The organism is Rhizomonospora bruguierae, assembly GCF_018397995.1.
Lineage (GTDB): Bacteria > Actinomycetota > Actinomycetes > Mycobacteriales > Micromonosporaceae > Rhizomonospora > Rhizomonospora bruguierae.
The window spans coordinates 57,672-115,215 of record NZ_BBQH01000014.1 but is presented as its reverse complement, the minus strand read 5'-3'; the positions used below and the strand labels follow the sequence as shown (position 1 = coordinate 115,215).

The 57,544-nt window shown below is 70.0% G+C and carries 52 protein-coding genes (1 of these 52 running past the window's edge); 25 read left to right on the top strand and 27 right to left on the bottom strand.

The window, feature by feature from the left end:
• Positions 1-25 precede the first annotated feature (25 nt).
• From KJS59_RS06190 to KJS59_RS06165, 6 genes are all read right to left on the bottom strand, one after another.
• Positions 26-1,048, bottom strand: coding sequence for a hypothetical protein (locus tag KJS59_RS06190; protein WP_213451339.1), 1,023 nt, complete (start codon positions 1,046-1,048; stop codon positions 26-28).
• A 142-nt stretch (positions 1,049-1,190) separates the two neighbouring features.
• On the bottom strand, positions 1,191-2,510 hold the full coding sequence (locus KJS59_RS06185) for a nucleotide disphospho-sugar-binding domain-containing protein (RefSeq protein WP_213451338.1): 1,320 nt from the start codon (positions 2,508-2,510) through the stop codon (positions 1,191-1,193).
• A gap of 87 nt (positions 2,511-2,597) precedes the next feature.
• The gene (locus KJS59_RS06180; RefSeq protein ID WP_213451337.1) at positions 2,598-2,864 is read right to left on the bottom strand and encodes a hypothetical protein; all 267 of its coding nucleotides are present in this window, start codon (positions 2,862-2,864) and stop codon (positions 2,598-2,600) included.
• Complete coding sequence (locus tag KJS59_RS06175) at positions 2,854-4,635, bottom strand: HAD-IIIC family phosphatase (protein ID WP_213451336.1); 1,782 nt, start codon at positions 4,633-4,635, stop codon at positions 2,854-2,856. Before KJS59_RS06175 ends, KJS59_RS06180 begins: the two co-directional genes overlap by 11 nt.
• Positions 4,632-5,582, bottom strand: coding sequence for a hypothetical protein (locus KJS59_RS06170; RefSeq protein WP_213451335.1), 951 nt, complete (start codon positions 5,580-5,582; stop codon positions 4,632-4,634). Before KJS59_RS06170 ends, KJS59_RS06175 begins: the two co-directional genes overlap by 4 nt.
• A 131-nt stretch (positions 5,583-5,713) precedes the next feature.
• Positions 5,714-7,027, bottom strand: coding sequence for a cation:proton antiporter (locus KJS59_RS06165; RefSeq protein WP_249713916.1), 1,314 nt, complete (start codon positions 7,025-7,027; stop codon positions 5,714-5,716).
• 172 nt (positions 7,028-7,199) lie between these two features.
• On the opposite strand from KJS59_RS06165, the gene KJS59_RS06160 reads away from it, so the two are divergent.
• Positions 7,200-8,801, top strand: a complete 1,602-nt coding sequence (locus tag KJS59_RS06160) for an NAD(P)/FAD-dependent oxidoreductase (protein ID WP_249713915.1) — start codon at positions 7,200-7,202, stop codon at positions 8,799-8,801.
• A gap of 66 nt (positions 8,802-8,867) precedes the next feature.
• On the opposite strand, the gene KJS59_RS06155 is transcribed toward KJS59_RS06160, so the two are convergent.
• From KJS59_RS06155 to KJS59_RS06145, 3 genes are all read right to left on the bottom strand, one after another.
• The gene (locus KJS59_RS06155) at positions 8,868-10,085 is read right to left on the bottom strand and encodes an RNA polymerase sigma factor (protein WP_213451418.1); all 1,218 of its coding nucleotides are present in this window, start codon (positions 10,083-10,085) and stop codon (positions 8,868-8,870) included.
• A gap of 59 nt (positions 10,086-10,144) precedes the next feature.
• Positions 10,145-10,510: a YciI family protein gene (locus tag KJS59_RS06150; RefSeq protein WP_213451332.1), complete on the bottom strand. Its 366-nt coding sequence runs from the start codon at positions 10,508-10,510 to the stop codon at positions 10,145-10,147.
• Positions 10,511-10,680: 170 nt separating this feature from the next.
• Positions 10,681-11,097, bottom strand: a complete 417-nt coding sequence (locus KJS59_RS06145) for an SgcJ/EcaC family oxidoreductase (protein WP_213451331.1) — start codon at positions 11,095-11,097, stop codon at positions 10,681-10,683.
• Positions 11,098-11,260: 163 nt separating this feature from the next.
• Between KJS59_RS06145 and KJS59_RS06140 the strand changes: the two genes are divergently transcribed.
• Complete coding sequence (locus KJS59_RS06140) at positions 11,261-11,938, top strand: class I SAM-dependent methyltransferase (protein WP_213451330.1); 678 nt, start codon at positions 11,261-11,263, stop codon at positions 11,936-11,938.
• A gap of 111 nt (positions 11,939-12,049) precedes the next feature.
• On the opposite strand, the gene KJS59_RS06135 is transcribed toward KJS59_RS06140, so the two are convergent.
• From KJS59_RS06135 to KJS59_RS06100, 8 genes are all read right to left on the bottom strand, one after another.
• Positions 12,050-14,374 carry a CaiB/BaiF CoA transferase family protein gene (locus KJS59_RS06135; RefSeq protein WP_213451329.1) on the bottom strand — a complete coding sequence of 775 codons (2,325 nt, stop codon included), beginning with the start codon at positions 14,372-14,374 and terminating at the stop codon, positions 12,050-12,052.
• A 111-nt stretch (positions 14,375-14,485) separates the two neighbouring features.
• Positions 14,486-15,193, bottom strand: coding sequence for an ABC transporter ATP-binding protein (locus KJS59_RS06130; RefSeq protein WP_213451328.1), 708 nt, complete (start codon positions 15,191-15,193; stop codon positions 14,486-14,488).
• A complete protein-coding gene (locus KJS59_RS06125) occupies positions 15,186-15,911 on the bottom strand; it encodes an ABC transporter ATP-binding protein (RefSeq protein ID WP_213451417.1) in 726 nt (241 codons plus the stop codon). Before KJS59_RS06125 ends, KJS59_RS06130 begins: the two co-directional genes overlap by 8 nt.
• Positions 15,908-16,933, bottom strand: coding sequence for a branched-chain amino acid ABC transporter permease (locus KJS59_RS06120; protein ID WP_213451327.1), 1,026 nt, complete (start codon positions 16,931-16,933; stop codon positions 15,908-15,910). Before KJS59_RS06120 ends, KJS59_RS06125 begins: the two co-directional genes overlap by 4 nt.
• Before the next feature lies 1 nt (position 16,934).
• Complete coding sequence (locus tag KJS59_RS06115; protein ID WP_213451326.1) at positions 16,935-17,801, bottom strand: branched-chain amino acid ABC transporter permease; 867 nt, start codon at positions 17,799-17,801, stop codon at positions 16,935-16,937.
• 79 nt (positions 17,802-17,880) lie between these two features.
• Positions 17,881-19,071 carry an ABC transporter substrate-binding protein gene (locus KJS59_RS06110; protein ID WP_213451325.1) on the bottom strand — a complete coding sequence of 397 codons (1,191 nt, stop codon included), beginning with the start codon at positions 19,069-19,071 and terminating at the stop codon, positions 17,881-17,883.
• 168 nt (positions 19,072-19,239) lie between these two features.
• Complete coding sequence (locus KJS59_RS06105) at positions 19,240-21,105, bottom strand: bifunctional homocysteine S-methyltransferase/methylenetetrahydrofolate reductase (RefSeq protein WP_213451324.1); 1,866 nt, start codon at positions 21,103-21,105, stop codon at positions 19,240-19,242.
• A complete protein-coding gene (locus KJS59_RS06100) occupies positions 21,102-22,400 on the bottom strand; it encodes a PucR family transcriptional regulator (protein ID WP_213451323.1) in 1,299 nt (432 codons plus the stop codon). Before KJS59_RS06100 ends, KJS59_RS06105 begins: the two co-directional genes overlap by 4 nt.
• 233 nt (positions 22,401-22,633) lie before the next feature.
• On the opposite strand from KJS59_RS06100, the gene KJS59_RS06095 reads away from it, so the two are divergent.
• The 8 genes from KJS59_RS06095 (at position 22,634) to purU (ending at position 30,308) form a co-directional block, all read left to right on the top strand.
• Positions 22,634-22,870, top strand: coding sequence for a hypothetical protein (locus tag KJS59_RS06095; protein ID WP_213451322.1), 237 nt, complete (start codon positions 22,634-22,636; stop codon positions 22,868-22,870).
• 153 nt (positions 22,871-23,023) lie between these two features.
• Positions 23,024-23,671, top strand: coding sequence for a methylenetetrahydrofolate reductase C-terminal domain-containing protein (locus tag KJS59_RS31700; protein ID WP_306345146.1), 648 nt, complete (start codon positions 23,024-23,026; stop codon positions 23,669-23,671).
• Positions 23,664-24,614 carry a methylenetetrahydrofolate reductase gene (locus KJS59_RS06085; protein WP_213451320.1) on the top strand — a complete coding sequence of 317 codons (951 nt, stop codon included), beginning with the start codon at positions 23,664-23,666 and terminating at the stop codon, positions 24,612-24,614. Before KJS59_RS31700 ends, KJS59_RS06085 begins: the two co-directional genes overlap by 8 nt.
• Positions 24,598-26,085: a hypothetical protein gene (locus KJS59_RS06080; RefSeq protein ID WP_213451319.1), complete on the top strand. Its 1,488-nt coding sequence runs from the start codon at positions 24,598-24,600 to the stop codon at positions 26,083-26,085. The genes KJS59_RS06085 and KJS59_RS06080 overlap by 17 nt, the downstream gene beginning before the upstream one ends.
• Before the next feature lie 2 nt (positions 26,086-26,087).
• Positions 26,088-27,152: a uroporphyrinogen decarboxylase/cobalamine-independent methonine synthase family protein gene (locus KJS59_RS06075; RefSeq protein WP_213451318.1), complete on the top strand. Its 1,065-nt coding sequence runs from the start codon at positions 26,088-26,090 to the stop codon at positions 27,150-27,152.
• On the top strand, positions 27,149-28,375 hold the full coding sequence (gene metK / locus KJS59_RS06070) for a methionine adenosyltransferase (RefSeq protein WP_213451317.1): 1,227 nt from the start codon (positions 27,149-27,151) through the stop codon (positions 28,373-28,375). Before KJS59_RS06075 ends, metK begins: the two co-directional genes overlap by 4 nt.
• Positions 28,375-29,400, top strand: a complete 1,026-nt coding sequence (locus tag KJS59_RS06065) for a carbohydrate kinase family protein (protein WP_213451316.1) — start codon at positions 28,375-28,377, stop codon at positions 29,398-29,400. Before metK ends, KJS59_RS06065 begins: the two co-directional genes overlap by 1 nt.
• A complete protein-coding gene (gene purU / locus KJS59_RS06060) occupies positions 29,397-30,308 on the top strand; it encodes a formyltetrahydrofolate deformylase (protein WP_249713914.1) in 912 nt (303 codons plus the stop codon). Before KJS59_RS06065 ends, purU begins: the two co-directional genes overlap by 4 nt.
• Before the next feature lie 80 nt (positions 30,309-30,388).
• Here the strand turns inward: purU and KJS59_RS06055 are convergent, their stop codons facing one another.
• From KJS59_RS06055 to KJS59_RS06035, 5 genes are all read right to left on the bottom strand, one after another.
• Positions 30,389-31,246: a bifunctional methylenetetrahydrofolate dehydrogenase/methenyltetrahydrofolate cyclohydrolase gene (locus tag KJS59_RS06055; protein ID WP_213451315.1), complete on the bottom strand. Its 858-nt coding sequence runs from the start codon at positions 31,244-31,246 to the stop codon at positions 30,389-30,391.
• 17 nt (positions 31,247-31,263) lie between these two features.
• Positions 31,264-32,736: an adenosylhomocysteinase gene (gene ahcY, locus KJS59_RS06050; RefSeq protein WP_213451314.1), complete on the bottom strand. Its 1,473-nt coding sequence runs from the start codon at positions 32,734-32,736 to the stop codon at positions 31,264-31,266.
• A gap of 132 nt (positions 32,737-32,868) precedes the next feature.
• On the bottom strand, positions 32,869-34,074 hold the full coding sequence (locus KJS59_RS06045; RefSeq protein ID WP_213451313.1) for a cobalamin-independent methionine synthase II family protein: 1,206 nt from the start codon (positions 34,072-34,074) through the stop codon (positions 32,869-32,871).
• A 27-nt stretch (positions 34,075-34,101) separates the two neighbouring features.
• Positions 34,102-35,130 (bottom strand): peptidyl-alpha-hydroxyglycine alpha-amidating lyase family protein, encoded by a 1,029-nt coding sequence (locus tag KJS59_RS06040; RefSeq protein WP_213451312.1) that lies wholly within the window; start codon positions 35,128-35,130, stop codon positions 34,102-34,104.
• The gene (locus KJS59_RS06035; RefSeq protein ID WP_213451311.1) at positions 35,130-36,362 is read right to left on the bottom strand and encodes an amidohydrolase family protein; all 1,233 of its coding nucleotides are present in this window, start codon (positions 36,360-36,362) and stop codon (positions 35,130-35,132) included. The genes KJS59_RS06040 and KJS59_RS06035 overlap by 1 nt, the downstream gene beginning before the upstream one ends.
• A gap of 237 nt (positions 36,363-36,599) precedes the next feature.
• Between KJS59_RS06035 and KJS59_RS06030 the strand changes: the two genes are divergently transcribed.
• From KJS59_RS06030 to KJS59_RS05965, 14 genes are all read left to right on the top strand, one after another.
• Positions 36,600-36,776, top strand: a complete 177-nt coding sequence (locus KJS59_RS06030) for a carboxymuconolactone decarboxylase family protein (protein ID WP_213451310.1) — start codon at positions 36,600-36,602, stop codon at positions 36,774-36,776.
• Positions 36,777-37,090: 314 nt separating this feature from the next.
• Positions 37,091-37,756, top strand: a complete 666-nt coding sequence (locus tag KJS59_RS06025; protein WP_213451309.1) for a GntR family transcriptional regulator — start codon at positions 37,091-37,093, stop codon at positions 37,754-37,756.
• A 79-nt stretch (positions 37,757-37,835) separates the two neighbouring features.
• Positions 37,836-38,855 (top strand): cyclase family protein, encoded by a 1,020-nt coding sequence (locus tag KJS59_RS06020; protein ID WP_213451308.1) that lies wholly within the window; start codon positions 37,836-37,838, stop codon positions 38,853-38,855.
• Positions 38,856-39,426: 571 nt separating this feature from the next.
• Positions 39,427-40,203: an ABC transporter ATP-binding protein gene (locus tag KJS59_RS06015; RefSeq protein ID WP_213451307.1), complete on the top strand. Its 777-nt coding sequence runs from the start codon at positions 39,427-39,429 to the stop codon at positions 40,201-40,203.
• A gap of 135 nt (positions 40,204-40,338) precedes the next feature.
• Positions 40,339-41,097: an ABC transporter permease gene (locus tag KJS59_RS06010; RefSeq protein ID WP_213451306.1), complete on the top strand. Its 759-nt coding sequence runs from the start codon at positions 40,339-40,341 to the stop codon at positions 41,095-41,097.
• Positions 41,098-41,181: 84 nt separating this feature from the next.
• A complete protein-coding gene (locus KJS59_RS06005; protein ID WP_213451305.1) occupies positions 41,182-42,249 on the top strand; it encodes an ABC transporter substrate-binding protein in 1,068 nt (355 codons plus the stop codon).
• 917 nt (positions 42,250-43,166) lie between these two features.
• A complete protein-coding gene (locus KJS59_RS06000; RefSeq protein ID WP_213451304.1) occupies positions 43,167-44,174 on the top strand; it encodes a tripartite tricarboxylate transporter substrate binding protein in 1,008 nt (335 codons plus the stop codon).
• Positions 44,171-44,644, top strand: a complete 474-nt coding sequence (locus KJS59_RS05995) for a tripartite tricarboxylate transporter TctB family protein (RefSeq protein ID WP_213451303.1) — start codon at positions 44,171-44,173, stop codon at positions 44,642-44,644. The genes KJS59_RS06000 and KJS59_RS05995 overlap by 4 nt, the downstream gene beginning before the upstream one ends.
• Positions 44,645-44,684: 40 nt before the next feature.
• Positions 44,685-46,217 (top strand): tripartite tricarboxylate transporter permease, encoded by a 1,533-nt coding sequence (locus KJS59_RS05990; protein WP_213451302.1) that lies wholly within the window; start codon positions 44,685-44,687, stop codon positions 46,215-46,217.
• 11 nt (positions 46,218-46,228) lie between these two features.
• The gene (locus tag KJS59_RS05985; RefSeq protein WP_213451301.1) at positions 46,229-47,020 is read left to right on the top strand and encodes an isochorismatase family protein; all 792 of its coding nucleotides are present in this window, start codon (positions 46,229-46,231) and stop codon (positions 47,018-47,020) included.
• A gap of 27 nt (positions 47,021-47,047) precedes the next feature.
• Entirely contained in the window at positions 47,048-48,502 is a 1,455-nt protein-coding gene (locus KJS59_RS05980; RefSeq protein ID WP_213451300.1) for a dihydroorotase, read from the top strand.
• Complete coding sequence (locus tag KJS59_RS05975) at positions 48,495-49,142, top strand: flavin reductase family protein (RefSeq protein ID WP_213451299.1); 648 nt, start codon at positions 48,495-48,497, stop codon at positions 49,140-49,142. Before KJS59_RS05980 ends, KJS59_RS05975 begins: the two co-directional genes overlap by 8 nt.
• 91 nt (positions 49,143-49,233) lie before the next feature.
• Complete coding sequence (locus tag KJS59_RS05970; RefSeq protein ID WP_376771130.1) at positions 49,234-50,694, top strand: MmgE/PrpD family protein; 1,461 nt, start codon at positions 49,234-49,236, stop codon at positions 50,692-50,694.
• Entirely contained in the window at positions 50,691-51,905 is a 1,215-nt protein-coding gene (locus tag KJS59_RS05965) for a CaiB/BaiF CoA transferase family protein (protein ID WP_213451297.1), read from the top strand. Before KJS59_RS05970 ends, KJS59_RS05965 begins: the two co-directional genes overlap by 4 nt.
• Before the next feature lie 35 nt (positions 51,906-51,940).
• Here KJS59_RS05965 and KJS59_RS05960 read toward each other — a convergent pair whose 3' ends face one another.
• Complete coding sequence (locus tag KJS59_RS05960; protein ID WP_213451296.1) at positions 51,941-52,822, bottom strand: HpcH/HpaI aldolase/citrate lyase family protein; 882 nt, start codon at positions 52,820-52,822, stop codon at positions 51,941-51,943.
• A 113-nt stretch (positions 52,823-52,935) separates the two neighbouring features.
• Between KJS59_RS05960 and KJS59_RS05955 the strand changes: the two genes are divergently transcribed.
• Entirely contained in the window at positions 52,936-53,775 is an 840-nt protein-coding gene (locus tag KJS59_RS05955) for a cyclase family protein (protein ID WP_213451295.1), read from the top strand.
• 63 nt (positions 53,776-53,838) lie between these two features.
• Here KJS59_RS05955 and KJS59_RS05950 read toward each other — a convergent pair whose 3' ends face one another.
• The 4 genes in view from KJS59_RS05950 to KJS59_RS05935 are tightly spaced (at most 2 nt apart) and all read right to left on the bottom strand, a layout consistent with a single transcriptional unit that may run on beyond the window.
• Positions 53,839-54,990, bottom strand: coding sequence for a thiolase family protein (locus KJS59_RS05950; RefSeq protein WP_213451294.1), 1,152 nt, complete (start codon positions 54,988-54,990; stop codon positions 53,839-53,841).
• Positions 54,983-55,411, bottom strand: coding sequence for a Zn-ribbon domain-containing OB-fold protein (locus KJS59_RS05945; RefSeq protein WP_213451293.1), 429 nt, complete (start codon positions 55,409-55,411; stop codon positions 54,983-54,985). Before KJS59_RS05945 ends, KJS59_RS05950 begins: the two co-directional genes overlap by 8 nt.
• 2 nt (positions 55,412-55,413) lie before the next feature.
• On the bottom strand, positions 55,414-56,772 hold the full coding sequence (locus KJS59_RS05940) for a CaiB/BaiF CoA transferase family protein (protein ID WP_213451292.1): 1,359 nt from the start codon (positions 56,770-56,772) through the stop codon (positions 55,414-55,416).
• Positions 56,769-57,544 carry the 3' portion of a CaiB/BaiF CoA transferase family protein gene (locus KJS59_RS05935; protein WP_283775747.1) on the bottom strand. Its footprint extends 430 nt past the window's final position, so 776 of the gene's 1,206 nt are visible here — the last part of the coding sequence; its start codon lies beyond the right edge, outside the window; its stop codon occupies positions 56,769-56,771. The genes KJS59_RS05940 and KJS59_RS05935 overlap by 4 nt, the downstream gene beginning before the upstream one ends.

The window sequence follows — 57,544 nt, the reverse complement described above, 5'->3', positions numbered from 1 at the left end:
TGGCGAGGAGCGGACCACCGTCCGTTCAGGCGACGGCCAGGACGTCGCAGTCGCCGGCCAGCCGCCACTCGTCGGCCTCGAACTGGGCGACCGCGGCCACCGCGTCGGCCAGTTGCCGCGGGTCACCCGGCGGCCCGCTGCCCGTGGTCGACCTGGCCTGCATGAGCGGGGGCACGATGTGGCGCCAGCCGGCGACAGCCCTTCGCCAGTGCTCCCGGATCGCGCCGGGTACCAGCTCCCGGTCGACCTCGCCGGCGGCAACCACCAGCTCACGCTGCCGCAGCGCCTGCCACAGGTCGTCGGCCTGCCGGTGGATCGGGTCGTCCGGCGGCGCCACCCGGAACCTGATGGCCAGCCCGTTGACCGCGTCCGCGCCGACCAGTCGGGTCGGCTCCGCCCGGCCGGGGTGCGGCGCCGGCGTCCGGGCCAGCCACCGGTAGCGCACGCCGAGGCCGGGCGGGCCGTAGCCGACGATGCTCAGCTCGCGCAGGTGCTGGATGGCGGTGTACGACTGCGGCGCCACCGACCACTGCATAAGCTGTCCCGGTTCGACCGGGACGCGTCGCAGGGTGCGCGGCCCGTTCGGCGCGTTCGTCGCGAGTGGATCCTCGATCAGCCAGCGGCCGCCGTCCACGAGCACCGTGAACCAGTACGGCGCGTGCCAGCGGCGGTAGCCACGCTGCCACGGCAGGTTGTACGCGTCCCCGCAGACCACCAGTGCCCCGCTGTCGGCCAGTTCCCGGCGGTAGGCGCCGCGGGCCGTCGCCCAGTCGTCGGCGTGCCGGGGGGCGAGCCCGAGGACCTCCAGCGGCGGCCGTGGGTGGTGCTCGAAGCGCACCAGGCCGTCCGGCTGCGGGGTGATCGCCAGGAGGGGTGTTCCGGCCAGCAGCGGCCGCCACCAACGCTCGTGCCTGGCGGCCAGCCAGACCGCCAGGGCCGCCGTGTGGCAGCTGAGGCTGCCGGCCCAGCGGCTCAGCAGGTAAGCACGCTCGGCCGGGTCGGCGCCGGAGGCCCCGACGGTGCCGAGCCGTGTCGGAAACGCTCGCATGTCCATGTCCTCACCCGATCGGGGATCATCCGGCGCGGTCGTCGCGACGCGCCCGGACGGCCCGGTCGGGATGTGGGTCGCGGCGCCGCACATCCCGCCGGAGGTCATCGCTTCGGTCGAGCCGGCCGGTCGCCAATCCGATTCATCGGGCGAGGGTGAGCCGCTCCAGGGTGGGTACCAGGTCGCTGGGGCTCGGCGCGGCGAGCGCGTTCATCCGCAACCGCTCCGCCCCCGCCCGGTAGGCGGGGTCGTTGACCACCCGGGTGACCTGCTCGCGGATGGCCGGGATCGACGGCAGGGCCAGATCCATCACCTCGCCGGCCCCGAAGCTGGTCACGTACCTGGTGGCGAGGGGGGCGAGCTTGTAGCGGAAGTAGCCGTGCTTCGGCGCGCCCTCGTGCTCCAGGAAGTCCACGATGATCTGCGGGACGCCGGCCCGGTTGGCCGGCGCCATCGTGCCGAGCCCACCGTGGTGGATCAGCGCGGCGCAGGTCGGCATGAGGTACTCCAGCGGAACGTACTCCATCACCCGTACGTTGTCCGGCACCCGGCTGACCGCGGCGAGCTGCGCCTCGTCCAGCGTCGCGACCACCTCGATGTCCAATCCGGACAGCGCCTCCATCAGGACGTCCAGCCAACCCCAGCCGATCTTGATGAAGCGGCGCACGGACAGCCCCAGCGACAGCGCGACCCGGGGCCGGTCCGGCACCGGGTACACCCAGCTCGGTATCGCCGTCTGCTCCGCGTACGGGATCCAGCGCATCGGCAGCCGCAGCGTGTCGACGGGGTAGTTCATCCCCTTGGGCATCACGTCGATCGTCCATTCGCCGTACAGGATGTCGTGGTCGACCGGTACGCCGTACTTCTCCGCCATCCCCCGGACCGTCTCGGCGAACGGGTTGGGCACGTCGGGAGCGTCGGGACCGCTGGTGTACCGGGCGAACTCGTCCATGTACCAGCCGGTGTAGTCGGTGCCCGACTGCCGGGCCTGCCGCGCACCGGTCGCCCGGGCGGCCACCGCCGCGCCCGGCATGCACGGGTCCCAGATGACCAGATCCGGCCGCCAGTGGCGGAAGAACGTCACCATCCCGTCCATCGCCGGCATGGGATCCTCGGGCGATGCCTGGAACGGGCAGAATTCCCACATGGACGGCAGGAACCCGTAGCTGACGGTGTCCCAGGCCAACCGCGCCTCCCCCGCCTTCGGCAGGGGCAGCGCCTCGTTGATGCGGCTCATCTCCTTGCGGCCGTCCGGGAAGTCGGCCGTCGGCCCCTGCGGCGGCGGCGCCTCGGCGTCGCCGTACATCGAGACGAACGGCAGACCCGAGGCGGCGACGGCATCGGCCAGGAACGGGTGGGAGATGAACGTGACCTCGTGCCCGGCGTTGCGCAGCGCCCAGGCGAGCGGGACGAAGGGATAGAGGTGGGCTTGCGCCGGCCACAGCGCGAATGCGACGCGCATCGGGACTCCTTCCGGTCAGTCTCACCACATTTGACCGCACCCTCGGTGCACGGCGCGTCTTCGACATTGCTTGACAGGCAATGCCGGTCAAGCAACGTTCGTTACGCCGACGGCAACACACGCCGAGTCCACCAGTTCGCCCAGGGTGCCGCCGACGGTCAGGAACCGTTCGTCGAGCACGCATCCGAGTTCCTGCTCGACCGCGTGCATCAGGCGGACCTGGGCGAGCGAGCTCCAGTCCGGCACATCGTCGGGGGCGGTGTCCAGGCCACGCGGCGGCTCGGCGCCGAAGACACCGCGGAAGGCCGCGAAGGCCGCGTCGCGCACGTCCTCCCGGCTCGGCTCAGTCCGCATGGGCGACCTCCGTGTTCGTCAGGTACGGGCTGGGTGGCGGGTGGCCACCGTCGAGTTGGTACTCGTAGGTGCGGATGCCGTCGGCCGTCTCGTCGCGCAGCTGGAAGCCCAGTTCGCCAAACAGGTCGCGGACGAGCCCGTTGCGCCCGGTCGGGACGTACCGGCCGATCAGGCGGCGCGCTCCGCGTGCCCGCGCCCACCGTCCCGCCTCCGCGACCAGATTCCGTTCCGCGGTCCGCCCGATCACCCGGCAGCTGAGCAACAGGGTATCCAGCTCGGCCGCGTCGCCGTCCAATATGGTCACTGCGACGCCGACCAGGCCGTGATCGGCGAACCGGTCCCGCAGGCGCAGACAGAACCCGGACGTCGAGTCCCCGGCGAGCATCGCGGTCAGCTCGGCCTCGGATCGGCGCCGGTCCGTCAGGTTGAACTGGTTGGTCTTGGCGACGAGTTCAGCGACCCTGGGCAGGTCCGCGCGATCCACAGTGGTCACTGTGGCGGTCATGGACAGCGAGCGGAGGTGCTCGGTCAGGTCCCGGGACCTTCCGCGCAGCTCCTCGGCGCGGGCCAGCGCCGCGTAGGAGCGCGCCCGACCGGCATCCGCCGCGCCGCGCCCCGGCGCGAGCCCCGGCACGGACGCCACCGCCGCCGGGAACGTCGACGGCCCACCGGAGAGGTGCACCACGGCGACCTCCGGCAGCGCGCCGGCGACCTCGGCGCACTCCGCCGGGTTGTCGTCCACGAACACCATGGCGTCCAGGCCGATGCGCAGCTGCCGCGCCAGCGACAGCAGCTGCCGCGACTTCGGCTCCCAACCACATTGGACGGCGGCGAAGTCGGCGCGGCGCAGCACCATGCCGGGGACGCCGGCGATCGCCTGCTCGGCCAGCTCCGGGTCGTTCTTGCTACAGACGGCGAGGATGACTCCGTGGTGCGCGAGCCCGCGCAGGTACCGCTGGAAGTCGCGGTACGCCTCGCCGGCCGGGCCGTCGCGCAACACGAGGCCGTCGAGCCCGTCCTGCCCGACCACCCCGCCCCACAGGGTGTCGTCCAGGTCCACCACGACGCAGCGGCGCGTCACGCCCGCGTGCACCGCGACCGCCTCCGCGATCGCCGCCGCCAGCCACGGCAGCGCGTCCATCGCGAACGGTTGCCGGATCCGGTGCCAGCAACGGGCGTCGCTCCAGCGGCTGAGTCCGACCTGGGCGGCCAACCACGCGACGTCCACGAACCGGACGCCGGCACCGGCCCGGGCCGCCAGGCGCGAGTTGACCTCGTGCACGATCGCGGAGGACGAACCGGCGGTTCGCCAACTGACCGCACCGAGGGGATCCACGGCGGGCGGGGCGAACCCGAGCTGGACGACCTGGATCCGCAGGTCGCGAGCCCGGTCCCACAACGCGGTCCACCGCTGCACGGCCTCCGACACCAACCGGTCGGCGGCATCCGCGTCGGCGCCGGTGAACCCTTCCGGCAGCAGGTCGGCGACCGTACCGGCGAGGACGGCGTAGCGCGGTGGCCGGGCGCATACCGGAGACGCCGGATCCCACAACGCCTGCTCGACCTGGCCGAAGGCCGCCCGCCGGACCCGCAGGTCGAGGCGGTGCCGCCAGCCGGCCAGCGGCAGCAGCTCGGTCAGCAGGTCGGTGGTGAAGGTGGCCAGCACGGCGACGTCGGCGCCGGCGCGCGGGTCGGTGCCGTGCTGCCCGGCGAGCCGACGCCAGTGCCGGTAACCGTCCTGCGGCCGTAGGTTGGCGATGCCGGGTGTCACCGCGGTTCCCCCACCGTCTGGCCCTCGAAGTCCGCGACCGCCTCGATGACGTCCGCGACCCGGCGCCGGTTGACCGGCATCCGGTCTTCCATACAGAGGCGAGCGTCCATGAGCACCGGGGGGATGCGGCGCCAGAGCGGGATCGCGGCCTGCCAGTGCTTCCGTATCGCGGGCGGCACCAGGTCCGGGTCCACCTCGCCGGCCGCGAGGAGCAACTCGCGCTGACGCAGTGCCTGCCACAGGTCGTCGGCCTGCTGAGCCACCAGAACCTCGGGCCCGCTGTGCCGGCACATGTCCGCCAGCGCCCGCACCGCGGCGCGGCCGGTAAGCGCGCACGGCTCGGGGTCCGGGACCGGCGCCGCCTCCCCGGCGACCAGCCACCGGTACCGCCTGCCGATGCCCGGCGGTTCGGACCCGACGATGCTCAGCTCCCGCAGCCGTTGCGCCGGTTGGTATTCGGCCGGCCCGATCCCCCACCGGGCCAACTCGTCAACCGCCACCGGCGCCCGGTGCGGTGCCTGCGGCCCGGCCTCCGTATGCATCCAGATCGGATCGTCGACCGTCCACCCGTCTTCGTGCCGCAGCAGGGTGAACCAGTGCGGCGAGTGCCAGCGCTGGTAACCCCGCTGCCAGGGCAGGCGGTAGGTGTCACCACAGATCACCACGGCACCCCGCGCCGCCAGTTCGTTGCGGTACCCGGCGCGGGCCGCGGACCAGTCGTCGGTGTACCGCACGGTGAGGCCCAGCGTTTCCAGCGGTGGCCGCGGATGGTGCTCGAACCGCACCAGGCCGCCCGGCACGGGCCGGATAGCCAGGGTGGGTGTGCCCACCAGCAGCGGGCGCCACCAGCGCTCCTGCCGCACCGCGAGCCAGGCCGCGAGCGCGGCGGTGTAACAGCTGAACGTCCGGGACCAACCGCTGAGGTCGGTCGGCGGTGCTTTGCCCATGCCGTCATGCTGGCCGCGCCGTCGCGCGCCCCGCATCTTCCGGCGTGCGCCCGCCAAGGCCGGACCAGCGGTCGCCGTGGCGGCGCACACGGCCGCCGCCACTACCCCGCCGCCGGTGGCCGCGCTCGCCGTCACGTCGGCAGTCGCTGATCGATCGTGGGGAGATGGGTGCGCTCCCGGAGATCCTCCTCGGCGGTCTGCTCGATGCGCGCCATCGCCAACCGCAGTACCGGCGGTGCCATCAGGGAGGTGACGATGGCGACCAGGATCACGATCGTGTACGCCTGCACCGTCAGGATGCCCAAGCGCAGGCCGGCCATCGCGACGACGACCTCAATGACACCGCGGGCATTGAGCCCCGCGCCGAGCGCGAGCCCTTCCCAGTGACTGAAACGGCTGAGCCGCGCGCCCAGGTAGGCGCCGGCGAACTTGCCGAGGATCGCCACCGCGAGCACCAGCAGCCCCGCGGCGAGTACCCTCGGGTGCCACAGCGACGTCAGGTCCATCCGCAACCCGGCCGTGGCGAAGAAGATCGGCGCGAGGACCGAGACGACGACGGTACGCAGCGGTGCGAGCCGGGCGTGGTCGGGGCCGATGACCGAGCCGATCAGGATGCCGCAGACGAACGCGCCGAAAACGGCCTCGAGCCCGAGCGCGTGGGTGGTGACGGCCGCGAGCACGATCATGGTGGTGGCCAGCGCGACGGTGGGCGCCGGATCCGTGCCGCGCCCGGCCAGCCGGAAGCCGGCGCGGGCCAGCGGCCGTCCGACGGTGACCGCGACGGTGACGACGGCCACCACACTCACCACCGAGGTCACCACGTCGCCGGGGTGCAGTCCGGTGGTGGCCAGCGCGGAGACGATCGAGAGCATCACCCAGCCGAAGGCGTCGTCGACCATCCCCGCGGTCAGCACGAGCTGGCCGATGTTGCGGTGCACCATCCGCATGTCCAGCAGGATCTTCGCGATCACCGGGATCGCGCTGACCCCCATCGCGACGGCCATGAACAGGGCGAACACCAGGGGGTCGGTGTCCGCGGGCATCAGCGACCCGCTGAGCGCGAACCCGAGGGCGATGCCGAGCCCGAACGGAATCGCCAGGCCGCCGGCGCTGATCCCGGCCGCGGCCACCCCACGGCGGCGGATCATGTCCACGTCCATCTGCATGCCGGCGACGCCGACGAGCAGCAGCACACCGAGCTGGCCGACGGCGTCGAGCAGGTGGAACTGCTCGGCGCCCGCGGGGAACAGCCACCCCGACACGGCCGGCGCGACATGGGCCAGGAGGGACGGGCCCAGCAGCACACCGACGAGCAACTCACCCACCACCGCGGGCAGCCCCATCCGGGTCGCCAGACGCCCGAAGCAGAGGGCGAGCAGGAGGAGCAGCCCGACCTGGAGCAGGAAGGTCAGTAGCGGGTGAGCGGATATCGGTGCGACGGGCACTGTTCCTCCTCGACCGGTGTTGCCGGCAATATTCCATTGGCCCGGCGCCGGGCGCTTCTTCGTTTGTGCGCAGCACCCGCCGGCCGGGATCAAGGACCGCAATCTGAAAGACATTGCGCCGGGCGGGCCGCCGTTATCGTTGCCTGAAAATCACATGCGGAGAGAGGCGAATATGAGCACACCCGTCTACGACGTGGCGATCCTCGGCTCGGGCATGGCCGGCTCGATGCTCAGCGCGGTGCTTGCCCGTAACGGCGTCAAGGTACTGCTTATCGACGCGGGCACCCATCCACGCTTCGCAGTGGGGGAATCGACGATTCCGTACACCTCGGCCCTCGTCAAGATTGTCGCGGAACGGTACCAGGTCCCGGAACTCCACTCGCTCGAGAACTTCAAGGGCATCGCCGAAAACATTTCCCCGATGTGCGGCAAGAAGCGGAACTTCGGGTTCGTGTACCACCGCGAGGGCCAGCCGCACGACCCCGCCCAGATCAACGAAATCGTGCTGCCCCAGGTCGAGCAGCGCATGGAGTCGCACCTGTTTCGACAGGACGTCGACGCGTACCTGTTCCACCTGGCCGTCGGCTACGGCGCGGAGCCGCACACCGGCACCAGGGTCACCGACATCGACTTCCACCCCGGCAAGGGCGTGCGGCTGAGGACCGACCAGGGTGCGACCTTCCACGCGAAGTACCTGGTGGACGGCAGCGGATACCGCTCCCCGGTCGCCCAGAAGTTCGGACTGCGGGACCAGCCCACCCGCGCGCGCCACCACTCCCGCAGCATGTTCACCCACATGATCGGCGTGACGCCGTTCGACGACGCGGCGGCGGCGCGGGGGCACACCCAGCCGAGCGCGTGGCACCACGGCACCCTGCACCACGTGTTCGACGGCGGCTGGCTGTGGGTCATCCCGTTCGACAACTACGAACAGTCCCGCAACCCGCTGTGCAGCGTCGGGCTGACGCTGGACGAGCGGGTCTTCCCGGCCTCGGACCTCACCCCCCAGCAGGAGTTCGACAACTTCCTGGCGCGGTTCCCGGAGATCGCCGAGCAGTTCCGCGGCGCCAGGGCGGTCCGGCCGTGGGCCTCCACCGGAGAGCGCATGCAGTACTCCTCGTCCCGCACGGTCGGCGACCGGTACTGCCTGACCTCCCACGCGGCCGGGTTCATCGACGCGCTCTACTCGCGCGGGCTGACCAACACGGTCGAGGTGGTCAATGCGTTGGCCGCCCGCCTGATCGACGCGTCCCGGGACGACGACTGGTCCACCGAGCGCTTCGAGTACATCGAGCGTCTCCAGCAGGGGCTGTTCGACATCCACGACGACCTCGCCTACAGCTCCTTCGTCAGCTTCCGCGACTACGAGCTGTGGAACGCGGTCGAGCGGGTCTGGGAGTCGACCAACTACCTGCCGTGGCAGGTCCTCGAACGCGCCTACGCCCGCTTCCTGGCGACCCGGGACGAGCAGATCCTGCGCGACCTGGACAACCGGGAGGTCCCGGGGCTTCCGGATCCGATCGGCCGGGAGATCGCGGCGCTGGTGACGTACACCCGCGAGACCTGCCAGGCGGTCGAGGCGGGTGAGCTGGCCAGCGGCGAGGCCGCGAAGCGCATCTTCGCCCAGCTCCGGCAGGCCGAGTGGCTGCCCGAGCCGTGGGAGCGGGCGAACCCGGACAACAAGTTCTTCGCGGCCAGCCCGCAGCTGTTCAGCCTCGCCGAGGAGTGGGGCCGCACCAAGGCCCCGGCGCACGTGGCGCCATTGTTCCGCTGAACCGGTGCGGGGGTGTCGCGGGCGCGATCGCCCGGGGTACCGCCGCACCGTTCTGCCCGGCCGCGGTCAGATGGCGAAGGTCTGTTCGGCGATCTGCTCGGCGAGGAACACGCGCTCGGCCTCGTTGGTGGCCAGCGCCAGGGCCTGCCGATAGGCGATGGCCGCCTCGCCGGGCCGGCCGAGCCGGCTCAGCAGGTCGGCCTTGATCGCCGGCAGGTACTGGTACCCGGCCAGGCGGTCGTCCAACTCCAGCTGCTCGACCTCCGCCAGCGCGGCCTGCGGGCCGGCCACCATCGCCAGCGGCACGGTGCGGTTCAGCCGCACGATCGGCGAGGGCCACACCAGCAGCAGTCTGTCGTACAGGGTGAGGATCTGCGTCCAGTCGGTCCACCGGTAGGACAGCGCCTCGGCGTACAGCGAGGCGATCGCGGCCTCCAGGACGTGCCGGCCGGGCGGCCCGGCCCGCAGGCAGCCGACGATGATGTCGTGGGCCTCGGCCAGCGCCGCCCGGTCCCACCGCGAGCGGTCCTGGTCCTTCAGCTGCACCAGCCGGCCAGCGCCGTCGACCCTGGTCGCCAGCCGCGCCTGGGTCACCAGCAGCAGGGCGTGCAGCCCGCCCACCTCGGGCTCGCCGGGCATCAGTTCGTGCAGCATCCGCGCCAGGTACGCCGCACGGTGCACCAGGTCGGCACGCACCAGCGACCCGCCGGAGGGGGCGGTGTGACCGGCCGTGAAGAGCAGATATATCACCGCGAGCACCGCCGGGAGCCGCTCGGGCAGTTCGGCGGGGCGTGGCATCCGGTAGGGGATCCGCGCGGTGGAGATCTTCTTTTTCGCCCGGGTGATCCGCGCCGCCATCGTCGGCTCGGATACCAGGAACGCGCGCGCGATGTCCGAGACCGGGACCCCGCACACCAGCCGCAGCGTGAGTGCGATCTGCGCCCCCTGGCCCAGCGCCGGGTGACAACACATGAAGATCAGGCGCAGCCGCCCGTCCGGCAGGGCCTCGACGGTGTCCGCGGCCGCCTGCTCCGCCGGCTCGGGCGGGGCGGGTTCGTCGCCCGCCTCCTCGGGCTCGACCAGCAGCGGCAACCGGGAGCGCAGCGCCCTGTCCCGCCGGATCGCGTCGATCGCGCGGCGCCGCGCCGTGGTGGCGAGCCACGCGGCCGGCCGGTCCGGGATGCCGGCGCTGACCCAGCTCTCCAGGGCCGAGGCGTAGGCCTCCTGGACGCATTCCTCGGCCAGATCCAGGTCCCGCGCGACACGCACCGTCGCGGCGAGCACCCGGGCCCATTCGCGACGGTGCGTGTCGGCGATCGCCGCCTCTACGGCCGCGAGGTCCGTCACCCAGTGGTTTCTTTCGTCCGCTCGATGACGCCGCCACTGTGCACCGGCCGGACCTCGACACCGCCGCCCTGGTGCACGACGGGGTTGGTGCGCGCGATCGCCAGGGCCGCGTCGAGGTCCGGCGCCTCGATCACGTAGAAGCCAGCGACGACCTCCTTGGAATCCAGGAACGGGCCATCGGTGATGGTGAGGCCCCGGATCGATGTCGCCATGTCCCGCGGGGTGAGCGCGTAAGCCATGACCATGGATCCGCTGTCGGTCAGCTCGTCCGCGTGTTCGTTGCAGTCCTCAAGATCCTCCGGCGTGGCGTCCGGCGAGTGGGCTGAGTCAGGGGCGTAGATCAATACTGCGTACTGGGCCATGAGGGCTTCCCTTCATGCTCGGTCGCCTGGTCCCTACACCACTACGTCGGATGGATCTCACGGATTCGACGTACCTCAGCCCAGAAATTAGGTGACCAGGATCCCCGAGGCAAGCACCGCGCCCCGTCGCGAATCGCGTCCGCGCCGGTCAGGTGGGCTGTTCGTGCTGCTCAGCCCGCCGGTATCGGGCTGCTGTGGTAGGCCGCGACCTGCCACTGCTCGTCGACCCGGCCCAGCAGCCAGGTCCCCCGGATGCCGCGCCCCGGTGCGACCTCGCTCTCGCCGGGCAGCAGCACGCCACCCTCCGTCACCACCAGCGCGACGTCCGGAGCGAAGCGCTTGAGGTACACGGGATCGATCACGACGCGGGTCCCGCGCATCGGGCCGGCGAAGGCCGCGCCGATGAAGTCGCGGACCGCGTCGCGACCCAGAAGGTAGCTTCCGGCGATCACCACATTGGTGGACGGGCTGAACGCCGCGGCGAAGGCGCCCGCGTCTGAGCGGGCCCACGCCTCGCTCGTGCGCTCCAACACCCGGTGCAGAACGACGTCATCGGCCGTCGCGGTCGACTGGCTACTGGTCGACATACGCTTCTCCCGCCTGTGAGAACGATGTGCCAAATGATCGGCTTTCCAGGTATCGAATCACGGCGCCCATGGACAACGCGTCTTCGACGGTGCCGTAGTCGCCGGGGCACAGCGCACGACACGAGTGGCCCCGGTAGCCACGAAATAGTTAGTTTCCCTGAACATGGGGCGGCAATACGACGACCGGTACAACGCCATGCGGGACCGCAAAGACCTTCTCGCGATGCAGGCATTGGCACCGCTCTGCACGGCGTACGTGCCGTGGAGCATCAGCGCCATGCGGCCCAGTGGAATCGTCGCGATACTCAACGAGATAACGGTCAACCGGCGCCGGACCGTCGTCGAACTCGGCGGCGGAGTGTCCACCCTCTACATCGCCCGCCTGCTCCAGCGCCGCGGCGGGCACGTCTGGACGGTGGAACACGACGAGGGCTGGGCCGACCTGTTGACCGAGGAACTCGCGAACGAAGCCCTGGACCGGACGGTCACGGTGATCCGCGCCCCGTTGGCGCCGGTCGGCGGGGGGTGGCCGGGCGAGGACGGCGCCTGGTACGCGCAGGACTGTCTCGGCCCGGCCCTCGCCGGCTGCCGGGTCGACCTGCTCGTCGTCGACGGACCGCCGGCGTACCAGGCCGGCCGCGGCCACGCCCGCTACCCCGCCGCGCGTTTCTTCGCCCCGCTGTTCGCCGACGACTACACCGTCGTCCTCGACGACATCGACCGCCCCGGCGAGCAGGAGATCATGGAGCGCTGGGCGGCCGAACTCGGCGTCACCTTCGAATGCCGGCTGGTCGACGGCGGAATCGCCATCGGTCGCCGTAAGGCGGCGTTCAGCATCTGAGTAGGGCGGCACGCCGGTCGGGTGGCCTTCTCCACGGCGTCCACGAGCCGGGTGCCGACACCCCGGCGTTGGTGCGCGGAAGCACCGCCGGGCGGTGGGTGCGACCGGCAGCTAGAACCCTTCCCATCCTGGCGGCAGCGCGCTGACCTGGAGCACCCAGCTGCGCTCGAGCCGCTTGATATCGTCCGCCAGGCCCACCCCGGCCAACACCCTGGCCGCGTCGGCGCCGGGCCGCCGAGCGGGATAGCCGGCACTGATCGTCTGGTTGGCCAACCGGACCGCGGGACCGGGCATGACCACCTGACCGGCCTCCTCGGTCACTTGGCGCACGCTCAACCCCTGAGCCACGACAGCGGGGTCCGCCATGAGTTCGGGCAGCCGCACGATGCGGTGCACGCCGAACCCGGCCTCCCGCAGCAGCCGCGTCCAGTGCCCGACCGGCCCGGCCTCGAACGCCTTGGCCAGGGCCGCGATGCAGCCCTCCTCGTCGCTCGGGTCGACTTCACCGAGCGCGCCGAGCCCGGGCAGGGCCGCGATCGCCGCGTGGTCGGCCGGTGTGGCCCCGAAGAAGAACCAGCCGTCGTTCGCCCGGTAGAACCGTTGCCACGCACCGACGCCGAGCGCCCACCGCCCGGCAGGCCCGTCCGGGATCGCCGAGCCGCCGCCCACGTGTTCGATGAGCAGGGTCGCCTGGTGCAACACCCCGACCTGGGACAGCGAGGTCATCACGTGCTGCCCCTCGCCCGTGACCGTCCGGTGGTAGAGGCCGAGCGCGGCCGCGAGTGCCGCGACGGCGCCGGTGCCGTAGTCCAGCAGGTTGTAGGGTCCCAGCACGCCGGGCTTGCCGTCCCGCCCGGCCCGTTCCATGATCCCGGTCGACGCCTGGCCCTGCGTCTCGTAGCCCCGCCGCGACTCCCACGGCCCACCGGCGCCGTAGCAGCTCACCGACACGTACACGATGTCGGGTCGGCGGGCGCGGATGTGTTCGTACCCGAGGCCGTAGCGGTCGGCGGTTCGGCGGGGGAAATTCTGGGTCACCACGTCGGCGTCGGCGAGCAGGGCCCACAGCACCTCCTGGCCCTGCTGCGACTCGAGGTCGAGCAGCACGGTCCGCTTGCCCCGGTTGACGAACCCGTGGGCGTCGATCTTTCGCTGCGGTGAGTTGATCTTTACGACGTCCGCACCGAACTCGGCCAGCATCCGGCCGGCGCTCGGCCCCGCGAGTATCTGGGTGAGGTCCACGACCTTCTTGCCGTGGTACGGAAGCTCGTCGCCGACCGCCGGCAGCACCGGGCGCGCGGGGGCGGGTTGGGCGAGCTCGGCAAGGATCTCGGCTCGATCGGCGTCCACGCCGTGGCGCCCGCCGAGTTCGGCATGGGCGGTGGACATGCGCACCGGCCGGCCCGCGATCCAGACCTGACCGAGCACCGGGTCATCGGCGCGCACGACCTGTTCGGCCGCCTGGGCGTGCTCCGTGGCGGCCCACTCGCCGGTAGTGCGGATCATGCACAGTGGTACCCCGGCGGCGTTGGCCAGGTCCTCCCACTCCGCGGCCGGGCGGCGCAGGAACAACTCGGTCAGGCGCCGCTTGAGCTCGGCGGCCACCCGGGGTTCGCCCGCGATCCGGGCGAGCGAGGTCAGCCCCTCGGCCGACCAGGCCGACTCGCCGGCCGCGTCGAGGAACCAGCCGAGGAACCGCGCGCTGGCCCCGATGGGGTTGAACTGAACGTATCGACCGTCGCCGCAGCGGTAGGTCCCGCTGCCCATCCGGTCGAGCGGCCGCTCGGGCCGCGGTCCACGGTCGGCGACGAACGAACCGGCGCCGCCGATCAGCTCGAACATGGCGTTGAACAGGGGTACCTCGATGCGTTCCCCGCGGCCGGTGCGGTGCCGGCGGGTCAGCGCCGAGATGATCGAGTAGGCGGCGAGGAACGCCGCGACGTTGGACGCCATGGGCAGCGCGGAGTAGGTGGGCCGGTCCATGTCCCAGTCGGCCGGCGCCTCGCCATGGCGCACCCGGCAGTTTCCGGTCGCCGCGGCGATGACCCCTTCCCAACCCGGCATGGCGGCACGCGGGTCGTCAGTTCCGAATCCCGGCAGCGAACAGTAGACGAGCGACGGCGTGGCCGCGGCGAGCACGGCGGGGCCAAGGCCCAGGCGATCCATTACCCCGGGCCGGAAGTTCTCGACCAGCACATCGCTGCGGGCGATCAGTTCGCGCGCGATGCCCAGATCCCCGGGGTTCTTGAGATCAAGGGTGATCCGTCGCTTGCCCCGGTGCAGGAACGCGCCGGCGGGATCGCCGGCGTCGTCCTGCCCGGGGCGATCGATGCGGACCACGTCGGCACCGTGGTCGGCCAACAGCACGGCCGCCAGCGGTCCGGCCACGTAGTGCCCTAGATCGACAACCCGCACACCGCTCAGTACGCCCGGCATGCGCCCTCCCCTCACGGTGCGGAGCAGGCTCACCCTACCATGGATTGTCAGACAGTCCGTCGATTTTGTGGTGGGGCACAGGACGGTACCGCGACGGCGGCACGCGTGCCGTCATCCACCGAGGTACGCCTCCTTCATGCGGCCCTCGAGCTCGGTCGAGGGACCCTCCAGGACGACCCGACCGGATCGCAGGACGTACCCGCGGCCGCCGGTGGACAGCGCCAGCCGAGCGTTCTGCTCGACAAGCAGAATGCTCGTCGAGAACTCGTGGAGGATGCGGTGCAGCGCCACCCGGACGTCCTCGACCAGGATCGGGGCGAGACCGAGCGACGGCTCGTCGAGCAGGATCAGCCGCGGGTTGGCGACCAGTGCCCGGGCGATCGCGACCATCTGCTGCTGCCCACCGCTGAGCTCCTCGGCGCGCTGACGGCGCTTGGCTTTCAACGCCGGGAACAGGTCGTATGCGGCATCGATCGCCTCGGCCACGCCGCTGCCGCGGGTGTACCCGCCCAGTCGCAGGTTTTCATCGACCGTCAGCGGACCGAAACAGCGCCGGCCCTGCGGCACGTGCGCGATGCCCGAGGCCGCGATGTCCCACGATGGACGGCCATGGAGCGTCGCGCCGGCGAAGCGGACGCTGCCGCCGGCCACCCGTTCGAGGCCGGAGATGGCCCGCAGCAGCGTCGTCTTGCCGGCGCCGTTAGGCCCGGCCAGGAAGACCGCCTCACCCTGGGCGACCTGGAGCGAGACACCGCGCAGGGCCGTGACCGGGCCGTAGTTCACCGACAGGTCGACGATGTCGAGCAGGACCTCAGGCATCGGACTCTCCCAGGTATGCCTCAACGACCGCCGCCGAACCGCGGGCCTCCTCCGGCGCACCATCGAAGATCTTGCGCCCCGCGTCGAGCACCACCACCCGATCCGCGATGGGCAGCAGGAACGGCAGGTTGTGGTCGATGCAGGCCACGCTCACTCCCTGCTGCGGCAGGCTGGTAATCAGCGCCGCGAGGTCGTCGGCATCGGTGTCGCTCAGCCCTGCGGCCGGCTCGTCGAGGAGCATGAGCCGGGGCCGGGTGGCGAGGCCCAACGCGACGCCGAGCTTACGCTGCAAGCCGTAGGGCAGCCCGGCGCACATCGTCTCGGCCACCTCGGTGAGCCCGCACAAGGCAATCAGCTCCGCGCGCCACCCGGGATCGTCGGTGTGGGCCAACTGGGCGATCTCGAGGTTCTCGCGCACGGTGCCCGTCGTGAACGCCATGGCCTGCTGGAAGGTGCGGGCCAGCCCGAGTTGGTTGATACGGTCGGGCTTCTTGCCGGTCAGCGGGACGCCGTCGAACACGACGGTTCCGGTGGTTGGCCGGTAGAAGCCCGAGATCACGTTGAACAGCGTGGTCTTGCCCGAGCCGTTCGGACCGACCACGGCGAGAATCTCGCCGGCCCGCACCTCGAGGTCGACCTCGGCCAGCGCGGTGACGCCGGCGAACCGCTTGGTGAGCCCCCGCACCGTCAGCGCGCCGGGCTTGCCGACGCCCCTCATGACGCGACCCCCGTGGGGACCGCGGCCGCTGCCCCGTCACCGGCCGCACCGGCGCCCGGTGGTCTCGGGTCCGGGCCCCGCCAGCGCCGCCAGAGCTGGCCAAGCCGCTCGGGCAGGCTCGCCAGCCCGCCCGGGGTCAGCAGGATGACCAGGATGAACACCACGCCGAGCGCCGCCGTGGCGAGCAGCGGCGGCAGGGCCAGCAGCGGCGGCATGAACACGACGATGACGGCACCGATCAGCGGGCCGTACGTGTACCGCGCACCGCCGAGCAGCATGCACAGGATGAACACGATGCTCGCGGCGGCGCCGAACTGGTCGCCGTGGACGAAGGTCTGCGAGTACGCCCAGTAGGCGCCGCCGAGACCGGCAAGGGCACCGCTGAGCGAGAAGGCCAGCAGCCGCAGCCGCGAGACCCCGATACCGACCGAGGCGGCAAGGTCGAGGTTGTCCCGGGTGGCGGCGAACCGGCGGCCGAACCGCGACACCACGACGAGCCGGGTCAGCGCGATGACGACGGCCAGGCTCACCACGACGATGTAGTACCAGTCCGCGTTGCTCCGGATGTCGAACCCGAACACGCGCACCGGCGCGACGACGACGATGCCCTCGGTGCCCGCCGTCACCGGGGTCCAGGCGTTGATCAACGCGCGGATGCCCTCCGCGACGGCGAACGTGATGATCGTGAAGTAGTGCCCGCGCACCCGCAACGACATCAACGCGACGAGGGTCGCCGCACCCGCGGTTATCACCACCGACAGCACGAGCACCGGCAGGAAGCTCCACCCGGCCCGCACGGCGAACAGCGCGGCGGTGTAGGCGCCGATCCCCCACAGGCCGCCATGGGCGATGGACAACAGGCCGCCGGTGCCGAACAGCAGCGCGATGCCGTAGGTGACAATGGCGTAGATCGCCGCGAGGGTGGCCAGGCTGAGCACCCGGTTGGACGGGCCCACCGCGGGCAGCAGCAGCATCAGGACCGTCACGACGGCGAGCACAACCAGCGATTTTCCGTACCGCATCTCAGATCTCCGCCTCGACGCCACGCAGCAGGCCCCGCGGCCGCACGATGAGCAGAACAATCATCAGCGTGAAGCCGAAGAAGCTCACCCAGGTGCTCAGACCAAAGGTGATGACGACGGTCTCCAGGGCGGCGAGCACCACCGCGCCCAGCATCGCGCCGCGGACGTTGCCCAGGCCGCCGATGAGCGCCACGGCGAATCCCTTGAGGATCAGCGCGTACCCGAGGAACGGGGTGACCGGGGCGAGCAACGCGCCGAACGCACCACCCGCCCCGGCGAGCATGCCACCGAGCGCGAACACCCCGGCGATCGTCCTGGTGACCGGGCCACCCATGAGCCCGGCCGTCTCGGCGTCGATCGCCACGGCCCGGATCATCAGGCCCGCCTTCGTCCGCTCGAGGTAGAACGTCAGCGCCAGGAACACCGCCGCCGTGCCGACGATGACGACCACCCGGTCGGCCGGCATGTCGACACCACCGACGGTCCACACCCGGTCGATGAATGGATGCACGGTCCTCGGGCCGGCCGTGAAGAAGTAGGACAGCCCACTCTCGATGATCTGGATGAGGCCGAGCGAGACGAGGAAGCCGCGGATCGGCGCCACAAGTGTCCGCCGGAACAGCAACCGTTCCAACACGACCGCCAGGACGGCGACCGCGACCATCGCCGCAGCGAACCCGGCGAGAAACCAGATTGCCCCGGCCGGAGCCACCAGGAACAGCACATACGAGCCGACCGTGAGCAGGTCACCGTGGGCGAAGTTCACGATCCGGGTGAGTCCGAAGACCAGGGTCACACCCACCGCCAGCAGTGCGTAGACGCTGGCCGAGCTCAGGGTGTTGAACACCTGCTGTAAAAAGATACTCACCGATGCGTCTCCTCGTTTTAGGAGGGTGGTGCGGGTGGCCAGGCCCGGCGTGCCGGCTCCGTGCCGGCTACCGCCGCACTCAGTTCGGCTGCACGAGGAAGTTGGTGATCTCGCCATCCTTCAACGTGCACATCGACTGTTGGAAGACCGCCGCCCGGTCCTTCATCGTGATCGTGCCGTTGAGTCCGTCGTACGAGATCTTGCCAAAGCTCTCCACGATCCTGGCAGTATCGGTCGTGCTGCCCGCGTCGGCCATTGCCTCGCCGAGCATTCCGAAGAAGTCGTAGTTCCACAGGGCCGCGGAGATGTTCGGATCCGGGTTGGTGACACCGGGCTGCGCGTAGTAGGTCTGCATGAACGCGGCCACGTTCGGCGCGGCGTCGGTCGTGCTCGCACCGGCGAAGGTGTCACCGGTGTAGGTCAGCTCCTTGAGGTACGTCGCCGGCGCATCGCAGCCGAACGTCCACTGGAAGACCTGGGTCGCCACATGCAGCCGCTCGGCCGCGGTCAGCGTGGTCTGCATCCGCTCCGGGCTGGAGTTGTAGACGTAGAGGACGTCCGGGGCCGCCCGCTTGATCTCGGTGAGCTGCCCGGAGGGGTCGCTCTGCCCGGACGGCACGACCTGGGTGCTGACCACCTCCAGGCCGGCCGCCTTCATCAGCTCGGCGATCGGCGGGAACGTCTGGGTGGTGGTCGCCTCCTCGTCTCCGAGCATGGCGACCCGCTTCGCGGTCGGGTACGCCTGCATCAGGCCCTTGACGGCGAGCTGCATCCGCAACGGCAGCGCCGGGACCACCAGCAGGACGTTCCGGTAGTGGTCGAGCTTGTTGGCCACGGCGGAGGCCGAAGCGAAGTAGATGGCACCGTTCGGGTCGGTGATGCCGGCGACGATCGGGCCGAACTGGCCGAGGCCGCCGAAGACGAACCTGTCGCCGTTGTCCTTGACCAGCTTCGTCGCGCACGCCGCGACCTGCGTCTGGTCACTGTTGTCGTCGCACACGTCGAGCTCGAAGGTGTACTTCTTGCCGCCGACGCTGACCCCACCGGCCTTGTTGAACTCGTCGACGGCGACCTGACTGGAGCGGAAGATGGTGTTGCCGTATGCCTGGTAGACGCCACTGCGCTCGGCGATGAAGCCGATCCTGATGACGCTCCCGTCGGAGCCGGACGGATTGTCAGACAAGGCATCGCCGCAGCCGGCGGCGGCCAACACCAGGGCGAGGCCGGCCGCCACGAGCGGCAGGGATCGCGGGTTCTGCAGAGACGGCACGGCCCCTACCTCATTTCCACGGCGATACGGGAGTGGAGCGGCCGCCGCATCCCGGATCGGCAGCGGCGGTACCCGGACGGGATGTCGGGAAATCTAGACCCAAGTTGTCAGACAGTCAATCATTCTGTAGCGGCTCCGAAATGGACTGCGGCCGGTTCGACCGGCGCCTCAGGGAGCCGAACCCCGGTGGGACAACACCTTGGGCCGCACCAGCCGCAGCACCTCGGACAGGGCGACCGTGTCGTCGTCGACGTCGACGAGGACGCCCTGGACCAGTCCACGGGCCCGCTCGGCCAGCTCGACCGCCAGCTCGACACCGACCCGGCGTGCCGCGGCGCCCGAGTGCTCAAGGATGGACAGGATGGCGTCCGGCATGGCGACGTCCGGCACCTCGTGCCGGAGGAACTCCGCCTCCTCGAAGCCGCGGAGCGCGTGGAGGCTGACGAGCACGGGCACCCGGCCGTCCACCGCGGCGGCCAGCCGCTCCAGCCCGTCGACCTCGTAGATCGGCCTGGTGACCAGGAAATGGACGCCGGCCTCGACCTTGGCGCGCGTGCGACGCAGCTCGGCTTCGAGGTCCCGCGCTCCGGAGTTGACCCACGCACCGATCTCGAACGACGTGCGCCCGGCCAGCCGCAGGCCGTTGTGGTCGACTCCGGCGTTGAGCCCCACGAGCAGCTCCACCAGCCCCACGGAGTCGACCTCCCACCGACCATCGGCGTTGGGGTAGTCCCCCACCAGCGCCGGGCTGCCGCTCTCGCAGATGATGCGATGGACCCCGCGGGCATGCGCCCCCAACAGGTTCGCCTGCAGGGCCATGATGGTCTTCCCAACCGTGGAGACGCTGGTGAGAACCGGGATGCCTTCCTGCTGCTGGAACTGGGTGGCGGCGCTCACCGCACTGATCCGCGCCCGCGCTCCCGGTTCGGTCCGGACCGACAGGACGTTGACCCCCGCCCGGCGGACGTCGCTCGCCCGCCGCGCGAGGTCGGCCAGTCGCCGCGCGGGATCGGCGTCATCCCCATCCGTCAACGACAGGTGGCCCCCGACCACGAACCCGGAGTCGCCGAACAGCCCGATGGGTGGCCGGACCTCCGGGGCGGACCGCCGCCGCGCCCGGGTCACCAGGCGGCCCGCCGGCTCCGCCACCACCGCCGAAACGGCGGCGGCCACCGCACGGATGTGCTCGGGCGTCGTACCGCAGCAGCCGCCCACGATGGCCGCACCTGCGGCCACCATCCGCTTCGCGTACCGGGCGAAGTAGTCGACGTCCACCTCGTACTCGAACCGGGAGGAAGCGACCCGGCGCGGCAGCCCGGCGTTCGGCTGGACCGACAAGGGTACGGCTGCGTGCTCAGCAAGCCGTTCCAGCACGGACAACGACCCCTGCGGGCCGAGCGTGCAGTTGACCCCGAGAGCGAGGAGCCGGTCCCCCGCGGCTTCGACGACGGTCGCCGCGATCTCCTCCGGCCCATGGCCGCTGAGGGTCAGCCCGTCCGTCGAGAACGTCGCCTGCGCGACCAGTGGCAGGTCGGTCACCTCGGTCGCGACCTCGATCGCCTCGACAAGCTCATCGAGGTACCCGAACGTCTCCAGCGCGATCAGGTCCACGCCCGCGCCCGCGAGCACACCGATCTGGCTTCGCAGCGCGGCACGGCGTTCGGTGGCGGTGGTCTTGGCGCGTTGCCGCACCGTCACCGCGGGTGAGACCGAGCCGGCGACGAAGACCTGCCGGCCGGCGGCATCGGCCGCGGCCCGCGCGATCGCCACGCCGGCCCGGTTGATGTCGGCCACCGCATCGGAGTAGCCGTGGTTCGCGAGCCGAAGCCGGGAGCCGCCGAACGTATTGGTCTGAAGGATATCGACGCCGGCCTCGACGTAGCTGTCGTGCACGGAGCGCACGAGGCCCGGATCGGACAGGTTGAGCGCGACGAGCGCCTGGTCGAGCGAGTTGCCGGCGGCATGCAGCACGGTACCCATCGCCCCGTCGCAGACCAGCGTCCGCTGGCCGAGGAGCCGCGCGATGGTCCTCACGGCAGGCCACCCAACCCGTTGACGATCTCCAAGGCGACCTGGATCATCAGGCGGTCCCGGTAGGAGGAGAGACGCAGCCCGGTGATCTCCTCCACCCGCCGGATGCGGTACGTGACCGTGTTGGGGTGCAGATGCATCAACACGGCCGTCCGCTTGGGACTGTTGTTCTCCAAGAAGTAGATGGCCATCGTCTTCAGGTACTCGGTCGAGTTGCCGCGCTCATGGGCGAGCAGCCCGCCGAAGATATCGGTCACGAACGCACGCAGGTCGGCCACGTCGGTCACCCGGGACAGCAGCCGCTGGATGCCGAGGTCACGGAAGGCCACGACGCCGCCGAGGCCGGTCATGCGGATCGTCGTGTCCACCGCGAGCCGGGCCTCGGCGTACGAGCGGGCGAAGTCCGCGGTGCCCCGGCACGGTGCCCCGACTCCGACGCTGATCCCGACGCCGGGATAGCGGTCCAGCGCACCGGAGCGACACGACCGCCCCAGCGCCATCAACCGGTCCACGGCCGATGCCTCCGCGCCATCGATCGCCACGATCGCGACCACCTCGGCCTCCCGGCGGGCCACGATGGCGCCGTCCAGCCGGGCCGCCAGAAACCGTTCGACATACGTCCCCACCTGTGCGCGGGTCGCCGCGGTCGCGTCCTTCGCCGACTCCAGCACCGCGGTCATCACCACATGCGGTCGACTGCCATCGATACCGAGGTGGCGCGCCCAGTTGTGCAGCTCGAACTCCGTCCGGTCCCGCGCCAGCAGCAGGGCCTCGACCAGGTCCAGCCGGGCACTCCCCACGGCCGAGGCCACCAGGCGCTGGCGCCCGACGACGATGCCGCAGATCATCGCGGCGTGCTCGGTCACCAGGAGGGTCAGATCCTCGGCCACGGCGGTGTCCGGCCGCGCACCCGTGAAGAGATAGGCGGGTATCTCCTCGCCGACGAGAATCGGCGCCACGACCAGCGCGACGTCGCCCGCCACGGCGGCCGGCAGTGCGATGGCCCGGCGAGCCCGCGCGGACGCGGCGAGGACGGCGGCGAGATCGAGCTCCTTGATCTGCTTGTGGACCTCGGTGGCGGCGTCGGCGGAGGGTCCGGCGCAGGCGTGCACTTCGCGGTCAGCGTCCAGCACCACGACCCCGACGCCCAGCCGTTGGGCGATCAGCGAGATGACCGCCGGCACATCGGTGTCCTGCGTGGCCAGGCCGGACAGCTGCGTGTACAGAGCGACAACGGCGCGCAGCGTCCGGTTCTCCGCCACGGCCCGCTCGCCCTGGGCCGCGTCGGGCGGGGACATAGCCAGACTGTAACGCCGCCACTGGGCGACCACAACGTCTGACAGTCATACAGTCAGTCGGTCCGGCCTCGCGCACTGTGCCAGAGGACAAGCTGGTCGGACGCGACTTGTGTTCGGCGACATTCCGGCCGGCACCGGACCGGCACTAGCCTGACGGGGTACACGGCATCGCAGGCCGAGTCGGAGGTGTGCCGTTGTCTGCCGACCTGCCGGATCGCTCCCCACTGGCTCCCGTGCTGGACGAGCTCGAGCGGATTGCGGCCGCCGCCCGCGGCGCCACCACCTGCCCGCACCACCCGACCGTCGAGGAACTGCAGCGGGAGATCGCCCTCCTTCGGGAGACCGTCGCCCACCTGCGCATGACCAATCTGCGCGTTTCCGAACGGCTGGTGCCGGTCGTCGACCGGGCGCTCGCCGCCGCGGGCGTAACCGTGGTGGAGGAGTCGCGGCAACGGCCGGACGGGGCGTAGCGGCCGCCTGAAGCCTCGTGGGTCGCTCTCACACGAGTGAGCGCCAGCGGCCGCGGCCCGCGAGCGGTGAGGAAACCGAGTTCTACCCGGCACCGCCGCCTCGCCATTGACCCAAGCCCCGTCCGTCCATTGTGGTTGGTCCAGGCGCGACCGATGTGCTCCGGCACAGAATCGCGACACCTACTTTGGCGGCAGGCACGGTGCCAAGCGGCGAGCGCGATTGCGATGCTGACCCGGACAGTCGCCGAGCCGTTGGAGGAATTCGTGAGAACGGATGGACCCCGGCCGACCACACCGCGCCTGTCGGCCCGCGGCAGCTACCGGATCGCACCCTACGTGGCGCCTCGACGGCTACTGCGACGACTCGCCGCGCTCATCGAGGGCCGCGGGTGGCTGCGGCGCCTCTTCGTGTCGGCCGAGCGGGGATCCAAGTGGGCGCTCTATGGCTGTCGCATGTGCGGCCAGTGCGCACTTCCGGCGACCGGATACGCGTGCCCGATGACCTGCCCCAAGCAACTGCGCAACGGCCCCTGCGGGGGCGTGGGCGCGGGCGGGGAGTGCGAGGTCTACCCCGACCGCCCGTGTGTCTGGGTCACCGCGGCCCGCCGGGCCCAGGCCACCGGCCATACCGCGGACCTTGACCGGCTCCAGCGGCCGATCGACCACCGGCTGTGGGACAGCAGCTCCTGGCTGGGTTACTGGCAGGGCAGGGATGCCGACCTGTGGACGGCACCGGCGCCGCAGCGCCCCCAGCTCGTGCTCCTCCCGGTGCTCTCGTCGCCCGGCCAGGCCCATGACTGAGGGACTGCGGGCAACCCTGTCAGCCCACCGGTTCGCCGTGACCGCCGAGGTGGGGCTCCCGCACGGAGCCGACCCGGACGGGCTGACCGCGCGCGTCACGGCGTTGAAGGGCTGGGTCGACGCCGTGAACATCATCGACAACGCCAGCGCCAAGGTCGCCGTCTCCAGCCTGGCCGGAGCCGTCATCGCCCTCCGCGCCGGGGTCGAGCCCGTCATGCAACTGACCTGCCGTGACCGCAACCGGATCGCGTTACAGTCCGACCTGCTCGGCGCCGCCACGCTCGGCATCCCGAACGTCCTGCTGCTCACCGGTGACCACCCGCGCTTCGGTGACCACCCGCAGGCCAAGGCGGTCTTCGACCTGGACAGCATCCAGCTCACCTGGCTGGCCCGCACCATGCGCGACGACGGCCGGCTGCTCTCCGGCCGCCGGCTCGACCCGCCACCGCGGTTCCTCGTCGGTGCGGTCGAGAATCCGTTCGCCCCGCCCATCGACCTGCGCGCCGCCCGGCTGGCCAAGAAGGTGGCGGCGGGCGCCGAATTCGTCCAGACCCAGCTCATCTTCGATGTACCGACCTTCGAACGGTTTCTCCGCGATGTGCGGGACCTGGGAGTCGCCGACCGGGTGGCGATCCTCGCCGGCGTCGGGCCGGTGCGCTCCCTGCGGGCGCTGGAGTTCCTGCAACGCAGCGTGCCGGGTGTCCACATCCCCGACGAGATAGCCAAACGGCTGCGCGGCGTGACCCCGGAACGGGTCGCCGAGGAGGGGGTTCGGCAGTGCATTGAGACCATCGACGCGCTCGCGGGACTGCCGGGGGTCGCCGGCATCCACCTCATGGCCTTCGGCTTCGAACGGGGCATCCCCGAACTGATACAACGCAGCGCGGCCGGCGCCCTCCGGTCGACGCCAAGCAGCGAAAGGGGCGGTGACGGTGCTCATTGACCTGCGACCGACCAACCGCTTGCGCGGTAAGCAACCCATCGACACCAGGGCGGTTCTTGGTCCGGTACTCGACGCCCTCGCCGGCACTGACCTGGACCTCGGCACCGTCCGGGTGGTCTGCGACTGGGTGCAGTACCGGGCCAACTTCCGCACCCCGATCGACCTGCGCACCATTCTGGGCGATGAGCGGCACGGCTCCGGCGACCGGCTCGAGATCGCGCTGGACCTGCGCCAAGCCGCCGCGATCGGGCCCGCTCAGTGCCGATCGCTGGCGGATGCGGTTCTCGCCCGGCACCGCGACACCCCCGACGCGGCGACCGCGGACCTCTACCTCGAACCATGGGGGCCGACCAGCCAGAGCTGTCTATGGGGCTTCAACGCGCTGTACTGGCGGGCGCTGGAGCTGTGGGAGAAGGCGACCGGCCGCCTCTATGAACAGGCGCTGCCGGGCGGCGAGAGCGATGCCCGCAACGTCGCCGCCGCCCGCGAGATGATCACGGACCTGTTCGCCGTCTGGGACGCGCTCGCCGCCCGCAACGCGCTGCCCGAGGAGCTGTATGTCGTCGAGCTCGGCGTCGGCAACGGCCACCAGGCGAAGGTGTGGCTCGACGAGTTCCGCGCCCTCGATCATGCTCGCGGCGGCGGTTACTACCACCGGCTGCACTACCTGCTCTGCGACTACTCGCCGCACGTGCTGGAGATGGCACGCACCACGGTCAACGACCACAGCGGACACGTTTCCGCGGTCGTGCTCGACGCCACCCGGCCGGGCGTGGCCCTGGCCTTCCTGAACTTCAAGGTCTTCCTGGTCTACGTCTCCAACGTCTACGACAACCTGCCCAGCGACGAGGTCGCCCGCATCGGAGGTTCCGCCTATGTCGTGCAGTCGCGGGCCTACCTGCCGGCCGCCACGGCGGCGGAACTCACCGGCGCGCTCGGCGTCTCAGCCGATGGGTTGGCCCGCCTGATCGCACAGTTGCTCAAGCTCGGACCCGAGCTGATGGCCGAGGTCGCCCCGGACGTCTTCGGTGGCCCCGACGACGTCATGCACTTCTGGCAAGCCGTGTGGAACGGCCTGCGGCTGGCCGAACGGTACGCGCCGCTGCACGGGCTGGACCCGTATGAGGTGGCCCCCGGCGTCAGCGGTGAGGCGCTGCGCCCGCTGCTCGAGTCCGGTGAGGACATCAGGATGCACGTGAGCAACGGGGCCGTGGCAAGCTTCGCGGACACGCTGCGCCTGCTGCACCCGTACGGCACGCTGGTGGCGCATGACCTCTTCGTCACCGACGTGGATGCATACCGCCGTTTGTACCGGGGCCCCGGCAAGTACGAGGGATCGGTGGTCAACTGGGTCAACGGTCCGTTGCTCACCGCCATCGGCCGGCGCAACGGTTTTGACGTGACCTACCAGCCGTTCCGGCATCGATCCGGCACCAACATCGTGACGCTGACCGCGCGGGCCAGGGACTGATCATGACCACTCCCGCGCTCCTACCCACCACCGTCATCGGCTCCTACTCCGTGCCCGACTGGCTCGAACGCGCGCGGACCGACTACCACCGCGGGCGGATCAGCTCCGTCCAGTTGGGCTCCATCCACGACGTGTGCGTGAAGGCGGCGCTCAAGGACCAGGAGCTCGCCGGTATCGACATCGTCAGCGACGGCGAGCTGCGCCGGGACAACGACATCGACTACGTGTTGGCCCGGCTGCCCGGCGTACGGATCGCTCCGACCACAAAGGACTCCGCCTACGACTACTTCGACGCGTACGTCGACGCGGCGCTGCCCGAGGACGACCCGCCCGAACTCGGCCTCGCGCGTGACTACGCCTTCGCCTCGGCGCATACGGACCGGCCCGCGAAGTTCTCCTTCACCGGACCGTTCTCGCTCTCCCGCCGCATCCACAACCACGGTTACCGCCAGCCGGCCGACCTGGTCCGGGCCATCGCGCGGCTGCTCAATGCCGAGATGCACGCCCTGGCAGCCGCCGGGGCCACCATCCTGCAGATCGACGAGCCGTTTCTGGCCGGGTACCCCGACGAGGCCGCGCTCGCCGTCGAGGCCGTCAACATCGTGACCGCGGGCGTGAACGCCCAGTGGAGCCTGCACGTGTGCTACGGCAACCGGTACGCGCGGCCGTCCTGGGAGGGCCACTACGACTTCCTGTTCCCGGCCGTGCACAAGGCCGAGGTCGACGTGCTGGCGCTCGAGTTCGCCCGGAAGGGCTACGACGACCTCGACCTCGTCACCCGGGCCGGCTGGGACCGGACGATCGGGCTGGGTGTCATCGACGTGAAGAACACCCGGGTGGAACCGGTCGACCTGATCGTCGCGCGGCTCCGCCGCGCCCTGCGACTGCTGCCACCGGAACGAATCCAGGTGAATCCCGACTGCGGTCTACGCCACCTCCCCACTCCGATCGCCACGGCCAAGCTACAGGTCATGGTGCACGCCACCCGCCTTGTCCGGGACGAGATCGACGCCCACGCGCGCGGCACAGACAGTGGCGCCGCCAACCAGGAGGACAGATCGGAATGAATCAACTCGATACCAATGACTACCTGTTCACGTCGGAGTCGGTGACCGAGGGGCATCCCGACAAGATCGCGGACCAGATCTCCGACGCCGTCCTGGACGCGGTGCTCGCCGCCGACCCGGCTGGCCGGGTCGCCTGCGAGACGCTGGTGACCACCGGACTCGTCGTGCTGGCCGGCGAGATCACGGCGAACGCCGCCATCGACTACGCCCAGGTGGCCCGGAACACCATCTGCGAGATCGGGTACGACCGGCCCGAACTCGGCTTCGACGGGCACAGCTGCGGCGTCATGGTGGCCCTGGACCGGCAGTCTCCGGATATCGCCCAGGGTGTCGACCGATCGATGGAGAGCCGCGAGACGCACGGTGACGACCTGGACCGGGTCGGCGCCGGCGACCAGGGCATGATGTTCGGCTTCGCCACGACCGAGACGCCCGAGTTCATGCCGATGCCCATCGCGCTGGCGCACCGCCTCGCCCACCGGCTCGCCGCCGTCCGTAAGGACGGGACCCTGCCCTACCTGCGGCCGGACGGCAAGACCCAGGTGACGGTCCGCTATCGCGACGGTGTCCCGGTAGCCGTGGAGAAGGTTCTCGTCTCCAGTCAGCACGCCGAATCGGTCACCCGGGAGCAGATCGCCGACGACGTGTGGGAGCACGTCGTCGCGCCGACGATCCCGTCCGAGCTGTACGAGCCGGCGGCGCTGCGGGCCAATCTCTTCGTCAACCCGACCGGGCGGTTCGTGATCGGTGGTCCGGTCGGCGACGCCGGGCTCACCGGACGGAAGATCATCGTGGACACGTACGGCGGATACGCCCGGCACGGCGGCGGCGCTTTCAGCGGCAAGGACGCGTCTAAGGTGGATCGGTCCGCGGCCTACGCGGCGCGCTACGTGGCGAAGAACGTGGCCGCCGCCGGCCTCGCCGACCGGGTCGAGGTCCAGGTTGCCTACGCCATCGGCATGGCCCGGCCGCTGTCCGTGCTGATCGAGACGTTCGGCACCGAAAACGTCGCCCGCAGCACCATCGAGAAGCTGGTGCACGAGCACTTTGACCTGCGGCCGGCGGCCTTCCAGCGTTACCTTGAGCTCGACCGGCCGCGTTACCGTGCCACCGCCGCCTACGGCCACTTCGGTCGGTCGGACAACGCGTTCACGTGGGAGCGCACCGACCGGGCCGCGGCTTTGCGTGATGCCGCTGGGCTACCGGCAAGGGACACGCTCTGATGTCCGTCATCGTCACCGGTTCGGTCGCGACCGACTACCTCATGGCCTTTCCCGGCAACTTCACCGACCAGCTGCTGCCCGAGCACCTCGACTCGCTGTCCCTGTCGTTCCTCGTGGACGACCTCGCGATCCGAAGGGGTGGCGCGGGCGCCAACATCGCATTCAACCTGGGCCTGCTCGGTCTGCGCCCCTGGCTCGTCGCGGCGGTCGGTCAGGACTTCGCCGACTACGACTCCTGGCTGCGCCGGCACGGTGTCGACACCACGTTCCTGCACACCTCGGGCACCCGGCTGACCGCCCGCTTCATCTGCACGACGGACCGCACCCACAAGCAACTCGCCTCCTTCTACAGTGGAGCTATGGCGGAGGCTCGACTCATCGATCTGGCCCCCGCCGTGCGCCAGGCCGGCCCGGGCACCCTCGTGATCATCGGCCCGAACGACCCGGCCGCGATGCTCCGGCACACGGCGCAGTGTCGAGACCGTGGCTACCGATTCGCCGCCGACCCGTCCCAGCAGCTCGCCCGGATGGACGGCGACGACGTACGCCAGCTCGTTGACGGAGCCGAGTACCTGTTCACCAACGAGTACGAACGCGGCCTGCTGGAGCACAAGACCGGGCTCTCCGGGGCGCAGCTGGACGCTCGGGTGGGCGTCAGCGTAACGACGCTTGGTGCCAAGGGAGTGGTGCTGCGCCGCCGGGGCGAGCCCGAAATCCGGGTCGCCGCGGCGCCCCCGCGCACCGAGACGGATCCCACCGGCGTCGGTGACGCGTTCCGCGCCGGGTATCTGGCGGGCGTCGAGTGGGGCGTCGGCGACGAGCGGGCGGCACAGCTCGGCTGCCTCATGGCGACACTGGTGCTGGAGACCGTGGGTACCCAGGAGCACCGCGGCGAGCGGGACGACCTGCTGGCCCGCTTCGCGCAGGCATACGGGGCCGCCGCCGCCGAGGAGATCGCCGATCGCCTCGGCGCGTCGACCGGCCCCGACGGTACCGAGCCTCGGGCCCTGGCGGGCCGGCCGTGACCCCGCGGTCCACGGTCGACGCCGCCCGACTCGCCACGGCCGCGCCGCCCGACCAGCCGAACACCGCACGGATGCTCGTCACCTGCGCCGACCGTCCTGGCATTGTCGCCGCCGTCTCCGGCTTCCTGCACCGGCATGGCGCGAACGTCGTCCAGTCGGATCAGTACTCGACCGACGCGCGCGGTGGTCGGTTCTTCATGCGCACCGTGTTCCAGCACGAGGACCTCGGCGGGGTGTTCGACACGCTGCAGGCGGGCTTCGACCGTGAGGTGGCATCACCGTTCGGCATGTCGTTCCAGCTGCGCCGCAGCACGACACGCCCTCGCATCGCAATATTCGTATCCCGCTATGACCACTGCCTGCTCGACCTGATCTGGCGGTGGCAGCGCGGGCAGTTGCCGGCCGACATCGGCCTGGTCGTCTCTAACCATCCCGACCTGCGCGGCGCGGTCGAGGCGTTCGGCGTCCCGTTCGAGCACGTACCCGTGCGGCCGGGGCATAAGGCGCAGGCCGAGCGGCGCCAGCTGGAACTGTTGCGAGGGCGCTTCGATCTGCTGGTGCTGGCCCGCTACATGCAGATCCTCTCGGCCGACTTCCTGTCCGCCGTCGAGATGCCGGCGGTGAACATCCACCACTCGTTCCTGCCGGCGTTCGCCGGCGCGAAGCCGTACGAGCAGGCGCAGCGCCGCGGGGTCAAGCTCATCGGGGCGACCGCCCACTACGTGACCGAGGACCTCGACGAGGGTCCGATCATCGAGCAGGACGTCATCCGGGTCTCGCATCGCGCGACCGTGCCGGAGCTCACCCGGCTCGGCGCCGACATCGAACGGGCGGTCCTGTCGCGCGCGGTCCACTGGCACTGCACCGATCGCGTGCTGCGAAACGGAACGACCACCGTCATCTTCTGAACCGGCACATCGGGCCGACGGCGAGCACCGTCACCGGCGGTGTGTCTACCCTCGACGGTGGACACACCGCTCGATGAGCCTCACCGTGCCCGCAATCCCGCGCGTGCCTCGGCGAGCGTGACCACGTTCGTGAGCAGCATCGCCCTGGTCATCGGGCCCACCCCGCCGGGGTTGGGCGCCACGTGCCCGGCGACGCCGGCAACATCGGGGTGGACGTCCCCGGCCGGCCGGCCATCGAGCCGACTCACACCGACGTCCAGCACGGCAGCGCCCGCCCGGACCATGTCCGGTGTGACCAGACCCGGCACGCCAGCGGCGGCGATCACGATGTCGGCCCGCCGCACCTCGGCCGCCAGATCGCGGGTACCGGTGTGACACAACGTCACGGTGGCGTTCTCGGCACGCCGGGTCAGCAGCAACCCGAGCGGCCGGCCCACCGTGGTACCGCGGCCGATGACCGTCACCCGGGCACCGGCCAGCGGTACGTCATAGCGGCGGAGCATCTCGACGATGCCGAACGGCGTGCACGGCAGGGGTGCCGGCCGGCCGAGCACGAGTGCCCCGAGGTTGACCGGATGCAGCCCGTCGACGTCTTTGCCCGGATCGACCCGGCCCAGCAGGGCGAACTCGTCCAGCCCGGTCGGTTGCTGGATGAGGAATCCGCTGCAATGGGGATCGGCGTTGAGCTCATCGATCGCCTGCTCGACCTGCATCTGCGTGCTCCCGGCCGGCAGGTCCCGCCGGATGCTGGTGATGCCGACCTCGGCGCAGTCCCGGTGCTTGGCGCCCACATACCACCGGCTGGCGGGGTCGTCGCCCACCAGGATCGTGCCGAGACCCGGAGTTACCCCGGCTCGGGCCAGCGCGGCGATCCGGCCGGCGAGCTCACGCTTGATCGTCGCCAGCATCGCCCGGCCGTCGAGGAACGCCACCACCATCGTGTGTATGGGTCCCGTCAGTAGCGGTAGTGTTCGGGCTTGTACGGGCCCTCGACCGGCACACCGAGGTACTCGGCCTGGACCTTGCTCAGCGATGTCAGCTTCACGCCCAGCGCGTCCAGGTGCAGGCGGGCCACCTTCTCGTCCAGGTGCTTCGGGAGCGTGTAGACGCCGACCGGGTACTGGTCGGTACGGGTGAACAGCTCGACCTGCGCGATCGTCTGGTTCGAGAACGAGTTCGACATCACGAACGACGGATGGCCGGTGGCGTTGCCCAGATTCAGCAGGCGGCCCTCCGAGAGCACGATGATCGAGTGGCCGTCGTCGAAGACCCACTCGTCGACCTGCGGCTTGATGTTCACCTTGCGGACGTCCGGACGGCGGGCCAGGCCGGCCATGTCGATCTCGTTGTCGAAGTGACCGATGTTCCCGACGATGGCCTGGTGCTTCATCCGGGCCATCTGCTCATGGGTGATCACGTTGACGCAGCCGGTGGCGGTCACGATGATGTCCGCGCTCGCCACCACGTCATCCAATGTGGTCACCTGGTAGCCATCCATCGCCGCCTGCAACGCGCAGATCGGGTCGATCTCGGTGATGATGACGCGGGCACCCTGGCCACGCAGCGAGTCGGCGCAGCCCTTACCGACGTCGCCGTAACCGCAGACGACGGCGACCTTACCGCCGATGAGCACGTCCGTGGCCCGGTTAATACCGTCGATGAGCGAGTGCCGGCAGCCGTACTTGTTGTCGAACTTCGACTTCGTGACCGAGTCGTTGACGTTGATGGCGGGAAAGAGCAGCGTCCCGTTGGCCTGCATCTCGTAGAGCCGATGCACGCCCGTCGTGGTCTCCTCGGTCACCCCCTTGATCCCGGCGCCGGCGCGGGTCCAGCGCGTCCTATCCTCCGCCAGCGACCGGCGCAGCACCTGGAGGATGACCGCGTACTCCTCCGAGTCCTGCTCGGTGCTGGCCGGCACCGCGCCCGCCTTCTCGAACTCCACACCCTTGTGCGCGAGCAGGGTGGCATCACCACCGTCATCGAGGATCATGTTCGGGCCGGCGCCGTCGGGCCAGAGCATCATCTGCTCGATGCACCACCAGTATTCGGTCAGCGTCTCGCCCTTCCAGGCGTAGACCGGAACCCCCGAGGGCGCCTCGACCGTCCCCTGCGGACCCGCGACGACCGCGGCCGCCGCGTGGTCCTGGGTGGAAAAGATGTTGCACGAAGCCCAGCGCACCTGGGCCCCGAGCGAAACCAGCGTCTCGATCAGCACCGCGGTCTGGATGGTCATGTGCAGGCTGCCGCTGATCCGCGCCCCGCGCAGCGGCTGCGACTGGGCGTACTCACGCCGCAGCGCCATCAGACCCGGCATCTCGTGCTCGGCGAGTTGGATCTCCTTGCGGCCGAAGGCGGCGAGCGACAGGTCGGCGACCCGGTAGTCGCCCTCGCCCACCGTGCCGGGGCGAGTCGAAAGCGTGCTGGTCATCAGTGGTCCTTCCGGAGGACTACGGTCCGCCCGTCGCGGAACCGAACACCACGGTATCGACCTCAGCGGTGGCGATGCACTGTGCGCGACACCAATATGGATGGTTGCGCCGCGCGGTGCAGGCGAGCCCGGCTACGCCTTCCACAGGCGGGCGCTGGCGAGGGCCGCACCATCGGCCATGGCCCGAAGCTTGGCCCACACGACCTCGGCATGGCCGACCCGGGAACCGATGCCACAGTCCGTGCCCGCCTGGAGGTTCTCCCGGCCGACCACGCCGGCGAAGTTCACGAGGCGCTCCGCGATCAGTTCGGGATGCTCGACCAGGTCCGTGGCGTGGCTGACAACACCGGGCGCCAGGATCTTGCCGTCCGGCAGTTTGACGTCCTCCCAGACGCGCCACTCGTGGGCGTGCCGGACGTTCCCGGCCTCGACCGCATAGGCACCAGCATTGACGGTAACGAGCAGGTCGGCGATGTCGCGGAGGGGGATGTCGTTGGTGTGCGGGCGGTGCCCACTGCCCCAACACGTGTGGAACCGGATCTGCTCGACCGGCAGGCCCTCGATCGCGTGGTTGATCACCTCGACGGCGAAGCGTAGGTAGTCCCGCAACTGCTCTACCGTCCACTCCGGATGGAACTGCCAGGTCGTGGCGAACTCGGGTTCGTCCACCTGCAACACGAGCCCGGCATCGGTGACCGCCCGGTACTCCTCACGCAACGCCTCGGCCACCGCCATCATGTAGGACTCTTCGCTGTCGTAGTGCTCGTTGCGCGCCCCGGCGCCGAGGCTCAGCGGGCCAAGCGCGGCGATGAAACCCTGGGCGTCGGCGCCGACCAGCGCCTCCTTCATCGCCCTTACGTCCTCGGCAATTGCTGCCTGGCCGGTGTAGCGGACCGGCGACGTGCACACGCGCTCGGTGGTGGGCGGCGTCGGCACGTTGCCCGGGGTCGCAAAGCCGGGTCGGACGGGTCCACCGGAACCGGACAGCCACAGGCCAGAGGTGTAGAAGCCGGGGAAGTCCTTGCGGTCGCGAGCGCCGACGCCGTCCCGCTTGGGCGGCCGGTTCGGGTCAACCGGCAGCTGCTCCCACCCCGTCACGCGGGCGTAGATGTAGCCGTGGTAGTTGGAGGCATTGGCGGCCTTCACGAACTCGCCGTCGTTGAGAATGTCGACCCCGCACTCGACCTGCTTCGCGACCACTTCCGCGACGGCACCGGTCACCCGGGCGTCGATCCGCGACCGCGCGGACTCACCCTCGGCGATGAGCGCATCGAGATCGGTGGGGCGCGGCAGATTTCCGCCGTGGGTGGTCAGGATCCTGTCGGTGCTCCGCTTCATGGTGTCGGCTCCTTACTCATGCGGTTATCACGGCGCCGGCCGCGGGGACGGGGTTCGCACGAACTTCTGTATCTGGTGGTCGGCGTGATCGGCCGGGACCAGGCCCGGGGCCACCGCGAACGTGTACGTGACCTCGGCGACGTAAAGGTCGCCGTGCGAGTCGAGGCACAGACCGTGCGGGGCGATCACGTTTCCGGGGGCGTTCTTATCTCCTGTGGATGCGCCCCAGCGGACGCGGACCTCACCGGAGGCGTCCAGGACGCTGATGCGACCGGGCCGGTCGGTGGTGATGTCGTCGACGAAGCCATGGTTGCCCGCCGGCCGCCAGAGCTCGCTGACGAAGACGCGACCGTCGGCGGCGACGGCGAGATCGGTCGGCCGCTGCACGCCCGTCCACTCGCCGATGTAGCCACCGCCGCCGTCGAAGATCTGGATCCGGTCGTTCTCCCGGTCGGCGACGAGCAGCCGCCCGTCGGGGGCGATCGCGATCGCATGGGGAAGGCGGAACTGGCCCGGTCCGGAGCCGACCTCGCCCCACGAGTCCAGCAGCTCCCCGGTGGCGGAGAAGCGATGAATGCGGCCGTTCCCGTACCCGTCCGAGACCAGGATGTCCCCGTTGCCGTCGATGGCGACATCGGTGCATCCGTTGAAGGGTGGCCCGGGATGCCGCACCCGCTCGACGGAGTGCACCCGTACCGGCGCGTCCGGGTCGATGCCCGTGTCGCTGCCGATGCCGGGTGTTCCCAGGGTCATCAGCAGCTCCCCGCGGGGGCTGAACTTGCGCACCGTGTGGTCGAGGTTGTCGACGCAGTAGACGCAGTCCTCACCATCGATCGCTATTCCGTGCGCCATCCGGAACAGGCCGTTGCCGAAGGCGTACTGGAACTCGCCCTCGCGGCTGAAGACCAGTACCTGCGAGTCGTGCCGGACGAACAGGTGCGGTCGGTCGTGCGAGTCGACGGCGACGTCCGCCACGTCACGATGCCGCAACCCGGGCGGTAGCCGCTCCCAGGCCCCGTTGACCCGCAGCCCGAGCGAGGCCGCACTGGTGTGCATCAGCCGGCGCCTCCGGCCTGGGCCGGCAGCCAGCCCCAGGGGTGCGTACCCCAGCGGGGCGCGTATGGCACGCCGGCCCGCACCGTCCGCACCGGCACAAGACCGGTCGTCCCGGTGAACGTCTCCTTCAGAGTGTCGGTGAAGACGAATTCACCGGTGACCACGTCGAGAACGGTGAGATCCGCCTCCCGGCCTACGGCGATGGCCCCCAACGTGTCGCCGAGCCCGATTGCCTTGGCGGCATTGGCGGTTGTCATGCCAACGACCTCGGAGAGGCTGTAGCCGATGGCCATGAACTTGGCCATGCACTCAACAAGGCTGTGGAAGGGCTGGCCGCCAGCGGTCAGGTCGGAGCTGATCGTGTCCGGGACGATGCCGGCGGAGCGCTGCTCGCGGGCGACACGGTGGCCGAAATTGCCCATGCCCAGCGCGGCGTCGAGCACGACTCCACGTTCCCGGGCCGCCGCCAGCAGGGGCGCGACCCGGTCCAGGGCATGGGCCACGCCGCCGACGTTCGGCGTACACAGATGCGTGAGGATATCTCCCCGCTCAAGCGCGTCGAGCAGAGCGACGGTCACCTGCCGCATGCGCTCGGCCGTCTCGGTCGCCCCGAACAGGTCTCCGATGTGCACCATCAGCGGAAGGCTGTGCTCGCGCGCGATGTCCTTGGTGCGGCTGATGGCCTTCTCGCCCTCGGCCAGCACGAGTGGCCCGACCAACCGCAGCTTGATCCCCCGGATCAGACCCGGGTTGGCCGCGATGCAGGCCCGGATCGCCTCGGGGTTGATGTCATCCATCGACGTGATGTCGGCCATGGTCGGCATGGTGTGCGCGTGGCTGCCGACGTTGAGGTAGACGATCACCCGGGTGGTCGACCGCGGCACGACGTGCGCGCCGAGCACGCCGATGTTCGCCACCCCGACCGAACCGGCGTCGAGGACCGTCGTCACACCGGACTCGATGCCGATCGCGTCGGGATCGCAGCACCCCATGCCGACGCCGGGGGTTGTCGCCCCGTGTGCCACGTGGGCATGGATGTCGATGAGACCGGGAATGATGTGCCGGTCGGCTCCCCGCAGGTCCAGTACGGTCCGCGCCCGCGCCACGTCAATCCGCGGCCCGATGGCCGCGATCCGACCGTCACAGATGGCAATGTCGAGATGTTCATCAATGCCTTGCCCGGGATCCAGAACGTGTCCGTTCGTCAGCAGCAGGTCATAGGTCGTGCTCATGACGACTCCTCGCAACCGGGTGGGCGGGACGCTACACCCACCTGGTTCGCAGCCGGCTGATCGTTTCCGTCAGACCGACCGACTTCAACCCGGCCGAGGTCAGGAAGGTGCTTGACCCGGCCGCGTGGACGGAGCAGACTCACCGTACCACGAATTGTCAGACAGTCCGTCGATCCTGTTTCTGGTGGCACGCGCGACCGATGGACGCATTCGCGCCTGGCGCAAGGAGAACGTCGAATGACGATCAGCGATGACACGCGGCTCGTGGACGGCCTCGCCGTGCGCCGGGAGGTCCTCGGAACGGAGATCCAGGAGACCCTGTTACAGGTGGCACCGTACTGCGGCGCCCCGGCGGCGCTGGAGTGCTTCCGGGTCGCCGAACGGGTGCTGGCCGAGCTTGACGCCGCATCCTGAGGGGGTCGACCTGCTCATCGAGATCCTGACAGCCCCTCGCTGTCAACCGCGACGGAGTCCGGACCCGCTCATTGGCCTCATTGGCTCCCGTACCCGCACGGGGTTGGTGCGGGACCTATGCTGAGCACTATGCCAATCGCTGCACCCACACCCGGCCCCGCGGTGGTGATGTGAAGGTGGCCACCGCGAAAGCGACGCCTGGCGGCGGTCGCGCGAACGGCGACACGCCGCCGAATCCGCGTGCGGGCCGTCCGGCGCGTGCGGGCCGTCCGGGCAGCTCGGGGGTGGCCGCGTCGGACTGGAGCATCGGTCCGGTGGGTCGGGTCGCCGCGCCCCTGCGCGACCAGGTCCTCGCCGTGCTGCGGCAGGCGATCCTCACCTTCGAGATCCGGCCGGGGCAGCGGCTGATCGAGCGCAAGCTCGTCGAGGAACTGAACGTCTCCCGGGCCACCGTGCGCGAGGTGCTCACCAAGCTCGCCTCGGAGGGCCTGGTGACGGTCATTCCCCAGCGCGGAGCCATCGTCTCGGTACTCACCCCGGCCGAGGCGACGGACATCTACGAGATGCGCGCCGCGCTCGAGGTGCTCGCCGTGCAGCGTTTCGTCGAGCGGGCATCGCCCGCCCAGGTGCGCGACCTGCGCCGCGCGCTGAATGGATACGAGCGATCGGTTCGATCCAAGCACGACACCACGAAGGAACTGCGGGCCAAGGACGCGTTCTACGAAGCGCTGCTGGCCGGTGCGAGTAGCGCCCCGTTGGCGGAGATGCTGACCATCCTGCAGGGCCGGGTCCAGCTGCTGCGGGCCACGTCGCTCTCGGTCGAGGGTCGGGGGCTCGAGTCGGTCCAGGAGTTGACCGCGATCGTCGAGGCGATCGAGGCGGGCGACGCCAAACGGGCCGCCAGGGCCTGCACCACACACGTGCGCAACGCCGCCCGCACCGGCATCGCCCGGCTCGCCGAGATATCGGACCAACCCTGACCTAGATTGTCAGACCGTCAGATAGGTTTGTGGACCCGGACCCTTGTCCGGGCGGCGATCGGACGGGCAGACTGGCAGCATGCCGCCCGAGTCGACGCCGGTCGGGCTCACCGAGGCCGGACCGGCCCGCCGACCTCCTGACCGCCTGCCCAGCTACGCCGAGCTCGCGCACGCCGATCCACCGCACTCGGCCTGGTCGATTCCCGGTATCGACCCGCGCCTGGGCATGCTGAGCCTCCTCGACGAGGAGGCCGCCGCCAACGCGTTCCGGCTCGTCCGGCGGGGAAAGCAGTTCCGGCTCGACGCCGCCCTCGACCTCTTCGACCCTCCCCTGTTCGGGCGCTCCCGTTTCGTGCACGACGTGGTGGAGCTCGACAACATCTTCGACGAAATCCTGTCTGGCTGGAGCACGCAGGTGTCGAGCAAGTGGGACGGCTTCCGCCACGTGCGCCATCCGGTCGCCGGCTTCTTCGGCGGCCTGGCGGCGGCCGAGCACGGAGTCGGGCACTGGGCCCGCCACGGCATCGTCGGCCGCGGCGTCCTCGTTGACGTCGCGGCCTACCGCGCGTCGGTGGGTCGGCCGCTGCGACCCGACGCCCCCGATCCCATCGAGGTCGAGGATCTCGTCGAGGCGTTGGCGCGCACCGGCACGACCCTGGGCCGCGGGGACGTGCTGCTGGTGCGGACCGGCTGGCTGGACTGGTACCGGACCCTGGACACGGTGGACCGGATCGCGGCGGCGCGGGTCGAGGCCGCGGTCGGCCTGCGGACCTGCGGGAAGATGATCGAGTTCCTGTGGGATCAGCACATCAGTGCTGTGGCCGCGGACAATCCGGCGCTGGAGGTCTGGCCCGCCGGAGCCCTGATCGAGCCGTCGGTACGGGCGGCGGCGCGCACCGACCGCGGCCGGCTCAGCGAGGTGTTCATGCACTTCGCCCTCATCCCGTTGCTCGGCATCCCGATCGGCGAGCTGTGGGACCTCGGGCCGCTCGCCGCTGACTGCGCCGTCGACGGCCGCTACGAGTTCCTGCTCATGTCGGCGCCCATGCCGTCGATGACGGGCGTCGCATCGCCCCCGAACGCCATCGCGGTCAAGTAGGCGACCGGGTCCAATCGATCGTCTCCGCGGGCACGCGTCGCGTCGGTGCGGTCACCGTTTTCCCTTGGTGCGGTTCGCCTACCGCGCGATCCGGTCCGGGTTCCTTCCCGACAGGTCGCCCCCGGGTAGGTAGAGCCTGCGGTCGATCCAAAGCCCCGCGCCGCGCGGAGCGGCAGCAGGCAGGAAGCGACCGGCCGGCGGGCCGTGTCCACCCTTGACAGGGCGACTACCGGCACCTAGATTTGGCCTGACCGTCAGACAATCTGCCGGTCACATGCCGGGGCGAGACGCTACAGCCACTCCCTCGTTTCGACACTGGGGCGACCGTCCTACTTGTAGAGCCAATACTCGACGTATTCACAACGGTCTCGTTCGCACCTCGTCCCGCTTCCTTGCAAGACTCCCAGCCGCCGGCGTTGGCGGGGGAGTCTTGCTTCCCTCTGCCGGTGGTCCACATTGGATGCCGGCCGAGCGTGACGAGAGTGGCAACGTGGCGGCCGGCCGGGAGCTTCGACGCTCCCGCAGTGGGTCTATGCACGGCAGGTCCACACGTGAGCAAAGGGGGCTCTTAATGCGAGAGTCAGCGATACTCGACGCCGATGGCGTCTCGAAGTCATACACGACGAAGGACTCCGGGCCCCACCCCGCGCTGAGTAACGTCTCCCTCACCGTCGCCAAGGGCGAGTTCCTGAGCATCATCGGGCCCAGCGGCTGCGGCAAGACCACGCTGCTCAAGATTTGCGCGGGGCTGCTGGCGCCATCGACCGGCTCCCTGTCGTTCAAGAAGCGGCCGGGGCCGCCCCGCCCCAGATCGATGGGTGTCGTCTTTCAGACGCCGGCCCTCCTACCATGGCGGACCGTGCGGGACAACGTCCTGCTCCCGGCGATCATCCAGCACGCCGACCGGAAAGCGGCTGAAGTACGCGCCGTTGAGCTACTCGAAATGCTGAATCTCGCCGGCACGGCGGATAAGTATCCATTCCAACTGTCGGGCGGTATGCAACAGCGGGTCGCCATCGCTCGCTCCCTGCTCCTCGACCCCGAGATCATCTTCATGGACGAACCATTTGGTGCCCTGGACGCGATGACCAGGGAGAAGCTGAACATCGAGGTACAGAACGTACACGCGCGGACCGGGGCGACCATCATATTCGTAACACACAATATTTCCGAGGCCGTATTTCTGTCCGACCGCATTGTCGCCATGAGCGCGGGTCCGGGCCGAATCAGCAGCATCGTCACCGTCGACCTGCCCAGGCCCCGCACGGCGAACAGCTACGTCCTACCGGAGTTTCGCGAGCAGGAACGGATCGTCAGAGACGTGTTCGACACGGCTGCCACCAGTTGAGGTAGGTGACTCATGAGCCAGACGGCAGTGCACGCCTCCGCAACGGGGCGGGACCCCACAGGCCCGACCGAGGGTGCCCCTCGCCGGAGTCCTCGCCCCCGTTCCTTGCGGGCGGCCCGGCACCTTGTCTACCCGTTGCTGAGCCTTCTGGTGCTCGCTGTGACGCTCGGCGCCTTCGAGATCGCCTCGCGCCAACGGTGGATCTCTCCGTTGATGGTGCCGGCCCCCAGTTCGGTCTGGGAGGCCCTGACCGTCGGTTTCGAGCGCGGAATCTACTGGGATCACCTGCTGTCCACTCTTTCGGCAACGGCCTGGGGCTTTCTTCTCGCCACCGGCCTGGGCATCGGGCTCGGTGGTCTACTCGCCGCCCTGCGCCCGCTGGAACGCGTCCTGTATCCATTCATTGTCGCGTTCCAGTCGACCCCGAAGATCGCCCTTGCGCCGTTAGTCGTGATCTGGCTCGGGTTCGGGGTCACCTCCAAAATCCTCGTCGTTGCGCTGGTTACCTTCTTTCCGATCCTGGTGAACACCATGCAGGGCCTGCGGCTGCGCGACCGGGAACGGCAGGAGCTCATGGTGGCGGTGGGCGCTACCAAGTGGCAGACCTTTCGCTATGTGCGGCTCCCGGGGTCCGTCCCGTTCGTCTTCGCCGGGCTCCACATCGGTGCCATCTTTGCGCTACTGGGAGCGGTCGTAGCCGAGTTTGTCGGCTCGAGTTCCGGACTGGGAGTCCTGCTCAACGCCGAGCGGGCGTCATTCAACGTCCCGGGTGTCTTCGCGGTGCTCCTGATCCTCATGGCACTCGGGATAGCCCTCAATGCCGTGATGAAAGCCTTGGAACGGCGCTTCACATTCTGGTGCCGCGAAGAGGATTCACCGAGCACGTCCATATAGAAGGGTCGCTCAGAGACCTATCGAAGGGCAGTTCAGATGAGATTCAGATCCCTGATTTGCGGAACGGTCCTGATTACCCTGGCGGTGACCAGCGCCGCGTGTAGCTCCGACCCGGAGACGACCGGCGCCGATGGCACCATGCGCATCAACTACACGCACTCGTCAGCGCCGAGTCCTTCCTTTGCCCTCTTCGAATGCGTCGCCGACCGAGCCGGTTTCTGGAAGGATGAGGGACTCGCCGTCACGGTGAACACCATCGACGGCGGTACCGCGGCCATGCAGTCGCTGGTGTCCGGACAGAGCGACATCACCGACACCGGTACGTCATCTCTCCTACCCGCGGTGGCCGCCGGCGGGGAGCTCGTGGCATTCCACTCCCTGGTCACCGGCGCGTTCGTCTATCCGGCCGTGCTCGCGAGCAGCCCCATCACCGAGATGCCGGACCTTGAGGGCAAGCGGGTCGGTGCGCTGAGCCTCGCCTCCGGCGGAATTCCCTTCCTGAAGTCCGTCATGGCCGCGTCCGGCGGTGACCCCGAGAAGCTGAAATTCATTGCTGTTGGCGACGGCGCACCCGCGGTCGCCGCCCTCCAGAATGGCCAGGTCGATGCACTGATATTCGGCGATACGAACTATGCCCTCATGGAGAAGCTGGACGTAGAGCTCCGATACCTCATCAACGACGTGGTCCGCAAGAGCGGATTCGGCGTCGCGTACTCCGCGCGCCGGGACTGGCTGACCGCGAACCGTGATGCGGCGGGCCGCTTCGCCCGCGCCGCGTCCAAGGCGTACGTCTTCGCGAAGGCGAATCCTGAGCTCGCGATGCGCATGTGCTGGGACATCTATCCGGAACTCCTTCCGGCGGGCAAGGACGAAGCGGACGCACTGGAAAGCCAGGTGACCGCGCTCGTGGCCCGCCTGGCATCGAGTGGTCCGGTGGAGGGAAAGATCGGCTTCGCGACCGACGAACAGGTGCAGTCGGTGATCGACCAGCAGGTCATGGCGGACGTCATCAAAGGTGGCAGCGTGACGGTCGCCGACGTGTGGACGGCGGAGGTCAATACGGTGGCCAACGACTTCGATCAGCAGGAAGTGGAGAAGCTGGCCGCTTCCTTCTGCGACGACCATCCGGACAGCTCCAGTTGCGCTGGCTGATACTCCACCGTCGCCGGCTTTAATCCCGGCGGTCATGGGTATGAGGACGGCCACCGCGTTGATCATCGATGGTTTGGGTGAGCAATCGATGATCGCGCGGTGGCCGTACCTCGCTGCCAGCGCTCCTCGCGGCCACGGCCCGTGCTCATGGCGCATGAGGTGTGTGGAGGTCGACGAGCAGGTCGACCTCTGATGACGAGGACTGGGCGTCGGGCGAGGTTGAGGGCGTACTAGACCTGCGGCTCCCGGACCAGCGCCTAGACCGCCTCGGTCGGCGCGTCGATCCCGGTCGCACCGCACCTTCCACGACGTGACCCCGGCCGAGGGGTCAAGCGGCCGACGCGTTGCTGGTCCTCAAGACCGCCGCAGACACCGCCGTTCCCACCGGCAGCTGGGATCGGCCACGGCCACTCGGCGAGCAGACCAGCCTGGTGCGCCAGGCCGCCCTCGACATCATGAGTGCCCTCACCGGCCTTCGCCACCGGCCGAATGCTGCGCGCCACCCTTCACCGCCGGATCGATCGGCTGGGATGTCTGGACCTTGCGCCCGCGGTGCCGGCCCGCAGCGACGACGTCGGAGAGGGCGCACCGGGGATCCAGGTCGGACGCCGCCAAGCCCCGCGCGACACGCGCCCGCTTCCCGGACGGGGCCCGGACCGCCACCCGTCCCACGGGAGGCCCGGTCCCCTTCTCCCGGACGACGACATCGGTCCGCTGTACGGAACATCAGGGTTGGGCGCTCGTCGCGTTGCTACGTTCCGCGGAACCGCGAAAACGCACATGGTCCGAAGTCGGAGAACGCCACGCTCTCCGGAGTCACAGCAGCCGCCCAAACCCATCGATGGCATAGCCATCGAAACCGGTTGGGCTTCTCATTGCCTTTGTCGAAAAGCAGACATATTCCAACTGGAGGTACGGTGCGTAGATCTGTCCTGGCCGGCATCCTGGCAGCCGCGGCCATGCTGGCAACCGCCAGTTGCAGCACCTCGGCGGAGTCGGGGAAGACCGATGGCCAAAAGTCGGAGTTCCCGAGCAAGTCCATCCGCCTGGTCATCCCCTACGCGGCCGGCGGGCCCACCGACCTCGTCGGCCGCGCGGTCGCCAGCTACTGGGAGAAAGAGCTCGGCTGGAAGGTCATCCCGGAGAATAAGCCTGGTGCGGGCGCCGCCATCGGTATGCGCGACATGATCAAGAGCAAGGCCGACGGCCACACCCTGGCCATCACCGGCTCGAACGCGGCCGTCGTCACACCGATTGTCGTCAAGGACGCCGGCTATACCGACAAGGACTTCGTCAACGTCGGCGCCGTCAGTGAATTCCCATACATCATTGCGGTCGGCAAAAAGTCCGGGATCACCAGTCCGGAGGACTTCTTCGCCAAGGTCAAGGAGAAGCCGGGCACGATCTCGCTCGCCGCGCCGTCCGGCACGGGCCAGATCTCGGTGGACATCCAGCACCTCGAGCAGCAGGGCGCAAAGATCAGCATCGTGCCGTTCAACGGCAACAGCGAGGCTATCGCGGCCATGCTGGGCGGCAACGTCCACGGCATCATTCAGGTCGCGTCGAAGGACACCCTCGCCCAGATCTCGTCCGGTGAGGCCATCCCGATGGCCGTCCTCTCGGCGAAGCGTGCGCCCTACCTGCCCGACGTGCCGACCGTCGTCGAACTCGGCTTCGCCGGGATCGACGTCGGGACGTCGTACTTCGGCATCGGTGCGCCCGCGGGGGTGCCCGCCGACGTTCTCGCGACCCTCGAGGAGGCGCTGGAGAAGGCGCTCGCCGACCCGGCCACCCGCCGGGCGATCGGCGAGGAGTTCATCCCGACGACCTTCATCGGCAGCGCGGCGCTTGACGGCCTCTTCGCCAAGCAACGCGAGTATTACGCCCCAGCCATCCAGAAGCTTGTCGAAAACGGCGGCTCATGAAGACCGAGCACGACGCGGGTCCCGGGCGATGGCTGCGGCCGTCTCGAGCCATCGCCCTGGGCCCACTCATCATCGGGGGCTTTGCCATCCCGCAGGGCGCCGCTCTCGGCGTCGGGGGATTCACGAGACCGGGGCCGGGCCTCTACCCCGTCATCGTCGGGGTCGCCCTCGTGATCCTGGCCCTCCCGATCTTCTTCATTGACCACGCCAACGACGTCGAGACCTTCACCCGCGGATCGCTGCGCACCGCTGTCGGAGTGCTCTCGCTCGCGCTGTTCGTACCGCTCTGGCAGCTCGTCGGTCTCACCATCGCCGGCTCGGCGCTCCTCTTCGCGTGGCTGCGGTTCCTCGGTCGCGAACGCGTGCTCGTCGCGGCACTCCTCAGCGTCGCCGTGAGCGCGTGCTTCGCCCTCATCTTCGGAACCTTGCTCGAGGTCCCACTCCCCCACGATCCCCTGGGTATCCCATGACGCCAGTACCGATTTACTGCCACCGGATGGGAGGTTTGGCATGGACCTCAATTCGATCCTCTACGGCTTCGAGGTCGCCCTCCATCCGACCAACCTGATCTTCGTTTTCCTCGGCGTCCTCATCGGAACGGCCATCGGGGTCCTCCCCGGACTCGGCCCGAGCGCGACGATCGCCCTGCTCTTGCCCATCACCTACACGATGGCACCGGAAACCGCGCTCATCATGCTCGCGGGAATCTACTACGGCTCGATGTACGGCGGGACGATCACCTCGGTCCTGCTCAACCTGCCCGGGGAAGCGGCCTCGGTCATCACGACGCTCGACGGCTATCAGATGGCCGTGCGAGGCCGGGCCGGACAGGCGCTCAGCATCGCCGCCATCGGATCGTTCATCGGCGGCATGGTCTCCGTCGCCGCCCTGATCTTCGTCGCCCCGCCACTCGCGGCGCTCGCGATCCGGATCGGTCCACCGGAGTTCGCCGTCCTCACCCTGCTCGGCATCGCCCTCATCACGAGGCTCGGCACGGGCTCGACGTGGAAGAGCCTCGCCGCGGCCGCGTTCGGCCTTCTACTGGGCACGGTCGGCCAGGACATCTTCACCGGCGAACAGCGGCTCATTGGCGGCGTCCTCGAACTCGCCGACGGGTTCGACTTCGTCGTCGTGGCCATCGGCGTATTTGGTATCGGCGAGATTCTCCATAATTGCGAGAACACGGCGGCCGGGGTGGCCATCAGGACCAAGCTGCGCGAGTTCCTGCCGAGCCGCAAGGAGATGAAGACATCGGCCGGACCGATTGCCCGCGGCAGCGCCCTCGGCTTCGGCATCGGTCTGCTGCCCGGTGGCGGTGGTGTCCTCAGCTCGATTATTTCGTATGCCTGGGAGAAGGCCCGGTCCAAGACGCCGGAGCGTTTCGGTCGGGGCGCCATCGAAGGCGTCGCCGGACCGGAGACGGCGAACAACGCGTCATCGACGTCGGCCTTCGTCCCCCTGCTCACCCTCGGCCTGCCGAGCAACGCCGTCCTCGCCCTCCTCTACGGAGCACTCCTCATCCAGGGCATCACGCCGGGGCCGCAGCTCATGCATACCTCCCCGGCCGTCTTCTGGGGCGTCATCGCCTCGATGGCGATCGGCAACGTCTTCCTCATCATCCTTAACCTGCCGCTCGTCGGGGTCTTCACTCAGCTGCTACGCATCCGGATGTCCGTGCTCGGGCCAGCCGCGATTCTCATCTCGCTCATCGGGGCCTACAGCCTCGCCAACCGGCTCTTCGACGTGTGGCTCGTCATCGTCTTCGGTGTCCTCGGCTACCTCATGCGCAAGGGCGGCTTCGACGCCGCACCCTTCGTCATCGCCTTCATCCTCGGGCCGATCATGGAGACGTCCTTCCGGCAGTCGCTCGTCATGTCCGGTGCCGGGATCGGGGTCTACCTGCAACGGCCGGCCGCCCTCGCCATGCTCGTCCTGCTCGTCGCCGTCTTCGCCGCAGCACCGCTGAAGCGGCGTTTCGGCGGACGCCGACGCGCCGCCGGCGACCGACCCGAGCAGCCAGAATCCACCCCCACCTCAAGGTGAAGGAGTCCACCGTGCCCACCGACGCGCCCTCACCACAGGCCCCCGGGCCCGGAGTCGGGCGTCCACTCCAGTTGCGGACCATCGACGACGTGGCGCCCGGATGGCGCAGCCTTCTCGCGCCGGGCGAGGAGCACGTCGTCGCCCGCTACGGGAAGCCACGCGGCCCGGGCAGCCGGCCGGCGCTGCTCGTCATCGACTTCCAGCACTCCTACCTCGGCCGGGATGCCCCCGTCGAGGAGCAACTCGACGAGTTCCCCGCCGGTGCGGGGGCGGCGGCCTGGCGGGCCCTCGAACGGGCCGTGCCCATCGTCGCCGCAGCCCGCGCCGCCCGCGTCCCCGTCATCTCGACGGTGGTTGCGCATGACCCGAGCCAGGGTGGCACGCAGTTCGACGACAAGCGCCACGCCGCAACGGTGCTGATGCAGGGGGCGATCGGCGCCTCGATGCCGGCGATCCTCGCGCCGCAGGAAGATGAGCTCTTCATCGTCAAGGGCTCGGCGAGCGTGTTCCACGGGACGATCCTCGACGCCCACCTCGCCGAGATCGGCGCCGACACCGTCGTGGTCACCGGCCTGTCGACGAGCGGGTGCATCCGGGCCTCGGTCGTCGACGCGGCGGCCCGTGGGCTACGCCCGATCGTCGTCGCCGACGCTGTCGGCGACCGCGTCGGCATCTCCCACCGGGTCGCCCTGCTCGACATGTGGATGAAGTACGCGGACCTCTGCCTCGCGGACGACGCTATCGCCTGGCTCCGCTCCCTGAGCGACGAAGCGATCCCGACGTCACGCCGGCCTCGACCCTAGCCGTACCAACGAAGAACAGGAGCAAGCGTGCCCCGCTTTGACACGGTGATCCGTGACGGGCTCGTTCTGGTTGAGTCACAGGACGATCCGATAACCGCCTCGATCGGGATCAGCTCGGGCGTGGTCACCGCGATCGGCCACGACCTCGACCCCGTGGACGCCGCGGAGGTGATCAACGCTGAGGGCCGACTCGTCCTACCCGGGGCGGTCGACGGCCACTTCCACCTCGGCATTTACCGGAGCATCGAAGAGGACACACAGACCGAGACGGTCACGGCGGCCGTCGGCGGGACGACGAGCATCATCAGCTACTTCCGGACCGGCTCGCACTACCTTGAGCGGAGCGGACCCTACCGGGAGATCTTCCCCGAGGTCCTCGCGGCGACACGGGGCCGGGCCCACGTCGACTTCGGCTATCACCTGGCCCCGATGACCGACACCCACGTCACCGAGATGGACTGGCTCGTCTGCGAGATGGGAGTCAGCAGCTTCAAGTTCTTCTGGTCCTACATCGGGGCCCGGATGGACTCCGAGTCCGAGTCCTACGACGCGGCCTTCGCCTACCGGATCATGGAGAAGGTCGCCACGCTCGATGAGCGACTCGGCGACGCCGGCCGGGTCTCGCTCAGCGTGCACTGCGAGGACGCCGATCTCATCTCACTTTTCCAGCAGCGGGCCGACGGGATCGGACTTGCCCCACTCGGTCGGTACGCCGCGGCGCGGCCGGCGCTCGGCGAGGCGATCAGCATCCTTCGCACAGGTCAGATGGCGGCGGCGACAGGGGCCCCGGTCAACCTCCTCCACCTGTCAAGCGAGGCGGCCGTGACCGCCGTCGGCCAGGCGCGGGCCCTCGTCCCTGGGCACGACATCCGGGCCGAGACGGCCGCGCACTACCTCGTCCTCGCCGGGGCCTTCGGCGAGAGCAACCTCGCGAAGGTCAACCCGCCCATCCGCGGCCAGTCCGACGCCGATGCCCTCTGGGCGGCGGTCGAGGACGGCCGGATCGACTGGCTCGGCAGCGACCACTGCTGCGCGATGAGCGAGCAGAAGGCCGGTGAGGTGTGGGATGCCGTCCCCGGCTTCGGCGGGGCGGCACTCATGTACCCGACCCTCGTCAGCAAGGGCTACCTTGAGCGCGGAATCCCGCTCGGACGCATCGTCGCACTCGCGAGCGCCAACCCGGCCAAGGCCTACGGGTGCTACGGACCGAAGGGCCGGATCGGGATCGGGGCCGACGCCGACATCGTCATCTTCGACCCGGATGCCGACCGCACCCTCGCATCCGAACAGCTCCATTCCGCGCAGGACCACTCCCCCTATGCCGGGATGGATTTGCGGGCGTGGCCGGTCCGCACCCTGCTGCGCGGGAGGACCATCGCCCTCGACGGCCGTCCCGTTGGCGAGCCGACGGGACGGTACCTCCATCGCCCGCTCGGCGCGGCCGTCGCGGCGGCCCCCGGGACGGAGGCCCACGGTGCGTAAGGAAGGCCGCTATCACGTCGTCGACACCGACCGTGCCGACAACTACAAGTACCTGACGGCCAGTGTGGTCCCCCGGCCGATCGCGTGGGTCGCGACGAACGCGCCCGACGGGTCGGCGAACCTCGCGCCGTACTCGTTCTTTACCGTCGCCTCGCCGGAGCCGCCGACGGTTCTCTTCTCGATCGGGGCGCAGGCGCTGAAGCGTTCCGGGGAGGAGAAGGACACCTACACGAACCTCAAACGGGACCGGCGGTTGACAATCAGCCAGGTTGAACGACCGACCGTCGAGCCGATGGTCGGCAGCGCGGCCGAGTTCATCGCCAACACCGACGAGTTTCTCGAGGTCGGCCTCGGCCAGGACCGGATGATGCCGGGCTTCCCGCCGATCGTCGCTGGCTCCTCCGGGGCGCTGTTCTGCGAGTTCCTGGAGTTCATCGCCGTCGGGATCTCCTACCTCGCCCTCTGCGAGGTCAAGCACTATGTCTTCCGCGATGACATCTTTGACGGGCGGCACGTCAATTACGAGAACGTCGACGTCGTGGCCCGCCTCGGCGGTCCGTACTACTCAGCCCTCGGCGACGTCCTCCACCTACCGCGGCTCGAGCCCGACGAGGTCCGCAGCCGCTACCAGCGGGAGTAGATGGCCTGATCCTGAGCGGGCCGCGCGCCCAGCACACCAGCCATACGCCGAGCCGGCTCGCCGGCATCGACAGGAAGATGAGTGACCCACCATGGGATTCGTGAATGAGTTCGCCGCCTGGGCGCATACCAGCTACACCGAGGGATTGTCCGCCTCGATCCGGAGCGACGCGACCTGGCGTGCCCTCGACCTCCTCGGCAACTCACTGGCCGCGGTGAACAGCGAACCGGCCCGGATCGCCCACGCCGTCGCCCGCTCGTGGGGTGACGGCAGCGAGGCGACGGCCATCGGCAGCAATGTGCGCTACCCGGCGGCCGCCGCGGCCTTCGTCAACGGCACCCTCGGGCACGCCCTCGACTTCGACGACACCCACCTGCCGAGCATCGTGCACCCGAGCGCATCGGTCGTCCCGGCCGCGCTGGCCGCCGCCGAGGCGTCCGGTGCGATCGGCGCCCAGGCCCTCGATGCCATGGCTATCGGCGTCGAACTCGCCGTTCGGCTCGGGATGGCCGGCTACGACGTGGAGCGCAACGTCTCGGTCTTCTTCGAGCGGGGCTACCACGCGACGTCGATCTGCGGGGCGATTGGCGCATCCGTCGCCGCCGCGCTCCTTGCGGGCCTCGACGCCGACGGTGTCGCCTCGGCGGCCGGGATCGCGTCGAGCATGGGCGCGGGCATTCTCGAGGCGAACCGCACCGGTGGCACGGTCAAGCGAGTCCACTGTGGTTGGGCCGCGCACGTCGGGGTGTCGGCGGCATCGCTGGCCCGGCACGGCCTGACCGGTCCCCCGACGGTCTTCGAGGGCCGGTTCGGGCTCGTGTCCTCGCACTGCGGCGACGGCATGGACGCGGGGGTCACTGTGGCCGAGCTCGGTACCCGGTGGCACTCGGACCACATCGCCTTCAAGCCGTACCCGTGCAACGTCTTCACCCACGCGATCATCGACGCCGCCGTCGCGCTGCGCGCCGATGGGGTGCGGGCCGAGGACATCAGGGCGATCGAGGTCGGTGGCGCCGAGGCGGCGCTGCGGACGATCGCCCACCCCGCCGAGGAGAAGGCCCGCCCTGAGAGCGGCTACCATGCGGCGTTCAGCGCGCCCTACACCGTCGCCTCCGCCCTCATCGGCGGCGAGGGTCTCGGTCTCTCGCACGGCGACTTCGAGTCCGGGCGGCTCGCGGAGGGCCTCCGGATGGACCTCGCGGCCAAGGTGAGTTGCGTCGTCGACGAGACCTGCGATCGGCTTTTCCCTGCCCAGCTGCCGGCCGTCGTCCGAGTGACGATGACCGATGGCCGGGTCCACGAGCACCGCGTGGACGCGAGCCGGGGCAGCCCGGCCAATCCGCTCAGCGAGGAGGAGTTGCTTACGAAGTTCCGCGGGAACCTTGCCTTCGGAAACCGCGAGAAGGACACGGACGTCATCACCGGGCTCGTCCTCGACCTCGCCTCCGCCCACGGCGTCGCCGGGCTGCTCGCCGCGCTGGGCGGCCCCGGCGATACCGCAGGCGGGGCGCTGGAGGCCGGAGGCGCGACGGGTTCGGAGTCGCGGGCGTGACGGCGCAGTCCCGTCGCCACCCGGACGGTCCGCTCGGCGGCCTCCGCGTCCTCGACGCATCGACGATCATCGCCGGCCCAATCATCGCGCAGATCCTCGGCGACTTCGGCGCCGAGGTCATCAAGATCGAGCACCCTCGCAACGGCGACGGCATGCGCGGCCACGGGCTCCAGAAGGACGGGCAGGGCATCTGGTGGAAGATGATCGCCCGCAACAAGCGGACCGTGGGCCTTTACCTCGGTGACCCGGAGGCGGCTGACGTCTTCCGGCGCCTCGCGGCGACCGCCGACGTGGTCGTTGAGAACTTCCGCCCGGGAACCATGGCGCGGTGGGGGCTCGGGTACGACGTGCTCAGCGCGGCCAACCCACGGCTCATCATGATCCACGTCACCGGCTTCGGGCAGTCCGGACCCTATGCGGACCGCCCCGCGTTCGGAACGCTCGTCGAGTCCATGAGCGGGTTCGCCCACCTGACCGGGCAGCCGGACGGGCCGCCGACCCTGCCGGCCTTCGGGCTCGCGGATTCGATCGCCGGGATCGCCGGAGCCGCCGCCGTGTCGATGGCGCTGTACCACCGGGAACGTTCCGGGCACGGCCAGGAGATCGACCTCGACCTGCTATCCCCGATCATGACGGCCGTCGGCCCGGGCGTCCTCTACGCCGACCAGCTCGGGGTCGACCAGCAGCGGACCGGAAACCGGACGGCCAACAACGCTCCCCGAAACACGTACCGGACGAGCGACGGGCACTGGGTCGCCATCTCGACGAGCGCAACGGCGATCGCCGAGCGGGTCATGGAACTCGTCGGCAGCCCGGAGACGGCCCGCGAACCGTGGTTCGCGACCGGCGGCCAGCGCGCTGAGCACGCGGACGAGCTCGACGACCTCGTCGGACGGTGGATCGGTGAGCGGACCCGGGACGTTGTCCTCGCCGAGTTCGAGCGGGCCGGTGCCGCCGCGGCTGCCGTGTACGCCCCGTCCGAACTCCTCGCCGACCCCCAGGTCGAGGCGCTGCAGCTCATCACCAGCGTTGACGATCCCGACTTCGGGCCGATGCGGATGCAGAACGTCATGTGGCGGATGGGTGGGACACCGGGACGGATCCGCTTCACCGGCCGGCCCCTCGGTGCGGACACCGACGCGGTCCTCACCGACGGGCTCATCGAGGCCGAGGCCGTGGAGGGCCTGCGGGCCCGCGGGGTGGCCCGTTGACCCACGACGCTGGCGATCACGGGGGCCACGGCCGGTCAGGCCCTGCCACGGTCCCCACCCGTCCGCCGCAGGATGTCCTGGGCGGACCGCACGACGGCCACATCGAGCATCCGGCCCTCGTGGTCGACGACCGCTCCGCGGCTCTGCGCCGTCGCCGATGCGAAGGAGGCAATGATCTGCTCGGCCCACGCCACGCGCTCCGCCGTCGGCGTCAGCGCGTCGTTGATGACCGCCACCTGAGCGGGGTGAATCGCCGTGCGGGCGCGAAAACCGAGCCGGACGAGCCGCTCGGTCGAGGCACGCAGGGCCACCACGTCACGGAAATCCGTCGACGACGGCGCGACCGGCGCGAGGAGCCCGGCGGCGGCCGAGGCGGTGACGACGGCCGACCGGGCGAAGAGCAGCTCAGGCTCACCCTCGGAAACGGTGACCCCGAGGTCGGCCCGCAGGTCGACCTCGCCCATCCCAAGCCGGATGACCCGCGGGGCCTCGGCGAGCGCATCGATCCGGCGCAGGGTCCGGGCAGTCTCGACGAGACCGATGACCGGTGTCCGACCCGTCTGCAGTCCGGCCGCGGCCTCGGCGACGGCAAGTGCGTCGTCGAGCTCGGAAGCCCGCTCAACGTCCGCCTTGGGCAGCACGATTCCCGTCAGGGCCGGGCAGACGACCGCGGCGAGCTGACCGGTGAGGTCGGCGTCGTGGGTTCGGACCCACAGCTCGACCCCGGGGTCCACCATCCCGGCCGCGGTCGCGAGGAAGGCACGGGTCACCGCGAGGGCGTCGTCCTTCGCGCTCGGGGCGACGGCGTCCTCGAGGTCGACGATGAGCGCATCCGCACCGCGCCCGGGGGCCCCGGCGAGCATCTGCGCGTTGTCGCCGGGGACGTAGAGGTAGCTGCGAGCCCTCGTGGCGGTCATGAGTTGTTCCTCTCGTTCGGTGGTCGGGGAGGTTGCCGCCTGGAGTCGACGCGGTTTGAACCGTCGATCGCAGGCGTGCATGAGCAGCATCGGAAAGGAAGGGGGTCAGCGAGATGACCAATCACGAGCCCGCGGGCGGCGCCGACGCGCTGGTGGAGGTTGTCGGTCAGGGTGTCAGGGTCATCGACCTCGGACGGCCATACGCCGTTGGCATGCCGAAGTCGCCCAACCACGCGGCCTACACGCACACGCTGCAGCGCCGCCACGGTGATGTGGTCCGGGCCGACGGCGGCTCCGCGGCGAACGACCTGATCGTCCTCGGAACGCACGTCGGGACCCACATCGACGCGCTCGCCCACATCTCCCACAACGGACTGCTCCACGGTGGACACGACGCCGCGGCCGAGCAGATCGGCGGACGTTTCGAACGCGGTGGCGTGCAGGACTTCGCCCCCTTCGTCGGTCGGGCGGTGCTGCTCGACATCCCGGGGCTGCTCGGTGTCGCGGCGTGCCCGGCGGCTTACGCCGTGACGGCCAACGACCTCGCAGCCGCGGCCGCCCGCCAACGGACGCGGATCGGCGCCGGCGACGTCGTCCTCGTAAGGACGGGCTGGGGGTCGCACTGGGACGACCACGACCGCTACATCGGAGCGGCGACGGGCGTGCCGGGGCCGGACGCAGACGCCGCGGAGTGGCTCGCCGGTCGGGAGGTGCGAGCCGCCGGGTCCGACACGATCGCCTTCGAGCACATCCCTGCGGGCGTCGGTCACGCGAGCCTTCCGGTGCACCGGATCCTCCTGGTGGACAACGGGATCAACATCATCGAAACGCTCGACCTCGATCGGCTCGCGGCCGAGCGCGTCTACGAGTTCGTCCTCGTTCTCTCGCCACTGCACCTCACCGGTGCGACGGGAGCCCCGGTCCGGCCGCTCGCCCTCACCTCGGCCCGCTGAGCCCCGGTCGGCCCCGACCGGAACGGGCCCGGCGCGGCGGGCGTCGCTCGCATCCGAGGCCCGTCAGTCGACGGCGAGGACGGCGGTGCAGTTCGTTGACAGAACACCGCCTTCCCCATGAAGAAGGGCCAGTTCCGGGCTCGGCACCTGGTTGACGGCCTCGCCACGGAACTGGCGGACCGCCTCGGTGATGTGCTGAATGCCGGCCGCGGACCCGCAGTGGCCGTGCGAGAGCAGTCCGCCGTGCATGTTGACCGGGGTCGGACCATCGAGGCGGAGGCCGCCCTCGGCGACGAAGGCCGGGGCCTGGCCCGGGGGGCAGAAGCCGATCTCCTCGAGCTGGAGGGCGACGGCGATCGAGTAGCTGTCGTAGAGCATGGCGAAGTCGATGTCGGCCGGGCTGACGCTCGCGGCGGTGAGGGCCCGGCCGGAGGACACGGAGCAGCCGGTCCGGTCAAGCGTGGTGGCGTATGCGACGCTGTCGTGCGTCGTCCCGCGGCCGCTGCCGAGCAGCCGGCCGCGGACCCGCCCGTTCGCCGCGATCGACGGCCGCCCAACGATGACGGCCCCGCCGCCGTCGGAGACACTCGGGCACTCGAGGAGGCGCAGCGGGGTGCTGATCGGGCGGGACGCGACGACCTCGTCGACGGTCAGCGGCTCACGGTGCCGGGCCCCGGGGTGAGTCATCGCATAGCGCCGCAGTTCGACGGGTATCGACGCGAGGTCGTCCCGGCCGAGGCCGTAGGTTCGCAGGTACGCGTCGGCCATGAGGGCGTAGGCGGAGACCGTCGTCATCCCGAACGGCTGCTCCCAGACGGCGTGACGCATCCCGGCGAAGGCGGCGAGCGTGCGGCTCGGGTCCTGCCCCGTCCGGACGGTGTCGACCGAGAGAACGAGGACGGCCTGACACCGGCCGGACTCGACGAGGTCGAAGGCGGTGACGAGGGCCGAGAGTGGCGCGGCCCCACCGTTCTTCACGGTCTCACAGACCGTCAGCCGCTCGGAGAGCCCGAGGTACTCGGCGACCGCGACGGCATGGCGCGCGGCGCCACCGACCATCGGCTCGGTGCAGAGGATGCCGTCGAGCACGCCGATGTCGAGGGCGGCGTCCATGAGCGCACCCGCCGTGCTCTGGCCGATGAGGTCCCACGTCGTGAGCGGCGCGAGCTTGCCGATCTCGGTGTCGTGAATCCCGAGAATGCGGGCCTCATGCACCGGCGCCACCTCGCGCTCCGCAGTCGGCCGGGTCGAGGCGGAACACCGGCAGGGCCCCGTTCGGGCCCTGGACGAAGGTCAGGCTCGCGCACTGCCCGTCCGCCAGGGTCGTGTCGTCCGGGACGGCGACGAGGTTGCTGACGATCCGGGCCCCGTCGCGCAGCGCGATGACCGCCACCCAGTACGGCAGGGCGTCCTTGAGGTGCGGGTACGTCGTCGTGTGGACCCGGGTGGCCGCGACGACGTGGCCGTGCCCGTCGCCATCCGTCCAGTCGAGGTCGTCCGGCGAGCCGCACGACCGACAGAGCGGCCCGGGTGGCTGCTGGAGGGTTTCGCAGCGGGTACACCGTTGCAGGAGAAGTGTCCCGGCCCGCGCCGCATCCCACCAGGTTCGAGCGGCCTCATCCGCCGCGGGCGTCACGGCTACCACAGCGAGCGCGCCACTTTGATGTTCCTGGGGACGCCGAGCGGCCACGTCACCCCGTCCCGGTCGAGTTCGGCGACCTCGTCGGCCGACATCCCGAGCAAACCACGGAGGACGTGGTCGTTGCCCTCGCCGAGGAGCGGCCACTGGGGCGCGACGGGGACGGCGCCGTCACCGGACCGGACTGGTACACCTTCGAACCGGCGCCGACCGAGGAGCGGGTGCTCCAGCTCGGGGTAGATGTCACGGTGGCGGAGCTGCTCGTCGCGCTCAGCGAGGTCCTCATTGGACTGCACCGCGCCGCAGCGGATACCGGCACGTTGTAGGAGGCGCATGAGCTCGTACTTGTCATACGTCGCCGTCCATGCGCCGATGTGCTCGTCGATGTCGTCCTGCCGGGCCAGCCGGCCGTCAAGCCGGGCGAGGGCGGGGTCAGTGGCCCAGGCCGGGCGGCCCATCACGTCGACGAGTCGGATCCATTCGTCGTCGGAGAGAACAGTGATGACGCAGTAGTCGTTGTGGCCACCACCGGCCGTGCGGTAGCTGTTGTACGGCACCCCGTGGTCGCCGCGGTAGCCGTGGACGACGCCCTCGCCCTCGGCGAGGGCGACCGCCCGGTTACCGGGCGGGAAGTGGGCACCGCCGAGGGATCGCCCGTTTGCCGTCACGTCGAGGAACGACGGCCCGGTGAGGCCGATGCCGGCCTCGGTCTGGCTGACGTCGACATACTGCCCGACCCCGGTCCGCTCACGCTCGTTGAGCGCGGCGAGGACGGCGACGGTGGCGAGGGAGCCGCCCATCGTGTCCAGGTAGGACCAGCCCCACCCTGCGGGCGGATGCCCGGGCATTCCGGAGATCGCCGTGATGCCGGTCAGCGCCTGCGCGGTCGGGCCCCACGCCTCGTAGCGCTCATACGGGCCGGAGTGGCCGAATCCGGATGCGCTGACGTAGATGATCGCCGGGTTGATCTCGGCGAGTTCCTCGTAGCCGAGGCCCCAGTCCCGGAACACCCGGGACGAGAAGGACTCGGCGACGACGTCGGCCCGGGCGACGAGCCGCCGCACGATCTCCCGGCCCCGCTCGCTCTTCGCGTCAAGCGTGAGGCTGCGCTTGCCGATGTTGAGGTTGTTGAAGAACGGCCCGTTGTCCAGGCCCGGGTCCGTCTCGCCCGCGGCATACATGACCTTCCGCATCGGATCGGGGTTGCGCGGCCATTCGACCTTGATGACCTCGGCGCCGAAGCTCGCGAGGTTGCGGGTCATCGTCGGCCCGAGGACGCTCCACGTGAAGTCAAGCACCAGGAAGCCGCTCAGGGACCCGGCCAGGCTCGCGGGCGAATCGGGCGTCTGGGTGGTCACGCGTTCCCTCCCTTGGCGACGAGCGCGGCGGGATGTGCCGGCGCTTCGGGATGGGGGAGCGAGGGGGCGTGGCCGGTGAGCGACCACGGGGTCCGGGACAGCTTGTACGGCGCGCCCGGGTAGCTGAACGTCGCGTCTGGCTCGGGGCGGGCAACCATCACGAAGGCCTCCCGGTCGATGAAGTGCGGATCGGCGAGGAGGTCCCACGTCGCGCCGACCGGTGCCCACGGCAGCCGTCGGGCCTGCCCCTCGTGGAAGACGTAGTCCGAGTCCTGACGGGCACAGAACTCGGCGATGACGGGGATGATCTCGTCGAGCAGCGCGGTCCGCTGGTCCCTCGTCGCGTACCGGGGGTCCCGAAGGTTACCCGCGCAACCGTGCTCGTCGAACCAGTCGACCATCGCGGCGAACCGGTCGTCAGTCAGGTAGAGCGGCAGGCACGAGACGTACCGGCCGTCCCGGCAGAGGTGGTTCCACGCCGACGTGTCGTACGGGCGGGCGTGCCGGCCGGTCTGGCGCCGAGGAGTCGTGCGCTGGTACTCCCAGTAGGTGAAGGCCATCTCCGTCGACAGGGCCACACAGTCGTGGGCGGAGACGTCGAGGGGTGCAGCTGCGCCCGTCCGCGACCGGCCGAGGAGCGCGACGAGGACCCCCATGGCGATGTTGACACCGGTCATGTGGTGGCTTTGACTGCCGGACGGCGCGACCGGGTGCGCGGTCGGGTCGTCGTAGCCGCACGACGCCATGATGCCCCCGACGGCAAGCTGCACGA

What these genes read in the sequence shown, in the direction of transcription:
- KJS59_RS06190 (WP_213451339.1), bottom strand. Translation starts at nt 1,048, where the DNA reads ATGCGAGCGTTTCCGACACGGCTCGGCACCGTCGGGGCCTCCGGCGCC.
- KJS59_RS06185 (WP_213451338.1), bottom strand. Translation starts at nt 2,510, where the DNA reads ATGCGCGTCGCATTCGCGCTGTGGCCGGCGCAAGCCCACCTCTATCCC.
- KJS59_RS06180 (WP_213451337.1), bottom strand. Translation starts at nt 2,864, where the DNA reads ATGCGGACTGAGCCGAGCCGGGAGGACGTGCGCGACGCGGCCTTCGCG.
- KJS59_RS06170 (WP_213451335.1), bottom strand. Translation starts at nt 5,582, where the DNA reads ATGGGCAAAGCACCGCCGACCGACCTCAGCGGTTGGTCCCGGACGTTC.
- KJS59_RS06160 (WP_249713915.1), top strand. Translation starts at nt 7,200, where the DNA reads ATGAGCACACCCGTCTACGACGTGGCGATCCTCGGCTCGGGCATGGCC.
- KJS59_RS06150 (WP_213451332.1), bottom strand. Translation starts at nt 10,510, where the DNA reads ATGGCCCAGTACGCAGTATTGATCTACGCCCCTGACTCAGCCCACTCG.
- KJS59_RS06145 (WP_213451331.1), bottom strand. Translation starts at nt 11,097, where the DNA reads ATGTCGACCAGTAGCCAGTCGACCGCGACGGCCGATGACGTCGTTCTG.
- KJS59_RS06140 (WP_213451330.1), top strand. Translation starts at nt 11,261, where the DNA reads ATGGGGCGGCAATACGACGACCGGTACAACGCCATGCGGGACCGCAAA.
- KJS59_RS06135 (WP_213451329.1), bottom strand. Translation starts at nt 14,374, where the DNA reads ATGCCGGGCGTACTGAGCGGTGTGCGGGTTGTCGATCTAGGGCACTAC.
- KJS59_RS06130 (WP_213451328.1), bottom strand. Translation starts at nt 15,193, where the DNA reads ATGCCTGAGGTCCTGCTCGACATCGTCGACCTGTCGGTGAACTACGGC.
- KJS59_RS06125 (WP_213451417.1), bottom strand. Translation starts at nt 15,911, where the DNA reads ATGAGGGGCGTCGGCAAGCCCGGCGCGCTGACGGTGCGGGGGCTCACC.
- KJS59_RS06120 (WP_213451327.1), bottom strand. Translation starts at nt 16,933, where the DNA reads ATGCGGTACGGAAAATCGCTGGTTGTGCTCGCCGTCGTGACGGTCCTG.
- KJS59_RS06100 (WP_213451323.1), bottom strand. Translation starts at nt 22,400, where the DNA reads ATGTCCCCGCCCGACGCGGCCCAGGGCGAGCGGGCCGTGGCGGAGAAC.
- KJS59_RS31700 (WP_306345146.1), top strand. Translation starts at nt 23,024, where the DNA reads ATGTGCTCCGGCACAGAATCGCGACACCTACTTTGGCGGCAGGCACGG.
- KJS59_RS06085 (WP_213451320.1), top strand. Translation starts at nt 23,664, where the DNA reads ATGACTGAGGGACTGCGGGCAACCCTGTCAGCCCACCGGTTCGCCGTG.
- KJS59_RS06075 (WP_213451318.1), top strand. Translation starts at nt 26,088, where the DNA reads ATGACCACTCCCGCGCTCCTACCCACCACCGTCATCGGCTCCTACTCC.
- metK (WP_213451317.1), top strand. Translation starts at nt 27,149, where the DNA reads ATGAATCAACTCGATACCAATGACTACCTGTTCACGTCGGAGTCGGTG.
- KJS59_RS06065 (WP_213451316.1), top strand. Translation starts at nt 28,375, where the DNA reads ATGTCCGTCATCGTCACCGGTTCGGTCGCGACCGACTACCTCATGGCC.
- KJS59_RS06055 (WP_213451315.1), bottom strand. Translation starts at nt 31,246, where the DNA reads ATGGTGGTGGCGTTCCTCGACGGCCGGGCGATGCTGGCGACGATCAAG.
- ahcY (WP_213451314.1), bottom strand. Translation starts at nt 32,736, where the DNA reads ATGACCAGCACGCTTTCGACTCGCCCCGGCACGGTGGGCGAGGGCGAC.
- KJS59_RS06045 (WP_213451313.1), bottom strand. Translation starts at nt 34,074, where the DNA reads ATGAAGCGGAGCACCGACAGGATCCTGACCACCCACGGCGGAAATCTG.
- KJS59_RS06040 (WP_213451312.1), bottom strand. Translation starts at nt 35,130, where the DNA reads ATGCACACCAGTGCGGCCTCGCTCGGGCTGCGGGTCAACGGGGCCTGG.
- KJS59_RS06035 (WP_213451311.1), bottom strand. Translation starts at nt 36,362, where the DNA reads ATGAGCACGACCTATGACCTGCTGCTGACGAACGGACACGTTCTGGAT.
- KJS59_RS06030 (WP_213451310.1), top strand. Translation starts at nt 36,600, where the DNA reads ATGACGATCAGCGATGACACGCGGCTCGTGGACGGCCTCGCCGTGCGC.
- KJS59_RS06020 (WP_213451308.1), top strand. Translation starts at nt 37,836, where the DNA reads ATGCCGCCCGAGTCGACGCCGGTCGGGCTCACCGAGGCCGGACCGGCC.
- KJS59_RS06015 (WP_213451307.1), top strand. Translation starts at nt 39,427, where the DNA reads ATGCGAGAGTCAGCGATACTCGACGCCGATGGCGTCTCGAAGTCATAC.
- KJS59_RS05995 (WP_213451303.1), top strand. Translation starts at nt 44,171, where the DNA reads ATGAAGACCGAGCACGACGCGGGTCCCGGGCGATGGCTGCGGCCGTCT.
- KJS59_RS05990 (WP_213451302.1), top strand. Translation starts at nt 44,685, where the DNA reads ATGGACCTCAATTCGATCCTCTACGGCTTCGAGGTCGCCCTCCATCCG.
- KJS59_RS05970 (WP_376771130.1), top strand. Translation starts at nt 49,234, where the DNA reads ATGGGATTCGTGAATGAGTTCGCCGCCTGGGCGCATACCAGCTACACC.
- KJS59_RS05960 (WP_213451296.1), bottom strand. Translation starts at nt 52,822, where the DNA reads ATGACCGCCACGAGGGCTCGCAGCTACCTCTACGTCCCCGGCGACAAC.
- KJS59_RS05955 (WP_213451295.1), top strand. Translation starts at nt 52,936, where the DNA reads ATGACCAATCACGAGCCCGCGGGCGGCGCCGACGCGCTGGTGGAGGTT.